Raw genomic sequence first — 57,671 nt, 5'->3', positions numbered from 1 at the left:
TGCTGCCACGCGATCTTGCCCGTGCGCAGATCGACACCCGCGATATACCCCCACGGCGGCGCCTGACACGGAATGCCGAGCGGCGACAGAAACGCGTTCAGCTCGAACGCGAACGGCGTGCCGCGCGCCTGCTTGATGCCGCTCGTCTCGCTGCCCTTCTTCTCGCCCGCCTGCTCGTCCAGCTTCTCGCGGGCAATGAGCTTCGACGTGAACGCCATGTAATCCGGATTCGCGATCAGAATCTGCCGCACCGGATCCACCGACACGCCGCCTCAGTCGAATACGCCGAAGTTGCCCGGAAACACCAGCGTGCCCTGCTCGGACGGCGGCGTGAACGGCCCCTCGTAGCGCAGACTCTTGAACTTGATGCGGCACCAGAGCTGATCGAACGGCGTCGTGCCCCACATGTCCGCCTCGCGCACGCGCGGCGGATTGAAGTTGAGCGCGGAGACGGCCTGCGTCGGTGACGTGCGGTCGCCTCGCGCCGCCCCTTGCGGCACCGGCACCTCGTTGATCGGGATGATCGGCTGGCCGGTTTCGCGATTGAGCACGTAAAGGCTGCCCTGCTTCGTCGACGCGATCAGCGCCGGCTGCATGCCCTGCGCGGTTTGCAGAACGACGAGCGTCGGCTGGCCGCCCACGTCCATGTCCCAAAGGTCATGATGCGTGAACTGATAGTTCCAGCGCAGCTTGCCGGTCGCGAGATCGAGCGCGACGACGCCCGCGCCGAAACGCTCGGCCTGCTGCGTGCGGTGGCCGCCCCATTGGTCGGGCGTCTGATTGCCCATCGGCAGATAGACCATGCCGCGCTTTTCATCGACGCTGAAGATCGACCACATGTTCGGCGAGTTGCGCACGTAGGTTGCGCCGGGCGCGATCGGCTCGGTGGCGTCCGGGTTGCCCGAATCCCAGTTCCAGACGAGATGGCCGTCGTTGACGTCGTACGCGCGGATCACGCCGGACGGCTCGTTGTTCGATTCGTTATCCGTCACGTGACCGCCGACGATCACGAGATTGCGCGCGACGGCTGGCGGCGAGGTCGAGTAATAGCCGCCCGGCGTGAACGGCCCGATGTTCATGCGCAAGTCGATGGTTCCGTTTTTCCCGAAGCTCGCGCAGGGCTTGCCCGTGTCGGCGTCGAGCGCGATCAGGCGGGCATCGGCGGTCGGAAGAAAGAGCCGGCGCGGGCATTCGTTCGAAGGCGCGGCGGGTTGCGCGGCGGTCTGATCACCGCTCTGCGCGGGCGCGGCAGCGGCGGCGTCGCTCGATGCGGCCGGCGCGGAGGCGGCGGCATCGCTGGACGCGGCGGGCATGGAGGCAGCGCCATCGCTCGTGGCGGCTGGCGCGGACGCCTGCGCATCGGATGACGCTTCCGGCGCGGCGGACGCTTCGGACGCGGCCGCGGGCGAAGCCGCCGCCGCATGCATCGCCGGATCGTAATACGCGACGCCCCGGCAGGTCATGTGCTCCCAATGCTTGAACCCGACCGCGCTCTGAATCTGCGGATCGAAGTGCCAGCGCTCCTTGCCGGTCGCGGCATCGAGCGCGAACACCTTGCTGTGCGGCGTGCACAGAAAGAGCGTGTCGCCCACTTTGAGCGGCGTGTTCTCGTCGGTGGTTTCGGTCGGATCGTCGGGGCCGGGCATGTCGCCGGTGCGAAACGTCCACGCCGTTTTCAACTGATGCACGTTCTGCGGCGTGATCTGCGCGAGCGGCACATAGCGCTGTCCGAGCGGCGAGCCGCCATAGTCGATCCAGTCGCCGGGTTGGCGTCCGGTCGCGGCGTTCAGGTCGGGCTGGTTCGGGTCGGCGGCCACGCTCACGTCGATGCTGCCCGCGCGATCGTGCGGATCCGTGAAGTACGTGCCGATGCCGAGCAGCACCGCCAGCACGATGGCAGCCGCGAGCGGCACGCGCGCGGCCCGCGCAGTCGAAGGCGGACCGAACAGCGCGCCGCGATGCACATAAGGAATGAGCAGCCACACCGCGAGCAAGACCCAGATCCACAAGCGCGGCAGAAGCTGCCAGAAGTCGAATCGCGCTTCGAACACCGCCCAGATCGTCGAGCCGAACAGCACGAGCGCGAAGAGCAGCAACGCGGAGCGGCGCCGGATGAGCAGCAGGAGGCCCGTCAGCACGATGGCCACGCCGGTGATCGCGTAGTACCACGATCCATTGAGCGTCACGAGATACGCGCCGCCCGCGGCGAGCACGAGTCCGATCACGATGAACGCGATAGCCGTGCCGAACGTGAGCGGATGAAGTCTTGAGGTACTCGCCATGCTGCAACCCTCCCTGAAGAATGGCGGAACGCGGCCGTCGTCAGCCGTGGTTCGGACGTTGCCAGACCGGCCTGGGGCAGCAAGTCACGTGCCGTTCGCGAGCAGGGAGAGCGAAGGAGAAAGAATGCAGTGCTTCGTTGCGACGCAGTTTCAGCGCGGACGCGGCCACTGTCCGCCGTGAACTGTCGCGCAATGCGTGCCGGAGACGAGCGTCGCCTTCAGGTCGCTGCGTTCCGAGAAACGCGGGGCGTCGAACCAGAGAAGAAACTCGTCGCGCCACACGCCCCAGGCGTTTTCGTCAAAGTCGAAATCTTCGTCGATGCATCCGTTATCGCGCAGATACGCGCCGACGACCTGCTTGCCGTTCCAGTATGCAACGGCCACATCGGTCAGATCGGCGGTCATGCCGCGCGGCAGATCGCGAAGCAGCATGGCGAGGTGCGCCCTGAACGATGTGAAGTCGGTCGGTCTCATCGTGTGCTCCGCTTCAAAAAGATGCGTTGAAAACACTTACGCGGCGCGCGCGTTTCAGCCGAACGCGCCCTTATTGAGGTCCTTCTCGAACGCCGCCACCCATGCGGTGCCGTGCCCGATGCGATATTCGCGCTCCTTGAGCGTTGAACGCCGCACGATGTTCACGTGTCCCCGCAGCGGATAAACGTCGTCCACGACATCCGATTCGCCCGCCTCCTGCACGAGGAAGTCGCTCGGGTCGAGCCGGTGGCGCGCGAGAATCGCGAGAAAGTCCGCCTTCTCGTCGGGTGCGATCACTGACATGGCGCCCTCCAACATCGAACGCTGCTCATTCAAGGTAGCACACGCGCGGACGAACGGCGAAGCGAATCGCCTCACACGCGGTACGCACATAACTTGCTGCGGAAGGTGGCCGATTCACTTTTCGGAGGCATCGCCGATGAACGTTTCGCCGTATCGACACGCGGCTTTCTGCGCGGCCCTTCTCGCATCCGCGCACGCGCACGCCGGCCAGCCCGCCTGCGGCGTGCTGCAAGGCGCGTCGGGCAACGCGCTGACGTTACAGGAAGGCGCGCGCGCCGATCTCGTGCAAGGCGACAAGGCCGTGCACGGCGCGCTGCATATCTATCGGGATGACGCGGTGTATCGCGTGTATTGGCAGCCGGATGGAAGCGCGGAGCAGTACGTGCTCGCGAATGCTGGAGAAAGCGCGGGAGAAAACAGCGTGCGATTGATTTCGACGCCGCCGCGCGGCTCGAAAGTGGACGCGGGACCGGGCACGCTGCCGCCGCAGCAGGTGCTGTCGTGTCCCGCGTTGTGATGCGAATGTGTCGGCCGACGCCTTACTTCGCGAGCACTTTGCCGATGGCGTCGGCGACGATCTGCACGTTGCTCTCGTTCAGCCCCGCGACGCACATGCGCCCCGAGCGCAGGATATACACGCCGAATTCCTCGCGCAGACGGTCCACTTGCGGCGCTTCGAGACCCGTGTACGTGAACATGCCGCGCTGCTTGACGTAACGCGACAACGCCTCGCCATGCACGTGCTCGCGCAGGCCGTCGTGAATCGCGCGGCGCATGCGCGCGATGCGTTCGCACATCGCCGCGAGTTCATCTTTCCACGATTGCGCGAGTTCCGGCGTCGTCAGCACCTTGGTCACGATCTTCGCGCCGTGCGTCGGCGGATTGCTGTAGTTGGCGCGCACCGCGCTCGTCAGTTGACCGAGCACGCGATCGGCTTCGGCGGCATCGTCGCAGATCACATGCAGGCCGCCGCAACGCTCGCCATAGAGCGAGAAGTTCTTCGAGAACGAATTCGCGACGAACGCCGGCACGCCGCGGCGCGCAAGCTCGCGCACGGCGAACGCGTCGTCTTCGAGCCCCGAGCCGAAGCCCTGATACGCCATGTCGACGAACGGCAGCAGGTCGCGCTTATGCAGCACGTCGATGATCTTGACCCACTGCGCTTCGTCGAGATCGACGCCCGTCGGATTGTGGCAGCACGCATGCAGCAGCACGACGCTCTTTGCCGGCAACGCGTCGATGGCTTCGAGCATCGCATCGAAGCGCAGGCCGCCGGTGGCTTCGTCGTAGTACGGATACGTGTTCACTTCGAAGCCCGCGCGCTCGAAGATGAAGCGATGGTTCTCCCACGTCGGATCGCTCACCCATACTTTCGACGCCGGAAAGTATCGCTTGATGAAGTCCGCGCCGACCTTCAGCGCGCCCGACCCGCCGAGCGTCTGCACGCTCGCGATGCGGCCTTCGGCGCGCGCCGCGCTGCCCGTGCCGAACACGAGCGCCTGCACGGCATCGCGATAATGCGCGAAACCGGCCATCGGCAGATACGGCTTCGGGCCGAGCTCTTGCAGAATCGAGAGTTCGGCTTCGCGCACCGCCTGCATGACGGGCAAGCGGCCGGCGTCGTCGAAATAGATGCCGATGCTCAGATTGACCTTGTTCGCGCGCGGGTCCTTCTGGAAGTTTTCGTTCAGCGAGAGGATCGGGTCGCCGGGGTAGGCATCGATATGTTCGAACATGGTGTCGGTATCAGGACTGAATTCAGGACGATGGATGAGCGGGACGGCGCGCGGCGGCCCTGGTTTTGAGATAGTAGCCGATTCCGAGAATCGCCAGCCAGATGGGAATGAGATAGACGGATAGCCGCAGGTCCGGCGTCTCGTACATCACCCACACGATGCCCGCGACGAATGCGAGGCACAGATAGTTCGTGAACGGATAACCGAGGCTCGCAAACGTCGTGGCCGCGCCCTGCTCGCGCTTGCGGCGGCGGAACTTCAAATGAATGATGCTGATCATCGCCCAGTTGATGATGAGCGCCGATACTGCGAGCCCCATCAGCAGTTCGAACGCGCGGCCGGGAATGAAGTAATTGATCAGCACGCACGCCGCCGTGACGACGGCCGACACGAAGAGTGCCGCGAGCGGAATGCCGCGCGCGCTGACGCCGCGCAACGCACGCGGCGCGTTGCCTTGCTGCGCGAGGCCGTACAGCATGCGGCTATTGGCATAGACGCCGCTGTTGTACACGGAAAGCGCGGCCGTCAGCACGATCACGTTGAGCACATTCGCGACCACCGTGCTGTTCATCTCGCGGAAAATCAGCACGAACGGGCTGCCGCCGGTGGCGACCTTGTCCCACGGATAGAGCGAAAGCAGCACGCCGAGCGCGCCGATATAGAAAATGAGGATGCGGTAGATGACCTGATTCGTCGCGCGGGGAATGCTGCGCGACGGGTCCTCGGCTTCGGCCGCCGTGATGCCGACCAGTTCCAGCCCGCCGAACGAGAACATGATGACGGCCATCGACATCATGAGTCCGCTCGCGCCGTACGGGAAAAAGCCGCCGAGCCGCCAGAGGTTCGTCACGCTGGCCTGCGGCCCCGCGTGGCCCGACACGAGCAGATAGCCGCCGAACAGGATCATGCCGACGATTGCCGCGACTTTCACGATGGCGAACAAGAATTCGAGCTCGCCGTACGACTTCACGCTCGTCAGATTGATCGCGTTGACGATCGCGAAACACGCGAGCGCCGATACCCACGGCGGCAGCGCCGGCCACCAGTACTGCATATAGATGCCGACGGCGGACAATTCGGCCATGCTCACGAGGATATACACGGCCCAGTAGTTCCAGCCGGACACGAAGCCGGCCGCATGGCCCCAGTATTTGTCCGCGAAATGGCTGAACGAGCCGGCTACGGGCTCGTCGACGACCATTTCCCCCAGCTGCCGCATGATGAAAAACGCCATCAATCCGGCGATGGCGTAGCCGAGCAGCACGGACGGGCCGGCGAGCTTGATGGTCTGCGCGACGCCCAGGAAAAGCCCCGTGCCGATGGCGCCGCCGAGCGCGATGAGTTGTATGTGGCGGCTCTTGAGTCCGCGCCTGAGTGTTTCGTGCTGCGCTGCTGCCGGGTTGTTGCCTGAAGCCATTGTCGATCTCTGCCTGAACTGCCAAGGACGCGCGCCGCTCTGCCGCTGCCCGTCGGGAAACGCGAAAAGTGTTGTTTTTTCGTGCGACGGGCGACTGTACAAAGCGAACACTCGCCGAACCGTGCTGGACGGCGCGCGGAAAAACACGCGATTTTACCGCCCCGGCGCCCCGGAAAGCCTTGTCGGATGGACTCCGCACCCTCATGGGGCGCGAAGGCGCGTCGTCAAGAGATCGAACTGAACCGGGAATCAGGTCTTTTTCGGAGGATTGATTCGGACGCTCCCCGCGCAGAATGGATTCATCCACTTACGGGGAAGCCAACATGTTCCAGACGATGCAAACGAACAGCACGCCGCAGCAGACGGCGATTCTCGGCGCAATCGAATCGCACGCCGGCATGGCGGCTTTCGAAGCCGAACTGCTCGCCGAACTCCGGACGGCATCGGACAACGTGCTGCGCCTCGCCGCGCAGGTCCGCGCGCAGGCCAACGCCGATGCCGCCGACGCCGCCGAAACGCTGGCCGAGCAGCACGCGATCGCGCAAACGCTGATCCGCCGCCTGCTCGCGATGCCCGTCGCAGAAGCCTGAGCACCACGACTCACAAGAATACGCATCGAATCAGGAACACGACAATGAACTACTTGACCCTCATCGCCATCGTCTGGACCGTTTGCGCGCTGTTCGCCGTGCTGTTCATCCGCGGCGCGACGCTGCGCGAGCGCAAGCCCGTGCCCGTGCAAAGCCGCGCGCGCCGCGCCGCCGCCAGCGTGAAAGACGCGAGCCGCGCGTAAGAGCTTAGGCGCGGCGCGGCATCACTTGATCGCCGATACCGCCGCGCGCAGGCCGAGCAGATAGCTTTCCACGCCGAAGCCGCAGATTTGCCCTTTGACGACTTCGGAAAACACGGACACGTGCCGGAACGCTTCCCGCGCATGAACGTTCGACATGTGCACCTCGATGATCGGCACTGTCAGAATGGCGAGCGCATCGCGAATGGCGTAGCTGTAATGCGTCCACGCGCCCGCATTGATGACGACTGCATCGACGTTATCGCTGAACGCCTGATGGATGCGCGAGCACATCTCGCCTTCGATGTTGGTCTGGTAGCACTCGACTTCGACGCCCAGTTCCTTGCCGAGCGCGGCCAGTTGCTCGTCGATCTGCGCGAGCGTCGCGGTGCCGTACTGCTTCGGATCGCGCTTGCCGAACATGTTGAGGTTGACGCCGTGCAGCGTCAGGATCTTTGCCATGGTGTGTCCTCGAAGGATGAGCAGCGGCTTAAGGGTCCGCAGATTCGGATGCGCAGATTCTGAAGGCCGGCTCGCGCGATGACAATAGCGCCGGCTGACCGCTTGCCTCTTTCAGTTTTCGACCGACCTGCCGTAAACCCGCACATGACGGTGCACGCCGGATAAGCCCGCGCTTCACCGATGCCTCCCCCGTATTTTTCCGGTCCGCCGGTATCTCGCATGTCAGGCTCCTCGTCCTTGCTCGATTCCCTTCTGGCGATACCGGCAACGGACGACGGACGCATCACGCCCGGCAATCGCGCCTCGCTGCTCTTCACCCTGCTCGACGACATTAGGCCGCTGCTGCTCGCGGGCGGCTCCACCGCGTTCGTCGCGCTGGTCGCGCTCGTGCGCGCGCATGCGCCGTGGACCGTCGCGTGGTTCGTCGCGGACGCGCTGCTTCTCGCCGCGCGCGTGGCGGTGGTGTGCCGCTACCGCGCCGCGCGGCGCAGGCAGTCGCCGCAGCCCGAGCCGTGGGCGCGGCGCTACGCGCCGTTCGGGCTCATCGCGTGCGGCCTGACCGGCCTGGGCGCGATGGCCTGCGTCATGTCCGGCGACGCCATGCTCGCGTCGCTCGCGATCATGGTGACGGCCGGCATGCTGGGCGGCATCGCGTCGCGCAATGCGGGCGTGCCGCATCTCGCGATCTCGCAGATCTGCGCGGGCAGCGTGCCGATCGGCGTGGGCGCGCTCCTCGGCCCCGCCGGTTACTGGATGCTCGTGCCGCCGCTCGCCGTCTATATCGCTGCAATGAGCATCGTCGTGCGCCGCCACTATCGCAATCTCGTCGCGCTGATGACGGCCGAAGAAGAGCACGCGGAACTGGCCGCGCGCTTCGACGCCGCGCTCGCGCACATGCGGCACGGCCTCTGCACGATCGACGCGGCGGGCGCGGTCGTCATCGCCAATCGCAAGGTGGCGGACCTCTTCGGCGCGACCGCCGACATGCTGCGCATCGGCGTGGCGCTGCCGGAGTTCATCGGCTATCTGGCACTCGCGGGGCACGGCGAATCGCTGCGCGCGAAGTTGAGCGCGCGCTGCGGCGAGTGGCTGAAAGACGCCCGCGCCCCGCTCGATCTCACGCTGCCCGACGGCCGTCGACTCGAACTGAGCCGCGATCCGGTGCCGGACGGCAGCGCCGTCATCATCGTCGAGGACGTGACCGCGCGCCGCCGCGCGGAAGCGAAGATCCTGCACTGGGCGCATCACGACTCGCTGACCGGCCTGCCGAACCGGCGTTATCTGAGCGACCACGCCGAGCGCCTGATCGCGGGCAGCGCGCACCGCGAGAAGGTGATGGTGATGTACGTCGATCTGGACGGCTTCAAGCACGTCAACGATTCGCACGGCCACGATGCGGGCGACGAGCTGCTGCGGCGCGTCGCGGACCGTCTGCGCAACGCGATGCGGCATGGCGAACTCGCGGCGCGTCTCGGCGGCGACGAGTTCGCCGTGGTCGCGACGTACTTCGCGGATGCCGCGAGCATCGCGTTCGCGCGGCGCATCGTGCGCGATCTCTCGCTGCCTTACGAACTCGACGCGGGCATGGTCGTGACGCTCGGCGTGAGCATCGGCATTGCGCTTGCGAAGCCGGGCGAATCGTTCGAGCGCGCGCTCAAGCGGGCCGACATCGCACTCTACGAAGCGAAGACCGAGGGCCGCGGCGGCTACCGCTTCTCGGAAGACGACACGCTCGCCGCGCGCGACGAACCGGACGCGGTCGGCACACCCACGCAGCGGATGTAATCGCCCGGCTCGCTATCTCGGATGCGGGTCCAGCACCGCATGCAGCATGTCGCGCAATTCGATCAGGTCGCCGCGAATGAGCGCCGTGAAGGTATCGACGTCTTCCACCCAGCTTTCCGATTCACGCAGCAATGCGCGCAGTTCCTGGCACTGGTCGTACAGCATGGAGGGACCGAGCACCGTCAGCCCGCCCGCGAGCTTATGCGCCCAGCGGCGCAGCTTGCGCGCGTCCTTTTCCTTGCAGATATCGTCGAGCGCGACGATGTCTTCGTCGATCTGCCCGGCGAGGTCCGGCATGTACGCGGCGGGAATTGGCGGAAAGCGCGGCGGGAGATCGTCGTCCTCCGGCGCTTCGTTCGCGGGTTGCGCATCGGATTCGGGCGCGGCGCCCGCAGCATCAACGCCCGCCGTTTGCAGCACGCCGGCCAGCACCGCGAGCGGGACCGGCTTGGTCAGATAGTCGGTGAAGCCGCGCGCGCGCCCGCGTTCCACGTCCTGCGCGCTCGCGCTCGCGCTGATCGCGTAGACGCGCATGGCGGGATCGAGCGCGCGGGCGGCGACGAGCAGTTCGGCGCCGGACATCTTCGGCATGTCCATGTCGGTCAGCACGATATCCACGCGATGCTTGCGCAAGAGGTCGAGCGCCTCCTCGCCGTCCTTCGCCTCCAGCATGGATGCCCCGAGCGTCAGCAACTGATCGCGCAACAGCCCGCGATTGAGCCGGTTGTCTTCCGCGATCACGACGGTCGGCCCGGCCTTGCGCGCGGCTGGCAGCGCGAGCGCGTCGTCTCCGTGCGGCGAGGCGCGTTGCCGGCCCTTGATGGTCGCGATCGCGTCCTTGAACCCCTTGAGACTGAAGATGCTCACTTCCAGCACGCCGTCGCCCCAATGCACGGGCACGAGCGGGCCGTCCTGCGTCATGCGGATCACGCGCGTGCCGTCCTTCCATGCCGCCTTAATGTCTTCCTCGGTGAACTCGTCCGTGGCGATCAAATACTCGCAGCCTTCCGCGAGCGCCGGGTCGGCGTGGTTCAGGTACGTGACCGAACTGCGCTCCGGGTCGTAGAGATTTTCGAACCATTCGCGATACTCGCTCGCGCGGCACAGAATGGCGGGCTTGCCGTCGAGCAAGGCGGCGTCGCCGGTGTCGGAAGAATGGTCGGCGGCGAGCGGCAGCGACACCTGAATGCGCGTGCCGACGCCTTCGGTGCTGTCGAGCGAAATGCGGCCCTTCATGAGTTCGCAAAGCCGCACGCAGATGGACAAGCCGAGCCCCGTTCCGCGCGCCTGCGTGAGACGGTGCGCGTCGCCCTGCATGAACGGCTGAAAGAGCTTCTCGCGCTGCGACGCCGGAATGCCGATGCCCGAATCCGCGACGCTGAGTTCGAGCGCGTCGTTGATCCATCGGGCGCGCACGACGATCTTGCCTGAATACGTGAACTTGAGCGCGTTGCCGAGCAGATTGTTGAGAATCTGCGACACGCGAATCGGATCGAACAATAGCTTCGCCGGACACGACCGGTCGATTACGACGAACAGGCGCAAGCCCTGACGGTTCGCGAGCGGCGCATGCGCGACCATCACGCGCACGACGAGCGCGCGTATGGAGCCCCATTCTTCCGAGAGCCGCATCTCGCCGATATCCATCTTCGAAAAATCGAGCACGTCGTTGACCACTTGCAACAGCGCGCTCGCCGATGCCTGCATCGCGTGAACGCGCGCTTCCTGCTCGGCGGCGAGCGGCCCGAGCGCGACCAGTTCGAGATTGCCGACGAGCGAGGACAGCGGCGTGCGAATCTCGTGGCTCATCGAGGCAAAGAAGCTGAGCTTGGCTTTCGCGGCGGCGTCGCTGCTTTCCTTCGCCTCGCGCAGCAGCCGTTCCACTTCGCGGTGCTCGGTGATATCGGCGATCGCGCAGAAGAACACGTTGGTCTTGTTGACGACCGCCGCCGCATACGACACCTTCAGATGCAGCGTGCCGTGGTCCGGCTTTTCGAGCGTGTAGTGAAGCTGCCGGATGGCTGCCTCGTGCCCGTCCTCGGCCGCCGCGGTGCCGTGCGCGTGAAATGCATCGCGCAGGCCCGCGGGCAGGCTCGTGGACATTTCGCTCAGATCGAACAGCGAGCGCGCGATCTGATTCGCGGCGATCACATGCAGGTCTTCCTGCAACGCGATGCAAAGGCCCACGGGCGTCGCCTGCACGAGCAGATGGTTGAGAATCTCGCCCTCGACCGCGCGGCATGCCTGCTCGTACGAGCGGGTGAGAAAGCGAAAATTCCAGTAGCGGTACATCGCGAGCAACATGGCGACGAGCGCGCCGGTGACGAAGACCAGAATCGCCATCTGCACGCGCTTCGCGCCCATTTCCGTCGCGACGGGAAGCGCGACGACCACATGCCCGACGCCGAGCGCGAGCGGATCGAGCCGCGCGCCCCAGCCGTGACCGGGCAGCCAGTGGAACCCGCCCGGCGGCGCTGTCGCGAGCCGGTTCTCGATGAATCGGAGATCGGGCGTGTCGTCGCCCGCGAGCACCTGATGGTCGTTGTCGAATATGGCGATCTGCGACTCGAGCGACTCCGGCACCGCGTGGCGCAGCGCCCGGTCCAGATTGAGCCGCGTGAACACGAGCCCGTACGGGTCGCCGTCGCCCGCCACCACCATGAACATGAGGACGGTCGGCGCTCCGAAGCCGATCGAGCGCGGCGCCAGATACCACATGACGCGCCGGTCACGCGCGGCTTCGAGCGGGACGATGTTGTGCGTGTTCATGTAGACCTTCGCCGTTTCAGCGAGCGCGGCGATTCTTTTAGGCGGGGGAACCTTGTCGTCGGTCTCCGTGAAGAATCCGAAGCCCGCCGAGGCGGAACCGTCGAGTCTCGCGTATTGCAAGAGCGGCGGCGTGCTCTCTTCCGGGATCATCTGACGCGCGGCCTGGCACGCTTCGGCAAGCACTCTGTCATGCACGCCGGGCGGATACGGCTCGCACTTCGGCTTGCCCGGACGTTCCGGCACGCCGGCCTTCGGCGCGGACGCGCCCACTTCGAGCAGCAGGCTGCCCGCCGTGAGCATGTTGTATCGGCTGAATATGCTGACGTTCACGCCGCGCATGGCGGCCTGCGCGAACTCTTCTTCCGTCTTCAACGTCGCGGTCAACATGAAGAAGCCGGTGGCCGTCGCGCCGCACAGCGCGGCAAAGATCAAAAGCCCGACGGCGATAGCGAAGATGCGCCGTTCCCGCTTGAGGTTGCTTTCGAGCATCCGCAGCATTTGCAGAGGTGAATCCTGCGATGCGGCGAAGAAACGCTCCATCAGGCCAGCCCTGTTTTCGCGGCGTATTTGACGAGGTCTACGTGGTTCTCCACATGCAGCTTGCGCATGGCGGAGCGCTTTTGGGTCGCCACCGTCGGCACCGAACGGTTCAGCGTGCGCGCGATCTCGGTGACCGAGAGCCCCTGTGCGAAGAGGCGCACCACTTCCAGCTCGCGCGGCGAAAGCGGCTGTTCGCGGGCGAGATCCTTCGTCGTGGAGCCTTCGCGCGCGAGACGATGCTGGATCTTCGGCGAGAAGATGGTTTCCTTCGTCGTCAGCGCGCGCACGCTGATCTGCGCGAGTTCGCTCGCCGGCTCCTCCTTGCTGACGATGGCCGCGACGCCCAGCTTGCAGAGCTCATGGAACATGCCGCCGCTCGTCATCATCGTGAGCACGACGAGCGGCACGTCCGGATACGAGCGGCGCAGCTTGCTCACGAGACGCAAGCCGTCGAGTTCCACTTCTTCGTCGCCCTGCATGACGAGATCGGTGATGACCAGATCGGCCGGCTCCTTTTCGAGCGCGCGCACGAGGTCCGCGCCCGAATTCACCGTGGCCGTGATCGTGAACCCCGCGAGTTTCGAAAACTGATCGGAGACGGCCATCAGAACGATGGGATGGTCATCGGCCAACACCACGCGGATCGGCCCCGTGTGTCCATTCATAGGCACACCGTCGCCGGCGCTTTGCAGATTTGCATCGGAAAACGAAACAGACGCGCTGCTTGGCGCGATTGAAGCAACAGACGAACAGACCCGTTCATCCCCACGTCTCCCGACCGGGCGGACATGCCCTGAAGTCATTCTAGGATACGGGAAATCGCATTGAAAGACGAAGGACAGCGCTTGCATGGACGCAACGCCGACCGGGCGCGCAGCGACACTATTCATTCCGGTCTTCACAGTAGGCTCCAGGAGTCAGGCAGCCGAGGCGAACGCGCCGGCCGCCGCTGCGGCACAGGCGGCAACGCGGCTTCGTACCGTCGCATCGTTCGCCGTCCGCTTGAGAGGGTTCATCCCGTTGCGGCGCGGGCCGAGCCAGGTGACGCAACGGAATCGACGTGACCTGCGACGTCCGCTGCTTCTTGAACTGCCGGCTCTCCGCGAGGATCATGCCCGTGATGACGATCATGGATGCGATGAAGACCACCACCACCGTTAGCGTTATTACGGACTCCGATTTACCCACTCCCAGAACCGCGAGGATCACGAACGACAGCGTGAAGAACACCGGCATCAGGAACGTCGATGCGATTCCCACTGCTTCACAACACTTGCGAAAGACCTGGCTGATCGAATCCGGAACGAACATAAGAGCACCTGACTAGGAATGCGGCTGGCGACGAGCGCAACGACCGCCTCGTCCGCCGCGCTGCATTCGCGGTTCGCCGAGGCTTGCCCCGAGCCCTGCACATGCGGCTTGCGTCAATCCGCTGTGGCATCGACCCATGACTTTAGTCAAACGTTATCGCGCGATATATCGAACAATGTCGATAACGTCCGTCAGCGTGACTGACGCACCGTGTCGTTCGTCGGGCAGTGGTCTCCAGCAAAAAAAAACCGCCCGGGTAAGGCGGCGAACTGGGTCGAAGAAAAAATCGGTGGTCCGGGGCGAATGGGCGCGCGTGGCGATTGCCGCTCTCCTCGCTGGCCATGCCGGCCGCACGCGCCATGAAGACTGGCGCGCACAACCTTTCCCGGACATCGCAGGTCGCTTACATTCTCACGCCTGAGAGACTTCGCACGATATAGACGGATTTCGATTCATTCGATGGAGGCGCCCGATGAGCGGCTCGTCATACGGCCGATGCCTTCACCGCCAACTGATACCGCAGGTGCCCGCCGATGCGCGCGACGACTTCGGCCCAGTCGCCACCATAGCGGCGGCGGAAGAGGCGCATGGTCGGATACCACGGGCTGTCGTCGCGCGTGTAATGCCAGCGCCAGTCGCCATAAAACGGCAGCATCAGCCAGACCGGTTTGCCCATTGCGCCCGCGACGTGCGCCACGGACGTATCCACGGTCAGCACGAGATCCAGCGCCGCGATCGCGCTCGCCGTCTCGGCCATCGTGTTCAGACGAGCGCCCACGTCGTGAAAGTTCGCGCGCTCGTTGGCGTACCGGGCTGCTTCGTCGGCGCCCGCGCCCTTTTGCAGGCTGAAGAACTCGATACCGTCTATCGCGAAGAGGTCGTTCAGCACGGCGAGCGACGGCAGCGAACGATGGCTGTCGTTTTCATGCGTCGGATTGCCCTTGAACACGACGCCGATTTTCAGCTTGCCCGGCGCGACGTCGGGCAGCTTCGACGCAACGGATGCCGGCGCGTGAAGATAAGGCACGGTGCGCGGCAGCGCTTCCAGTTCGAGCGGCAGATAAGCGGGAATCGCATGCGGGAACACCCAGTAATCGACGCCCGACAGATTCGCCGCGTTCTGCACATCGACGACATCCTCGGCGCCGATCGACGCCTCGTACAGTTCGACGAGCGGCGCCTGACACACGACCACCACGCGCTTCGCGCCGCATTTGTCGCGGAAAATCTTCGCGAAGCGCAAAAAGAAGATCTCGTCGCCGAGACCGAACTCGCTCCAGAGGGCAATCGACTTACCCTTCAGCGACTCGCCCTTCCATTCCGGCACGTTGTGCGGCGGCTGCGTTGTGGTGCGGCGCTGCCACCCGAACGGCGCCATGACCTTCTCGCGCAGCGCGAAGCCTTCGCGCAGCTTGCCACGCGCGATCAGATGCAATGCCTCGTAAAGACGCGGCAGATGTTCGCCCGGCAACCGCTCGACGCACTGCGTCCAGATCGCGTCGGCATGTTCGGGCGCGTCCCAGCGCAAGAATTGCATCATCGCGCGATGATAGACATCGAAGCGATACGGATACTGACGCACCGCCGCCTGCGCCGCGGCGATCGCGTCCTCGGCGCTGCGCGCGTGCTCCATCGCATGCTTCATCTCATGCGCGGTAGGCACGGCGCGCTTGCGCAGCACGAGTTCGATCACGCACTCGGCGTAGCTGTCGGCGGTCTGGTCGGCGTCGGGCCGCGCGGCGTCGAAGTTGTCGCGCACCAGCGCAATGCGCTCGCAGTCCGCCACATGCGACATCGCCTGCACCAGTCCGACGACGTTCACCGAGCGCGGCAGCGTGTTCTCGGCCTTATAGATGGTGAAGCTCGTCTTGTGGCCGCCGTTGAAGCGGCTCGGCCAGACGCCCTTTCCGTACAGATCTTCGTCCGGCACGGTCACGATCACATGACCGCCTGGCTTTACGAGATCGAGCCAGCGCGCGAGCGCCTTGTGCGGATTGTTCTGCCGCGCGAGCACATGGCTTGCGTGAACGAAATCGAAAGACGCGTCGCTCGCGCCGTCCATCGTCGAGAGATCGCCCTTGTCGGCGGGCCACGACGTGACCTTGCCCATGCGCGGGAAAACATGCCCGTGCGACGAAAGCGGGTCATCCGTCACGCCGATGTCGAGGCCGTCGCCCACGAGATAGTGCTGCACGAATGCAGGTTCGCGCGAACGGCGCAGGCTTGCTTTGCTGGTTTCCTTCATGATTGCCTCACTTCGCCGCGACAGCAAGAGCCGCCGCGCTTGCCGCGTCAGCGCGGCTCAGGTCCTTCAAGAGCGCCTGAATGCGCTCGCCCAGAATCTCCGGCCGGCCCTTGAAAATGAGCTTCTCGATGGCCTTCTTGCCCGCGAGCGAACGGGCCAGATCGAGCCGTTCGCTGTCGTTCTCGATGAGACGCAGCGCCGCCGCCTTGTACTCTTCGTTGGTCTTCGCGACCATCCATTCGGGGAAACCGAGACGGCGAAACATGCCCTCGTCGATGTGCTCGTGCACTTCGCGCCCGGTCTTGCAGACGCCGACGAGCCCGGCCCACACCGTATCCACGATGCCGTTCGTGTTGCCGAACGGGAACGGGTTCAGGAACATGTCGCAGCCAGCGATCACCTTCATGTAGTTCGCGTAGTCCTGATGCTTGTGGACCACGGCCTTGTCGCCCATCAGGCGGCGCACGAGGTTGCGCACCTGCGGGAACACGAGGCCCGTTGCCTGTCCGACGAGAAAGTGGAATTCCACGGGCACCGACGCCTCTTTGGCGATCTCGGCGCACGTCTGCAGGAAGCCCGGATTGAGCTTCATGGTCGTGCCCGCGACCGCGATCTTCACGGGATCGGCCTTCAGGCGCTTGCGCTTCTTCAGGTCGAGTTCGAGCATGGCCGCAGGCGGTCGATACGGCATGCCGTCCGATGGCAGCTTGAGCAGCTTCTCGCTGAAGCAGGCTTCGTCGCCGACGTAATCTTCTTCGACGACCACGTAGTCCATCGCATGGCCGTGCGTGGTGGCGGGATGGCCGAGCGCCATCATCTGCAGCGGCGCGACGCGCAGGCACGCGAGCGCCATGGTGATCGGGAACATGCCGACGCTCGGCATGTACATGGCCTGCGCCTCGCGCGCTTCGCTGACATCGCGAACCTGGCGCACGTGGTCCCACAGCGTCGCGCCTTCCAGCGCGATGAACTCATCGAATACCTCGCGGCCCGCTTCATCGACGCGGCCTTCATAGCCCACGCCGATCAGATGAAACTTGTCGCGCATCGCCACCATCGTCTGCGAATGCGTGCGATAGATGGAGTGATTCTTCGAGAACCATTCGAGCACCACGAGCAGCACGGGCTTCTCGCCCTTCTTCGCCGGCCGCGCGCGACGCTCCACATCGTGCAGGCCGAGGCTCGCGAGCTTGCGGCGAATCAGCGCATTGATCGGCTTCTTGATGTCGTGCTTGCCGGGCAGGTCCGCATAGCTGCAATGCATGTACATGTCGTGCAGCACGCCGACCGGCAGCGCGTCGAGGCTCTCGATCTGGTCGAGCTTGTCCGGCAGCCAGCGCAGCAGCATTTCACGCTTCTGATGCGCGGCGGGCGGGCCGAGAAAGCGCGAAGACATGATGGTCGTCGCGAGGCTCGCAGTTGCGACCTTGTCGTGATTCCACAGCACGTCCCAGTCGAGACGCACTTCGGACTCGGGCGTATAGAACAACTGGAACTTGCGCATGTCGCCGATGCGCAATTGCACCGAGTGACGCGCTTCTTCATCGAGTCCGAGCGAACGCAGAATGTGATCGGCGTTGCGGAACGGGCTTGCTGCGAAGAGCCCCGCGATCCAGCGTTGAAAAAGCTGCGTCCGGCGAATGCCGTCTTCGGAGAAGCGGAAATCCGGATCGCTCATCAGCGCGGTGATGGCCGACGTGTTGCGCGTGAGCAGGTGATCGTCCATGATGTCGCTCGCTTCGCCCGACTGCGCCCAACTGTCGACATCCATCAGAAGGCCGTAGTTGGCGTCGATGCGCGCGAGCAGTTTCAGCAGCTCGCGGCCGGCGGCTTCCTTCTCACGACGATAGCAAAGGTATTCGAATTTGTTGATGCTGAAATGCATGATGCTGTGTCCCGGTTTTTGCAGCGAATGAGGATCGCCCGTCGGCGTCAGGCCGAGCGGGCCGCGAGCTTAATGACTCCAGGTGACGGAGAGCCAGTACTGCGTCGGCTTCTTGCCCGGCTCGACCCACGAGCTTTCGGAGAAGCGATACGGTCTTGAAACGGAGGCCGATACCGTTGCGCCGATCGGCGTCAGCCAGTCGACGCTCACGCCGTAACCGGCAAGCACGCGGTTGTTGGTCACGCCGCTCACGCCGGGATACGTGTTCTCCCAGTGGTCCCACGGCGAATGGTTCACGCGTCCGTAAGCAAAGTCGTTGAAGAGGCCGACTTGAAGCTGATGACCCGTCGCCACCGGGAACCGTTGATAAAGCCCCACGCTCGCCACGACGCCTTCGTCGGCCGAGCCTTCGTCGGCGCGATACGCGCGCACGGCATCGGGACCGGAGAGGCCGAGCTTCTCGCTCGCATCGAGATTGCGGCTCGCAAGCTGTCCACTAATGCGGCCCGAAGCGAAGAGGTTGCCGCTTTTCGACAGCGCATATGTCCCGAACGCGTTGCTGGTGAGCTTCGCGTAGTTGCCCGCGCGCCGCGTGATCGGCTCCGACGGGTCGTCGTTGCGTTGATGCCCGAGCGTGAGCGCGATCTGCCCGGCCGCGAGATTCGTGCGCAGCGCGCGGGCGCGTTCGCCGTTGTCCGCGGTCAACGAGAGTTGCAGCGAATCGAGCTTGCTGTGCGTGGTCGCGTCGTAGTCCGTGAGATCCGTCGATGTCTGGCTGTGCAACAGCGATGCGCCGCCCCACACGTTCGCGTCGAGTCCGCGGGCGAACGGATACTGCACGCCCGCCTGGGCGGTCGTCGCCACGCCCTTTACAGGCGTTCCCGCATTGATGAAGTACTGCTGGCGCGACACGCCGCCGGTCATGCGCAGGCCGTCGTCGAAGATCGGCGCGCTGCCGGTGAGCGAGCCCGTCCACATCTTCTTGTCCGTGCTCGTGATGGTGAAAGCCGCATCACCCAGTTCCAGAGTCAGCGGTTGCGCTTCGTCCAGATACATGTGCATGGCGTTTTCATAGATCAGATACGACAGACCGCCGGCCACGCCGAGACCGCCAACCACAGCCGCAGCCGTGCCGCCCGCGGAGCTGCCCGAGCTGCTGTGGGCATTGGTGTTGCCACCGGTGCCGTTGTCGGTGCCGTTGTTATCGCCGCCGTTGGAGCCGCCGTTGTTGCCACCATTGGCTCCGCCGTTGTCGGTCGTGTTGTGGTCCTTGTTGCCACCACCCGTATGGATGATGTCACCGTTGTCGATCACGTTGACCGTGCCATTGCCGTCGGTGTTGAACGTGCCGTTGGTGTCGATCACGCCTTGACCGTTCGTCGAATTGCCCGAGATGTTGGTCGTGCCGTTGTCCGAGGTGTTGATCGTGCCATCGTCGATCACGCCAGCGCCATTGGTCGAGTTACCCGAGATGTTCGTCGTGCCGTTGTCGGTCGTGTTGATCGTCGCATTCGGCTCGATCCAGGTGCCGTTGCCGTTCGTCGAGTTACCGTCGATATTTGTGCTGCCGTTATCCGCGCCCGCCGCCTGCGTGATCGAGCCCGTCGCCGTGCCCGAGCTTGCCGTGGTGATCGTCACATCGGTGCCCGCGTTCAGCGCGTTGTTGATCGTCCCGTTGCTCACCGTCGCGCTCGAATTCGAGCCTCCGCTGAAGCCGCTCGTCACCGTGCCGCTGTAGTTGCTGTCCGCGCTCGTGCTGATGGTCACGTTGGTCGGATCGATCAGCCACTGGCCGGACTTGCCATTCGGCGCTGCTGCGCTCACCGTGCCTTGCACGTCGAGGCTATGGCCCGACGTTTCGACGAAGCCGCCGTTACCATGCGCCGAATCGGCCTTGATGCTTGCGCCTGCGTCCACCTGCGTGTAATCCGCGAACGTCATGCCGTCTTGCAGCATCGATTGCGCTTGCGTGCCCGCGAGTTGATGCAGGCTGTCACCGCCCATGATGACCTTGCCGCCCGCTGCATCGCCGCTCACGTCGACCGTCGCGTTACCAAAGACGCCGACGCGGTTACCCGACAGCACCACCGTGCCGCCCACGCCGCCTGCTGCATTGTTCGATGCATCGACCTTGCCCGTAACGGCGACATCGCCCGTGTTGCCTGCATCGGCCACCACGGTGCCCGCGCGCGTCACGCCATCGAGATTCACCACCGTGTTGAGCAGCGTGTTCGTGCCGCGTGCGGTCAGCAGCACCGAGCCGTTCTGCGCGTTGATCGTGCCGCTGTTCTCCACCAGCGCGTTGGCCGTTGCATTGCTCAGCGTGAGTTGAATGCCTTGGCCGTTCGGCAGCGCCACCGTTGCGCTGTCGCCTGCGGCGAGCACCACTTGGCCTCCCTGCGCCGTGTTGATCGAGCCGGTGTTGCGCACCTGATCGCCCACGAGCGTGACGTAGCCTTGCGCCTGAATCGACCCATCGTTCTCGACGCTCGCGTTCGTGCCCGTCGAGCTCAGTTGCAGCGGGCCACCTGCCATGAACGCATCGGGATTGATCGCCTTGGTCGTCGCGAGCAAGGAGCCGACGTTCACCACCGAACCCTTACCGAACAGCACGCCGTTCGCGTTCTGGATCAACACCTGACCGTTGGCCAGGAGCGAACCTTGAATGTTCGATGCGCCACCGCTCGTCACGCGGTTAAGCGCCTGAGACTGAGCGTTCGGCTGATTAAACTGCACCGTGTTGCCGCTGCCGATGTTGAACGAGTTCCAGTCGATCACGGTGCGCTGGCTACCCTGATTGATGGTCATCGTATCGCTGTTCTGCGAGATGCTCGCCTGGCCTGCGGTCACTTGACCGCCCGTCGGCAACGCTTGCGCGAAGCTCACGCTGGGCTGCGTCGCCAGAAGAGCAGCGGCGAACGCCGTCATCGCGGAGACTACGCGGAACGCGCTTTCAACCGACACCGCGCCCGAAGCCGCGCCTTCGCCCGGCGCCTTGCCCTGGCTGACTACATCTTCAGCGACAGCCACCAACATGCCGAGTCGTTTGCTGAAGACGCGACGAAACCGATTCTTGTTCATGAGAGAAATACAAGTAAAGAGAGATGAGACGTTCCGCGTTGACAGTTCAACCGCGGTCCAATGCGCTCAGCGCAATACACATTGAAAAATTGCGGGAAGGGCTGAGCGCCTCGGCAATCTGGATTCGGCGCCGCTTTGAAGCCTCTCGGCATGTCGCGGCGGGGGACTGACTCGGGTCGCGTTTTGTTGACCGCTGTCAACTCGTCGACTCCGCAGCCCCGACCTTCCTCACCGAATCCACGGAACGAATGGTAGAAACGGGCGCCTTCGGCCCATATAGAAGAACTTCGAATCTCGGAAGGCGCGCGGAGCGCGGGCCGGGGAGGCCCGCCGTATAAGGCATCGCGCGTCCCTCGCGCACGAGGAAACCGCGAAATTGAGAAAGCTCCTAGCCGCAGAACAGGCGTCCACGGCTACCGGTCCGCCTTCGCGTGACCGGTGAAAGCGCTCGTTAGATGGCTTGACTGGCGCGCGCGGCGGCAGAGCGGTCCAGCGACAAACCGCGATCCGCTGCGAAGCGATGCAGGTCCGCCTCCCGCGAGAAGCCGAGCTGCTTGCACGCCGTCACGCGCCGCGCGCTGATGGTGCTCTTGCCGAGACTGAAGAGCCGCGCTGTCTCGACGACGCCCATGCCGCAGAGCATGAGGCCCGTCACCTCCATTTGCCACTTCGTGAGCGACGCGAAGCGCCGCAAGTCCGGCTCCGCATTGAACTGCGCGAGCGCGCACTCGGCCACCGGCGACCGAAAGTGCTTGCCCCTCGCCAGTTCGCGCACCGCGTTCAGCACCACGGACATATCCTCGCGCTTGTTCACGATGCCGGCGACATCGCGCTGAACCAGCGTGCCGACGAGAAACGGATCGTCGAACTCGCTGTACACGAGTATCGGCAAGTGCGGATACTTCGCGGACACGGAAGACAGAAAACGCCAGCCGTCGAGCGTGCCGCCGGTCGGCATCGAATAGTCGGTGACGACGACATCGCAATGGGCGCGTTCGAGCAGCGCCATTAATTCGGAAGGATGCCTAACTGCTTCAATGACATCGATACCGGCGTTTTCCAGTGCGTTACGCAACCCGCAGATAACGAGTGGATGATCGTCGACGATCGCGACGCTGATGCGCTTTTTCAGCATTATTTTTATCCTCAATGAAACGGAGCAGGTCTCATGCTTCCGTTCTTCCTGTCACCATCCAGAGTCGTCACGCGGGCCGAAGCTCGCTTCCCGCCGTCGAACGATCCAGCCACAAGCCATGTCCCACCGCGAAGCGGTACATCTCCGACTCCCCCGAGAAACCGAGCCGCCTGCATGCTTCGGTACGCTGCGCGCTGATGGTGTTCACGCGCCGGTCCAGGAGACGCGCCGTCTCGCAGACCGTGAGACCGCAGAGCATCAGTCCCGTCACTTCCATCTGACGGCGCGTGAGCGCCATGAAGCGCTTGTAATGCGGCAGCGCGCAGAAGCGGTCCAGCGACGCGCTGGCGATGGGCGACAGATAGCGTTCGCCTCGTGCGAGACTGCGGGCCGCGGCCAGCACTTCGTGCATCTCGTCGCGCTTGCTGACGATGCCGGCGACACCACGCTGCACCAGACTGCCGACGAGAAACGGATCGTCGAATTCCGTATAGACCAGCACCCGCGTGTCCGGAAACTGGCTCGACACCGAGGCGAGAAAACGCCAACCGTCGAGCGCCTGATCGCCCGGCATCGAATAGTCGGTGACGACCACATCGCAAGGCACGTCGCGCAGTAGCTTCAACAGTTGCGCCGGACTCGTGACCGCGCCGATCACGTCGAAATCCGCGCCCTCCAGCGTCTTCTCGAGTCCGTACAGCACGAGCGGATGATCGTCGACGACGGCGATTTTTGTCTTTCCCATACCGAATCTCCTGACAGGCCGAGTGAGGCCTCCCCATCAACTGGCTCGCGCAGGTTTCAACCGTTAGCCCGATTGCTCGGCGAGCGTCGCAGCCACGCAAACCGCGCGCTGCGAGGTCGTCACGGCGATACGGTGGAAGCGTCTGTGTATCGACGTTATCTGTACATCCATGTTGTCGTGACTTGCATTGAACGATAAAGGCGCGGGAATTCTGGTCATATAGAACGATGTCGAAAACCCTGTCCCCTTAATTGCGGCGACAAGAGGCGCGTTCTCGCGTGCTTGCAGGCATCATGGCTCGACCATTCGCCCGGCATTGCGCGAAGCGCGCGTGCGGATGAAATGACAGATGCGAAGCCCGCTGTCCATAGAGCGAGTTCTAAACAATGGAGAGTGTCACGCCCGATGCTTGTTCATCGTTATGCGGGCATGTCACCGATGCGCTTTAGGCAGGCAGCGACGGTTCGCTCTCGACGCCGCTCTGCACGCGCCAGCCTTCGAGCCAATCGACGAGCTTGGCGGGCGGCAGCGGCCGGCTCAGGTGAAAGCCTTGCGCGAGATCGCAGCCGAGCGCGCGCAGGCGCTGCATGGTGACTTCGTCTTCGACGCCTTCCGCGACGACCTTCAAGCCCATGTTATGCCCGAGGTCGATGGTCGATCGCACGATGGTCTCGTCGTCCTTGTGATGCGTCATGTTCATGACGAACGACTTGTCGATCTTCAGTTCGTCCACCGGCATGCGCTTCAGATACGTGAGCGACGAATAGCCCGTGCCGAAGTCGTCGATGGACAGACACACGCCGAGCGCATGCAGCCGGTCGAGCGTCTCGATGGCGTGGTTCGGGTCGTCCATGATCGCGCTCTCGGTGATCTCGATGCGAATCCATTGCGCCGCGACGCCATGCCGGTCGAGCAGGCTCTGGAACGTCTCGGGCAGCGTCGACTGAATGAGCTCGCGCGCCGACACGTTCACGGACACGGCCAGCTCGATGCCTTGCGCCCGCCATTCCGCGCACTGCGCGATTGCCTTGTCCGCGACCCAGCGCGACACGGTCTTGATATAGCCGGTCTGCTCCGCGAACGGAATGAACTGATCCGGCGCGATGAACCCGCGCGTCGGGTGGTCCCAGCGCACGAGCGCCTCGACATATTTCACGCGATGCGTCGCCAGATCGATCTTCGGCTGATAGTAGAGCGTGAGCTGATCGTGCTCGACGGCCTGCCGCAGTTCGCTCATCAGCGAGAGACGTTCGGCGCTGTTCTCGTCGTGACGCTCGTCGTAGAGCGCATAGCCGAGGTTCGCGCGCTTGGCCACGTACATCGCGATATCGGCGCGGCGCAAGAGCACATTCATGTCGCTGCCGTTGTCCGGAAACGCGACGATGCCGATGCTCGCGCCCACGTCGACGAGCTGCCCTTCGATCATGATCGGCTCTTCGAGCGCGCGAAGCATGCGCGCGGCGATCGCGCGCGCCGCCGGCAGATCGTCGGCGGGCAGCAGCACGGCGAACTCGTCGCCGCCCAGACGCGCGACCGTGTCCTCCGGACGCTGCAATGTGGCGCGCAGACGCTTCGCGACTTCGCACAGCAACATGTCGCCGATCGGATGCCCGAGCGTGTCGTTCACCAGCTTGAAGCGGTCGAGGTCCATCATCATCACGGACAACGCGCGGCCTTCCACGCGCGCCGCCACGATCGCCTCTTGCAGCCGGTCGTTGAAGAGCGCGCGATTCGGCAGGCCGGTGAGACGGTCCATGTAGGCGAGTTCGGTGATACGCCGCTCGCGCTCGACAATGCCTTCCTGCATCTGATTGAACGCGCTCGCCAGTTCGCCGATTTCGTCCTGATGGCGCACGTCGATCGGCGCGCTGTAATCGCCGTGTCCGACGCGCCGCGAGAACTGCGCGAGCGCCGCGAGCGGACGCGTGACCGAGCGCGCGGTGAGCATGCTGCCCGCAATCGAGACGATCACGCCCAAGATCGTGATGATCAAGAGCGCGGACTGTAAGCGATGAAACGGCGCGAGCGCCTGACTGAGCGAACGTTCCAACAAGACCGCGACGGTCTCGCCTTCGGAATGCAGATGAAGCACGCGCGTCGCGTAGCCATCCTCCGCGAGTTGCGCCTGATTCTTGAGGCCCGCCCGCGCCGCTTCGGGCAGCGAGCTGGCGAGCACGCCCCAACTGCCGCGCTTGTCGACGGTCAGGAACGACACATCGAGCGATGTCAGCGAACTCATCTCGCGGGCAAGCGCGTCGTCGATCGCGAAGCCCATCACGACCCACGCGATCACGATAGGCGCCTTCACCGGCACCGCGACGAGCTGATACGCCTTGCCGCCGATCATGCCGAAGGATGACGCGTCGCCCTTTTGCGCCACCGTCTTGATGAGATGCGGGAACGGGAACGCCGTGCCCTGATGCGCCGCGCCGCCGCTATCGGCGACGAGCGTGCCGTCGAGATCGACGAGCATCACGATATCCGCGTGAATGCGGTCGCCGTGATTCTGCAATGCGGAAGCCACAGTCTTGCTGTCGTGCGTCGCGACCGCCTCGCGAAAACCGAAGTCGGACGCCGCGACGCTCGCCGCCTGTGTCAACTGCTGGCTGTTGCCGCGCAGCACTTGCCCGAAGACGCGCTCGGCCACGGACAACTGCTCCTCGGCGTTTTGGTGCGCGTTCTTCAGAATCACCGAATTGATGACGACGTACGCCGCCGCCTGCGCGACGAGCATCAGCAACACGAACACCAGCGCGATGCGCGCCCGCAGGCTGTGCAGGCGCATGCTATTCGGCGGCCTTCAGTTGCAGCGAGAACTTCGCCGTCGCGTCCGAAGCCGCGGTCAACTTCTGCGTGGGCTGCGCGTTCGCATCGGCCTGGCGGAAATGCCACGCGGTCAGCTTGTAGGCATCGGCGGGCACGTTGTCGATGGTGGCCGCGCCTTTCGCGTCGGTCTTCGCGAAGTACGGGGTATCGACGATCAGCAGATACGCGACCATCGCATCGTGGATATTGCAGCCCATCACGACGAGGCCGGGTTTGTCGAACACGACCGGCGCTCCCGGAATGCCGTGATACAGGTTCAATTCGAAACGCTTAGCTGGCGAGAACGAATAGACGTCGTGCTCGATGTTGTCCTTGTTCGGAAACGTGACCGATGCGCCCGTCTGCACCACGGACACGAGCGGCACGAAGCGGCGTTTCACCTGATCGATCATGGCGCTGGCCGGTTTCGTCGCGGGCAGCTTGCCGCCCGCGGGCACCGCATACACGATGGCGTCCGGCACGGGCGCGCCCGCCTGATCGACCACCTGCACGTGAACGCTCGCCGCGTGCGCGCAGGCCGCGATGAGCGCCATCGCCGACAACAGGGAAGAGATAACGAGGCGGGGTGTCATTCGCGGTCCTGTACGTCGCGGTACATGGGCGCCAGCTTCGCGAGCAGCTTGTTCTGCGCGTGAAACGGCACGCCGTTCTTGTCCATCGCGGCCTGCAAGTCTTCGACGAGCGCGTCGAACGCGGCGCGGTCGATGTTCTGGCCTTCGTGCGTGCGCCGCATCGGGCGGCCGGTGTATTCGCACGGGCCGCCCAGCAGCACGCAGAACTGCTCGACGAGCTTGCTCTTGATGCGCTTGATGGGCGCGTTCTCGAAGTAAAGCGCGGTGCGCGGATCGGCGAGCACGTTGTCGTACAGATCGTCGACGATTCGCGTGAGTCCGGCTTGCTCCCCGAACTGGCGATAGAGCGTGTCGTCGCCGGCATGAGGGGTGCCGCTCAGAGCGGCAAACGCGCAGACGGCGAGCGCGGCATGGCGAAGGATCATCGTCGTTTTCATCAGAACCCCGCCTGCAAGGACACGTACGGCCCGCGCTGATTCTTGATCGTCGCGATATCGCCGAGCGCGACATAGGCCGCCGTCAAGGAGATGTGCTTGTTCGGCGCCCACGCGATGAACGCGTCGTACGCGTCCTGCTCCCGCGCGAACGAGAGGTTGTTCGGCTTCATGCGATATTCGCCGCCAATGGCGACGTTCTTCGTCAGCAGATACGCCACCGACGATTCGAATTCCGGGTGATACGCGTTCGACTTGTCGCCGCCGAAGCCTAGCAAGCCGAACTGGTTCGCCTTGGTGAAGCGCAAGGTGCCGTTGAGCAGCAGGCTTTGCGCGAGCAGCAGCTTGGTCGCCGAGAGATAGAAGTCCGTTCCCGAATTGCTCGCCGCGCCGATCGCCTTCAGCACGCCGCCCTCTTCGTTGTGCTTGAACTGCACGCCGGCCGCGATCTGCGGCAGCCACGTGTCCTGATCGAGCACGGCGTCGCCGAGCAGGCGCACTTTCACGCCGAAGATGTTCTGATTGAACGTGTAGTTCTCGCCCAGCCCGAGCTTCGCGCCGGCTTCGCGCGTGTCGAAGCGCTGGCGCGCGAGCGACAGTTCGACGCGGTTCGCCACGCCGACCGTCAGCCCCCACGTGCCGAGCGCGTAGTCCTGCGTGTGGAGATAGGTGCCGTGAACGTTCGCGCCGAGCTGGCGCGCGGTGCCGTAGCCGCCAATGACGGCCCACGGCGCGAGGCCGCCGCCGGCCGCGCCTTCGACTTGCGACACGCCGCCCGTCAGCAGCAGCTTGCCGCCGGTGAGCGGCACGGCGGGGACGTCGGGTGCAGCGGATGCGTCGTCGGCGCGCGCCGGCGTCGAAAGGGTCCCGAGGCCGGCGCATGCGCACGCGATGGCGCAGGCGAGGCCCGCAGTCTTGCGGATGAATGGCATTGCGTGGATGAGCTCGTGAGACGGGTTCGGCAGAATCCCGTCGGCCGCGCGGGGAATGCCGCGTGCAAAGCGCGGCGAGCCTCGGCGTCTGGGCGGCGCTCACCCGTGCGGGGGCGCCTTTCATCCACGTGTAAACGGCGGTGCTGGGCGAAACTTGATAGACGCGGCGCGACGCTAGGGCTTCGGAATCCGGATACGACTGATCATCAGCGAGCCGGAGAGCGCGTAGATAAGCACGAGCGGATGCAGCGTGAAGCCCGCGATGCGCCATTCGCCGAACCACATGTGCGGCCCGAGCGCGCCGAACCACGCGGCCACCGCGAGCATCAGCACGATGGCGAACGAGGTCGGGATAGGCGTGCCCTCGAAGTGCGTGACCTTGCCGGTGCCGCCCGACATTTCTTCCGTGGTCACGTTATAGCGCGCGAGCCGCGACACGCCGCAGGCGACGAAGTACGCCAGCACCACGCGGTCGTACAGGCCGCGCATGCCGAACCCATAGCCGATGATGGCGGGCGCGACGCCGAACGAGATTACGTCCGCGAGCGAATCCAGTTCCTTGCCGAGCAGCGACGCCTTCTGACGCCAGCGCGCGATGCGGCCGTCGAGCACGTCGAAGACGAGCGCCGCGAACACCAGCGCGCACGCGAGATAGATATGGAAGACCTCCGCGTCGTCGATATAGCTCATCGTCGAGAAGAGCGCGCCCGTGCCGCAGATCGCGTTGCCCAGCGTGAACCAGTCGGCCAGGTGGAAATCCCGGATCATCGAAAAACGTTTCACGCCTTTTTGTCTTTGCTGTATGTCGGTCATTTGCGTCGCGGAAAGCCTCGGAGTCGGGTCAAGTCTATCATCGCGCCCTCTTTCGGACGGGTCGGCGCAACCTGAACGCGAACGTACAGGTTTGCGCTATAATCCGCGGCACGTCTCCATTACGGGCGCTCGCCGCCATGTCTTCCAGCAAACCCGCGCTGCTCACCATTCGCGACGCCGCCGAGCGTCTGAACGTCACGCCTCGCACGCTCAAGTACTACTAGTAACGCGGCCTCGTCGCGCCGAGCCGCAGCGTTGGCCGTTACCGGCTCTATAGCGAGCAGGACCTCGAACGGTTCGCCCGCATTCTGCGGCTGCGCGCGCTGGGCTTCGCGCTACAAGGCATCGTCGAATTGCTGAAGCGGCCGGTCGAGCCCATCGGCGACGGACGCAAAGGCTATTCCAGCGAATCGCTGCGCGACATCGAAGCGGCGCTCGCGCAGCAGGTCGACGCGCTCGACGCGCGCATCGCCGGGGTCCGGCGCGAGCTGAAAGAGGCGCAGGCCGTGCGCGCCGAACTGAACGACGACCTCGACTACATCCGGCGGCGCATCGCCGGCGAAAAGCAGGAAACGCTCTTTCAGGAACGGCTGGCCGCGCGGCAGCGGCGCAAAGCCGAGGGCAGCGAGGGCAGCGACGGCAGCGACGGCAGCGACGGCAGCGAGGGCAGCGAGGATACCGCCGAATGACTGCCGTGCCGCTTGCGCGAAGCTCGTTCGCCTCGCGCCTTTTCGACGACGCCTTTCCGTGGGCCATCGCGCTCGCCACCGGCCTCGACTACTTCGACAACGCGGTCTTTTCCTTCTTCACGAGCTATATCGCGGGCGGCATCAACGCATCGGCGGACGAGCTCGTGTGGGCATCGAGCGCGTATGCCGTCGCCTCGGTGCTCGGCATTCTTCAGCAGCAATGGTGGATCGAGCGGCTCGGCTACCGGCGTTACGTCGGCGGATGCCTGCTGCTGTTCGCGGCGGGCGCGGTGGCGGCAGCCGCGTCGGAATCGTCGCTGGAACTGGCGTTCGCGCGTGGATTTCAGGGCTACTTCATCGGCCCGATGATGAGCGCGTGCCGCATCCTCATCCAGACGCAGATCACGCCGCAACGGCGAGCGACTGCGGTGCGTTACTTCCTCCTCATGATCCTGCTCGGCAGCGGACTCGCGCCGCTGATCGGCGGCTATTTCGTCGCGTGGCTCGGCTGGCGCGCGCTCTTTGCATGCGGCGCGGCGGGCGGCGTGGTAATGGGCGTCTTCGCGTTGCTCGCGGTGCCGCATACGGGCCACGTAGAGCGCGAGCAGCGCGGCGAGGCCCACTTCTGGCCGTACATCATCTTCGCGTTCGCGCAGGGCGCGTTGCAGATCGTGATGCAGCAAGTGCGCTTCGAACTGTTCAGCACGTCGCCCGAACTCATCGTGCTGACGGTCGCCGGCGTGCTGTCGCTCGGCTGGTTCGCGTGGCACCAGTGGCATCATCCGCAGCCGCTGCTTCGGCTGCATGCGCTGCGGGAGAAGTCCTTTCGCGCGGGCATCACGCTGTACATCGCGTTCTATTACGTCAGCAACGCGATGAGTTATCTCGTCTCGCGCTTTCTCGAAGGCGGCCTGCGCTATCCAGTGGAAAACGCGGGGCGGCTCGTCGGGCTTTCGTCGCTGTTTTCGGTGGTGATGGCGTTCGTCTATTTTCGCTTTTCGGCACGCATCAAACATAAGAAGTCGATGATCGTGCCGGGCTTTCTGCTGGCCGCGTTCGTCGGTTTGTGGATGTCGAGCATGCCGCCCGATGTCAGCATGCAGTGGCTCATCGCGCCGCTCGTGCTGCGCGGCCTGTTGCTGCTTTTCATCGCGCTGCCGGTGGCGAACGTGACGTTTCGCCTCTTCGCGATCGAGGAGTTCAACCACGGCTACCGCTTCAAGAATATCGTCAAGCAACTGACGTATTCGTTCTCGACCGCGACCATCATCATTCTGGAGCAGCATCGCATGGCCGTGCACGAGTCGCGGCTCGCGGAATCCGTGAGCGCGTTCAATCCGCTGTTTCAGAACACGTACGAGAAGTTGACCGGCGGCTTCGCGGCGCTCGGCTACGGCACGGCGCAGGCGAAGAGCCTGGCGCTCGCGGAAGTGGGACGCATCGTCACGCAACAGGCGAGCTTTCTGAGTTCGCTCGACGGCTTCTACTTCCTGATCGGCGTCGCGCTCTGCGCGAGCGTGGTCGCCGTGTGGCAAAAGCAGATCGACTGATCCGCCGCATCGCCTATTCGGTCGTCTCGCCGCCTTGATACACGCGCGCGCCGGCGACGGCTTCGGGCGGCATCATCCGCGTATTGATGCCCATGACCGGCCGATTCACGTCCACGGCGCGCCAGTGCGTGAGGCATCCGCAGTGCGCGCAGCGGTGAAACTCTAGCCGGCGCGGGCCCCACATGTAGATGTCGGTCGGGCCGCAATCGGACGCGAAGCGCACAGCCGGCAACGGGTAGTACGCCCATCGCGCGCCGTAGCGGCGGCAGAGCGAACACTGGCATTCGTTGATTTCGGCGGGCGGAGCGTCGAGCGTAAAACGGATGGCGCCGCAATGACAGGAAGCGTCGATCATGGCAATGGTCCAGCGGTTCGGAGTTGCGCTTCGATCGCGGCTTTGTCGATCACGGACCACACCTGCGCGATCTTGCGCTCGCGGAATTCGTAGAACACGTTCTCCGCGAAAGACACGCGCCTGCCGTCGATGCGCAGGCCCATGAAGTCCTGCTTCGGCGTGCAGTCGAACCACAGGCGGCTCGCGACGAAAGGCGGATCGGCGGCGAGAAGGCGGATATCGAAGCGAAGATCGGGAATCTGCGCGAAGTCGCGTTCGAGCATGGCCCGATAGCCGGCGAGCCCGATGAACTGGCCGTTGTGGATCACGTCATCGTGAACGAACGCGCCGAGCATCGGCCAGTTCTGCTCGTTCAGACACGCGATGTAGTCGCGGTATATCTCTGCCAGGCCGCTGCGTTCCGTTTGCATGGCAAGCCTCATCGCGGTGATGAAACGCGCGCACCGCATCCATCAGCGGAAGCGGTGCGCGGACACGCGGCGCGTTCAGCCTTCTATCTTCGACATGACGGCCGTCGTGGGATCGTACCGATAGCCCTTCTGCGCAAGCTGCTGCGCGATCTTTTCGCCGATCACCTTCTGCTGCGCCTCGCGGAACACCAGTTCGTGATCCGGCTTCAGCCGCTCCAGTTCCGTCGAGAGCCGGCGCAACAGCGCGACCTCGCCGGTGCTGCGCGCGTCGATGAAAAGGATCTTCTCGTTCGCTACGTCGAGCCGCTGCTTCAGGTCGCGCGCATACGTGACCCATTGCTCCGCGTTGCTGCGAAGCTCGTCATAGGCCTTCGAATGCGTCTGCGCCTGCGCCGAGATGCGGCGCTGCAATGCCGCGATTTCCTCTTCCTTGGCCGCGCCCGCCGTCTGCAACGCGATCTTGTGGTCGCGCAGTTCGTCGCGCATGGCGGCCTCGCTCTTCTCGCGCTCGGCAAGCTGCTGCGTGAGCGTCGCGGCCTGCTGCTGCGCTTCGTCGGCGCGGGCGACGGCGGCGGCGGCTTCCTGCGTCACGCGCGCCAGTTCGCTTTGCGCGACGTGCTTCTCCTGCGTGATCTCGTCGATGCGGGCGCGCGCTTCGTCCAGTTCGCGCGTGGCCTGCTGCAACGCTTCCTGCGCCGTGGATGCCTGTGCGCTGTGCGCCGCGCTCGTCTCGCGCTCTCTCGACAACTCGGACTCCAGCGCCGCGATGCGCGCGTGGCTCTCGTTGATCTGCGCACGGGCTTCGTCGAGTTCGCGCGTGGCCTGCTGCAACGCGTCCTGCGCCGTCGATGCCGCTGCGCTGTGCGACGCGCTCGCCTCGCGCTCTGCCATCAGTTCGGACTCCAGCGCTGCGATGCGGTTCTGGCTCTCGTCGATCCTGGCGCGCGCTTCGTCCAGTTCGCGCGTGGCGTGCTGCAACGCTTCGTGCGCGACCGATGCCGCCTCGTTCGCCTCGCGCTGCGCCGCGAGTTCCGACTCCAGCGCGGCCATGCGCGTCTGGTTCTCGTCGATCTTCGCGCGTGCTTCGTCGAGCTCGCGCGTCGCGCGCTGCAACGCTTCGTCGTGGGCCGCAGCTTCCGCTTCTCGTGCCGCGCCGGCTTCGCGTTCGCTCGCGATCGCGTGACGCGCGGCGTCCAGTTCCGCTTCGAGCGCGGCAATGCGCGCGGCGCTTTCGTTGGCCTGCGCGGTCGCGGTCTCGGCGCGCGCCGACGCCGTGCTGGCTTCCTGCGACAGACGCTCCGCTTCCTGCGAGCTCGCCGCGTGATGCTGCCGCGCTTCGTCGCGCTCTTGAGCGATACGCGCAAGCTCCTCGTTCTTGCTCGCGAGATCGGCGCTCGCGGCTTCGCGCGCCTTGCGCTCCTCGTCGAGCGACAGTCGCGCCGCGCTCAGTTCGGCGTCCTGCGCGGAGACGCGCTGCGCCAGTTCGCCGGCGCGCGCTTCGGCGGCCTCGGCTCGCTCGTTCGCGGCGTTCTGTTGATTCTGCAGACGCGCGACCGCTTCTTCCGATGCGCGCAGCGCGTGCATCAGCTCCTCCAGTTGCCGGCGGCTGTTCGCCGCATCGCCCTCGGTCTGCTGGTAGACGGCGAGCGCCTCGTCGCGCTCGGCAAGCGCCGTCTGGAGCCGTTGCCCGAGCAGGTCGGCGCGGTGCGCGCCCGCGCTATGCGCCTCGTCCCACGACGCCTTCCTCAGCCGATGCGCCGCGCTCATCAGCGCGTCGGCGAGTTCCTGCGGCATTTCGGCCGAAGGCTGCGCGGCCGGCGGCGCGGGCTGCCGGGCGTCGCGCCAGCGTTCGAGCGCGGCGGCAATGGATACGATCGAACCGCGACGCAGTTCCGACCAGACCGTCACGGGCGATACCGGACGACCGGCGTCGGTCAGGCGTTGAACGGTCGAGAAAATCTCTTCATCGGTGATGTTGTCTGCTTCTGTGAACATAGGCGCCTCGAATTACAGGCATCGGGCAACGACTTGCCAGACGAAAGATAGGATTATCCAACAACTTGGCGCTCGCGCCCCGCTTTCGTCGGATGAAGCACCGCTTCAATCCGGTTCCTGCGTGAGAAGGCGCGACCGCGCGGCCTGAATCGACTGATGCAGCTTCGCTTCGAGGGTTTCGCGCGGCGGCAGCACCGTCAGATATTCCGCGACGTGGATGCCGCTTTTGTTCAATTCCAGCAGCTCGATCTGCTCCTGCTTTTTGCCCGCGCACAGAATGATGCCGAGCGGCGGCAGCTCGTCCGGCTCCTGTTCGTGCTTCGCGAGCCAGCGCAGATAGAGTTCCATCTGGCTTTTGTATTCCGCCTTGAACGCGCCGAGCTTCAGTTCGATGGCGACGAGGCGCTTGAGCTTGCGGTTGTAGAACAGCAGGTCGATGTAGAAATCGTCGTCGTCGATCTGGAGGCGCTTCTGACGCGCGACGAACGTGAAGCCCGCGCCGAGTTCCAGAAGGAACTGCTCCATCTCGCGGAGAATCGCGTCTTCGAGGTCTTTTTCGAGGTAATGGTCGTTCAGTCCGAGGAAATCGAGCACGTACGGGTCTTTGAGAAGCGCCGCCGGTTCCACGCGCCCTTCGTCGCGCATCACGGCAATGTCGTGCGCAATGGCGGCTTCCGGCTGGCGCGAAATGGCGCTGCGCTCGAACAGCATCGAATTGATGCGTTCCTGCATTTGCCGCGACGACCACCGCTCGACGCGCGCAAGCTCGATGTAGAAATCGCGCTTGAGCGGATCGTCGATATAGATCAGGGTCTTGAGATGCGTCCAGCTCAATTGTCTCCGCACTGCGGAGACACTTTGCTCGTCCGGAAAGATCTCCGCGAGCCGCATGCAGTGCCGCAGTTGCTTCTCGCTCCAGCCGCGTCCGTAGCGGGCGCCGAGCTCGCGCGCGAGCGTCGCGACCACTTGCCGGCCATATTCGGCACGCGCACCGCCCAGCACTTCGGTGCGTACCCGGCTGCCGATCTGCCAGTAGAGCAGCGTGAGTTCAGCGTTGACGGCGGCCGCCGCGCGCTCGCGGGCGGCATCGATCAGCCGGCGGACTTCGTCGAGAAGCGAAGAAGGAATGAGGTCGCTCATAGGGTGAGGTCGAAATCGGCGATCTGGCGCAGCACCGCGCTCGCCGATTGTCTCCGCGGCGCAGAGACAAACCGGTTGCAGTCCGGCCGGAATGCGGCCGCGCGCCAGTGGCGATCGTAGCGCAAGCCGCGCCGCGCGGCTTTCGCCCCTCAGAACCCCGCCGACGCCCCCGGCGCCGAGCCAATGTCGCGCCACGACGAGCGCGTCGTGCCGCCGCCGGCCGCGCGGTTCAGAATGGCGCGCGTGCCCGGCGTGACCGGCATGGCCGCGAGCTGCGACAGCTCGACCCAGCGCACTTCGTCGATGCCCGCGCGATAGTTCGCATGCGGACGCGCGTCGGCCGGAATCGCCACGCGATAAACGTGATGCACGTGGTGCGCCGACACGTGCTGCCACAGAAACGCCGCTGCGCTTGCCTCCGCGCCGGTCTCCTCGTAAAGCTCCCTGATGGCCGCGCTCATCGCCAACTCGCCGTGACCGACTTCGCCGCCCGGCAGAAACCACGGACCACCCCGTTCCTTCACCAGCAGCACTGCATGTTGGCGAACCAGCAACACCGTCGCCCGAACCCTCATGTCCCCATCTCCAGATGATTGCCGCGTCGCCCCGTTCGCGCGGCTGCCTCGTCAGCGTTGCGGCCGCTGACGGTCATTTCGTTGTAACGCATAACCGGCGGGCCGCGCAATCGGTTATACCGCTTTTTTCGGCATCTGTTTAACGGACCGGAGCGGCTATCGACCGGGCAAAGCGCTCATGCGACAACGCTCGCCGCGTCCAGATACGGCGTCACATTGGCCATCGCGCGGTCCACGTAGGCGTCCTTTTCGCCCACCGGGGCGACATAGTGGAGGGCGCTCCGTGCCGCATCGACGCCTGCGAGCCGCGCAATGACCCACGCCGCCAGATACTGGGATGCCAGGCAGCCGCCCGCCGTCGCGACGTTGCCGCGCGCGAAGAACGGCTGTTCGAGGACCGCGACGCCGGCTTCCTGCACCCACGGCTTCGTCGTGAGATCGGTGCAGGCGGCGACGCCTTGCAGCAAGCCGAGCTTCGCGAGCACGAGCGTGCCCGAGCACTGCGCGCCGACGAGCTGCCGCGCGGGATCGAGCGCGAGCCGCGCCATCAGGCTCGCGTCGGCGACGACTTCGCGCGTCAGCATGCCGCTGCCCACGATGACCGCATCGGCCGTCGCCGCGTCTTCGAGCGATGCCTGCGCCTTCAGCACGACGCCGTTCATCGAGCGCACCTCGGCCGACGGGCTCGCGATCGACACGGTCCAGTCCGGCTTCCTGACGCGATTGAGTATGCCGAGCGCGATCAGCGAGTCGAGTTCGTTGAAGCCTTCGAAGGTGAGAATGGCGATGTGCATGGCGGCTGAGGATCGGCGTCGAGGACTTCGCATGCTAAAGCCACGAGCGGATGCGGGCAATCGGGGCATCCGTGACGACATCTCTATTAGTACTTCGAGACTTTACGCAATCGTCCATTCTTCCGACGAAGCTTTCGCATCGTCGTTCTTTTAAGCGTTCAAAACAAAACCTGCTTATTGCGAAATAGTCGACCGGTTTAATACGAGGGTCATAAACGCACTGAATACGGTTTGAATCATTAGATGGATAACGAGCGTCCGTATAAACACCGACTCGAAGACGCTTGCATTAGTAACCCGAATTAACTAGATGCGAGCGCTCTTTTATATTCCTCAGGCGATTTGATTCGCCGTCCGATATACCCGCAGGCCGGAGTGTGGGGTTCCGCGCATACCCGTGAAATGCAGACTGATACGGTTGCGTCACGCGCAATTCGTCTCATGCGCACACAGAACAATCATCTGTCTTCCTTAGAAACTCACTCGGAGCATCCCGCTGCAGAAGTCCGCCGTCTCTGTCTGAACCGACCATAAGCGCCCGGAACTGCTTAATATGATTGCCAGAACTAAAACGTCCGACGAAGCCGCTACCGAAACCGACGACGAGATTCCTTTTGCCTCTTTAATAGACACGGTGATCAATCACCGCGTGCTGATTACGGTGGTCGTGCTTTTCGCGTTGTTGCTCGGCGCGGCTTACGCGTATCTGAGCCCGCCCATCTATCGATCCGCCATTCTGATCAAGGTCGAAGACAACAAGGACGTATCGAATTCGCGCCCCGGCGATCCGCTGAGCAACATGCTGCCGACGCTCGACGATCGCTCTTCGGCGGAAGGCGAAATGCAGGTGCTCGGCTCGAAGCTCGTGGTCTCGCGGGCGGTCGACGCGCTCAAGCTCTATATCAGCGCCGAGCCGCGGCGCTTGCCGATTTTCGGCAACCGCTTCTCGCATCACAACGGCGAGTTGTCGGAGCCGGGCCTCTTCGGTTTCGGTGACTACGCATGGGGCGACGAATCCATCACCGTTCCCGACTTCGACGTGCCGCGCCAGCTCGAAGGCAGCAAGTTCACGCTGACGGCGCGCAAGGACGGACAGTATGAGTTGAGCAATCCCGCGCTCGGCACGCCGGTCATCGGCACCGTCGGCGAAGTGCTGCTCGTGCAGACGCCGAAAGGACCGGTGCGCTTGCTCGTGACGGCGCTGCGAGGCAATCCGGGTGTCGGCTTCGAGGTCGTGCACTACTCGCGTCAGCTGACCATCGACGCGATCCAGAGTCAGATGAAGATCAGCGAGCAGGGCAATAAATCGAGCGTGCTGAAAGCGACGCTCGAAAGCGCCGATGCCGTGCAGGTGGCCGCGACCATCAACGAGATCGGCCGTCAGTACGTGCGGCTCAATGGCGACCGCAAGGCCGTCATCGCGGAGAATTCGCTGACCTACCTGCAACGCCAGTTGCCCGTGCTCAAGCGTCAGATGGAAGACGCCGAGAACGCATACAACACGTATCGCGACCGGAATTCGCTGCTCGATACCGATGAAGCGAACCGTCTGCTGCTCAAGCAAACCGCCGACGCGAACGCGCAGCTGCTGACGTTGCGCCATTCGCGCGATGAGCTCTCCACGACGTTTTCGAGCGCGCACCCGCGAATCGTCGCGATCGACAAGCAGATCGCCGCTACCGAGCAGTTTCTCTCGAAGCTGAACGACCGCACGCGTTCCATGCCGATGGAAGAGCAAGGCGCGCTGCGCCTCCTGCGCAACGTCCGGGTGAGCACGGACCTCTACACGGCGCTGCGCAACAACATCGAAGAGATGATGCTCATCAAGGCGGGCAAGGCCGCGTCGGTTCAATTGATCGACACGGCGGACGTGCCCGAACTGCCGGTCAAGCCGATCAAGTGGCTCGCGTTCGCCGTCGCGCTCGCGCTCGGCCTCTTCGCGGCCGTGGGCCTCGCGATGCTGCTCGACCGCATCTTCCGCGGCGTCACGGATTCGCAGGAGATCGAAGTCGAAACGGGTCTGAGCGTGTTCGCGACGATTCCGCAGAGCGCGCGTCAGCCGGCGCTTTCCAGCGTCGTGAACGGCACGTCGCCGCGTCAGGCGGTGCTCGCCGCGCAGTTTCCGAAGGACCCGACCGTCGAAGCGCTGCGCATTCTGCGCTCGGCGCTCCAGTTCTCGCTGGTCGGCGCGCGCAACAACGTCGTCATGATCGCCGGGCCGCTGCCGGGCGTCGGCAAGTCGTTCCTGTCCGCGAATCTCGCCACGGTGCTCGCATCGGGCGGCACGCGCGTGCTGCTGATCGACGCCGACTTGCGCAAAGGCTATCTGCATCGGCAGTTCGGCATTCAGCCGGGGCCGGGGCTCGCGAACATTCTGAGCGGCACGCATACCTTCGAGGGCTCGGTGCAACGCAACGTGCTGCCCAATCTCGATGTGCTGCAAGGCGGACCGTATCCGGCGAGCCCGGCCGAGCTGCTGCTGAGCTCGAAGTATCGCGAGGTGATCGCAGAAGCGTCGCGAAGCTACGACATCGTGCTGGTGGACGCCGCAGCCGTGCTCGCCGTATCGGACGCAGGCGCGATCGCTCCGGCGGCCGGCACCATCTTCCTCGTCTCGCTGTATGGACGCACCCGCGTCGGCGAAATCAAGGAGGCGATGAAGCGGCTGAACCAGACGGGCGCGCGCGTGACCGGCGTGCTGCTCAACGGCGTCTCGCTGCATACGGCGAACAAGGCGCTCGCGGGCCGCTACGGCAGCAGCGCCTATGTGGCGCACAACTACGAGTCCGCACCCGAATAAGCTGGCCCGGTCCCGCGCCGCGGGGCCGCAGCAGACGAACCGCCAGGCACCATCCGACCCCAAGCGTTGCTTAGAGACTGGAGAAACCGTCATGCGTTCGCTTACTGACCATAAGATCGCCGTGATCGGGCTCGGCTATGTCGGCCTGCCCCTCGCCGTCGAGTTCAGCAAGCATCATGAAGTCGTGGGCTTCGACGTGAACCGCCATCGCATCGACTCGCTGCGCGAAGGCCACGACGCGACGCTCGAAGTCCCCGACGACGAACTGCGCGCCGCGAAATCGCTCGTCTTTGCCGACGATCCCGCCGCGCTCAAGGACTGCACCGTCTTCATCGCCACCGTGCCGACGCCGATCGACCGGCACAAGCGCCCCGATCTCGGCATGCTGCTGCGCGCGAGCGAAACCATCGGCTCGGCGCTGAAACCCGGCGATGTCGTGATCTACGAATCGACCGTGTATCCGGGCGTCACGGAAGAAGAATGCGTGCCCGTGCTCGAACGCGTGTCGGGCCTGCGCTTCAACGTGGACTTCTTCGCGGGCTACAGTCCCGAGCGCATCAACCCGGGCGACAAGCTGCATCGGCTGCCCGACATCAAGAAGGTCACTTCGGGCTCGACGCCGGAAGTCGCGGACGCGGTGGATGAGTTGTATCGGCAGATCATCACCGCCGGCACGCACAAGGCGAGCAGCATTCGCGTGGCGGAAGCGGCGAAGGCCATCGAGAACACGCAGCGCGATGTGAACATCGCGCTCGTGAACGAGCTGTCGATCATCTTCAACAAGATGGGCATCGACACGGAAGCCGTGCTCCTTGCGGCCGGCACGAAGTGGAACTTCCTCAACTTCAGGCCGGGGCTTGTCGGCGGTCACTGCATCGGCGTCGATCCGTATTATCTGACGCACATGGCGCAATCCATCGGCTACAACCCCGAGATCATTCTCGCCGGGCGGCGCCTGAACGACAGCATGGGCACCTACGCGGTCTCGCAACTGGTGAAGGCGATGACCCGGGCGCGCATCTATATTCCCGGCGCGCGCGTGCTGGTGATGGGACTCGCGTTCAAGGAGAACTGCCCGGACATGCGCAACTCGCGCGTGGTGGATATCGTCACGGAGTTGCAGCAGTACGGCACGAATGTCGATGTCTACGATCCGTGGATCTCGCGCGAAGATGCGTTTCACGAGTACGGCATTCAGCCCATCGAGGAACCTGCGAAGGGCGCGTACGACGCGATCATCGTGGCGGTATCGCATCGTCAGTTCGCGGAGATGGGCGCTGACGCGCTGCATGCGCTCGGCAAGGACCAGCATGTGGTGTACGACCTGAAGTACGTGCTTCCGGCAGACGCCAGCGACCTGCGTCTGTGACGCGTTCACAGAGAACGACCATGCCCGACCCCGACCTTGACCTCGACCGATACGAATCCGTATGCGAAGCGTTGCGCGAGAAGCCGCAGACGTGGCTTGTCACCGGAGTGGCCGGCTTTATCGGCTCGAACCTGCTCGAAGCCTTGCTGGCGCTCGATCAACGCGTGGTCGGCCTCGACAACTTCGCGACCGGACACCGGCGCAATCTGGACGAAGTGCGCAGTGTCGTCGATGAGCGGCAGTGGCAGCGGTTTCGCTTCATCGAAGGCGATATCCGCAACCTCGCCGATTGCAAGGCGGCGCTCGAAGGCGTGGATCATGTGCTGCATGAAGCCGCGCTCGGTTCCGTGCCGCGTTCGGTGCGCGATCCAATCGCGACGCACGACGTCAACCTGAGCGGCTTTCTCAACATGCTGTGCGCGGCGCGCGAAGCGGGCGTCGAGAGCTTCACGTACGCCGCGTCGAGTTCGACATATGGCGACCATCCGGGCTTGCCGAAGGTCGAGGATCGCATCGGCCAGCCGCTCTCGCCGTATGCCGTGACCAAGTACGCGAACGAACTGTATGCGTCGGTGTTCGCGCGGACCTACGACTTCCACGCGACAGGGCTGCGCTATTTCAACGTCTTCGGCAAGCGTCAGGACCCAGACGGCGCGTATGCGGCCGTGGTTCCGAAGTGGACCGCCGCGCTCATCGAAGACGAGGTCATCACCATCAACGGCGACGGCGAAACGAGCCGCGACTTCTGCTATGTCGATAACGTCGTCCAAGTGAATATCCTCGCCGCAATGGCCGCGCGCGAGGCGAAGGGGCAGGTGTACAACGTGGCGGTCGGGGACCGCACGACGCTCAAGCAGTTATACGAAGAACTCAAGCGGGCGCTCGCCCGACATGGCATCACGAGCCGCCGGGATCCGGAGTACGGCCCGTTTCGCGCGGGCGACGTGCGCCATTCGCAAGCCGACGTCTCCAAGGCCGAGCGTCTGCTCGGTTACGGACGCAAGGTCGCCTTCGCGGACGGCATCGAGAGGGCCATGCCGTGGTATGTCCGCTTCCTTTCAGAACAAGCTGACCGCGAGCCAATCAGCGCACAGGCGCTTTCGGCCGCAGGCGGCGGACCATGAGGCCCTTGCGTTGATCTCACAATTTGCGGCACTGAGAGAACGGCTTTTACAGCTTCACCCGGATCACCTGCGCGCCGCGCGCGGGATGGCACGCGTCGCCGTCTTTGTCCTGCTCGGGCGATGCGCCGGCGCGGCCAAGGAAATGGTCATCGCGTATCGCTATGGCATCAGTCACGTCGTGGATGCGTATCAGATCACGCTGACGCTCGTTTCGTGGCTGCCGGCCGCATGCGCGGCGGTGTTCGCAATCGTGCTGGTTCCGGCATTCGTGGATCTGCGCCGCCAGTCGGCGAACGAGGAGGCACAGTTTCTCGGTGAACTCGTGGCATGGGGAATCGTCGTCGGCCTGGTCTTCACCGCGATCCTTTATCTCGTGTGGCCGTACGCGCTTCAATTCATGGCGGGCAGCCTCTCCGCGCAGACGAGGGAGATGGCGCATCAGATGATGCTGGTGATGGCGCCCATCGGGGTACTCATCATGATCGAGACGGCGTACGGCACGCGCTTGCAGTCGAAAGAGCGCCATATCGGCACGCTGCTCGACGGCTTGCCGGCCGTGATGACGCTGCTGCTCGTGCTGTTCATGACGGAAAAGAGCGCGATGGTGCCGCTCATGTGGGGCACGCTGCTCGGCTATGTCGTCTTCGTGCTGGTGGTCTGGCCGCTCGGCGGCAAGGTGGAAGGCCGTTACGCGCGCCTCTCGCTCACGTTCCGCTCGCAGCGCTGGCAACCCATCTATCGCGCAGTGCGCGTCTTCATGCTGGGCCAGCTCGTGGTGTGCTGCTCGCCCGCGCTGGATCAGTACTTCGTCGCGCATCTGGGCGATGGCGCGGTCGCCACGCTCGGCTATGCGAACCGCGTCTTCGGCCTCTTGATCAGCATGGGCGCGCTCGCCATTGCGCAAGGCACGCTGCCCGTGCTCTCCGACATTCTCGGCAAGGACGACGTGACGCGCGCACGGCAGACGGCGTTCCAATGGTCCGTGCTGATGCTGGGCGCAGGGACGGTGTGCGCCGTGATCGCGTATCCGCTCGCGCCGTGGATGGTGCAGGTGCTCTTTCAGCGCGGCGCGTTCACCGCGGGCAATACGCTGCTCGTCGCCGAGCTGATGCGATATTCGCTGGTGCAGTTGCCCTTTTACTTCGCCGCGCTGGTGATGATGAACCTCCTGGCCGTCGAAGGACGCTACAAGGACATGGCGGTCGTCACCGCGCTCGCCTTCGTCGTGAAAGTGCTGGCCAACGTCGTGCTCACGCGCTGGATCGGCATGCCGGGCGTGTTGCTCGGAACCGGCATGATGCACGCGTCGGTGTTCTGCCTGTCGATGATCGTCGCGAAGCGCGTGCCGCCCGCGCGTCCCACGGGAGATCTGGTCGCATGAACATCACGCTGCTCGTGAGTTCGATGGGAAGCGGCGGCGCCGAACGCGTCGCGGCCACGCTCGTCAATGCGTGGAGCGAGCGAGGCGACACCGTCACGGTGGTCGCGACGTATCGTCGAAGCACGCCCTGCTTCTATGCGCTGTCGGACAAGGTGCGCTTCGTGCGGCTGGCCGACCGCGTGAAGCAGCCGCGCAGCGGCGCGCTCGGGTATCTGGAGCGGCAGCGCGCACTGCGTGCGGTCATCGCCGAAAGCCGGCCGGATGTCGTCGTGAGCTTTCTGTACAACGTCAACGTCGCGGGCATTCTCGCGTCGCTCAGGCAACGCGTGCCGCTCATCGTGTGTGAGCACAACGACCCGTCCGTCGACGGCCGCTCGCGGTTCTGGCGGCTCGCCACCCGCCTTGCCTATCCGCACGCGGACGCGGTAACGGTCCTGACCGAGAACGTCGTGGAGCCTTTCCGCGCGATGGTGCCCGGCGTGCGCCACATGGCGGTCATGCCGAACCCGCTGCCGCCGGAACTGTTCCGCGAGTTCGAAAAGACGGCAATTGCCGCTGAGAACGGACGGATGCGCCTTGCTTCGTTCGGGCGGCTTCATCCGCAGAAGAATTATGGATTACTAATTGATGCGTACGCGTCGATTGCGTCGCGCTTCCCGCTGTGGGACCTGACCATTTGGGGCGAAGGCGCCGAGCGCGCATCGCTACAGGCGAAGATCGACGGCTACGGACTCGGCGATCGCATCTTCATGCCCGGCGTGACGAGCGATCCGTGGGCGGAGATGCGGCGCGCGCAGGCGTTCGCCATGTCGTCGCGCTTCGAAGGATTCGGGCTCGCGCTCGCCGAAAGCATGGCGCTGGGCGTGCCCGCCGTGGCAGTCGATTGCAAGAGCGGCCCGCGCGACATCACGCGCAACGGCGAAGACGCGCTGCTCGTGCCGCCGAACGACCGCGACGCGCTCGCCGACGCGCTGGCCCGTCTGCTCGGCGACGAAAGACTGCGCGCCGAACTCGGACGCAAAGGCGCGCAGTCGATGCGCGAGCGTTATTCGGTCGACGCGATTTTGAGGCTTTGGGACGCGCTATTCGAGCGCGTCGGTGTGCGGGCCGCCGGCATCCACGCGCCGCAGAGCGCGAACGTCCGCAATCGTCGGGGCACAACTACGCTGCATGGGACGAGGCCATGAACAAAGTCATCCTGTTTGCGAATACCGACTGGTATCTGTACAACTTCCGCCTGTCGCTGGCCTACCGGTTACGCGATATGGGTCACGAAGTCGTGCTGATCTCGCCGCCGGGCGAATACGGGCCGAAGCTATGCGAACTCGGCTTTCGCTGGCGCGCCGTGCCGATGATTCGCCGCAGTCTGAATCCGTTCCGCGAACTGGCGTTGGTGTTATGGCTCGCCCGTCTCTTTCGCGAAGAAGACGCGGCGCTGGTGCACGGTTTCACGATAAAAAGCGCAGTGTACGGATCGCTCGGCGCGAAGCTGGCTGGCGTGCCCGCGCGGGTGAACTCGGTGGCGGGCCTCGGCTACGTATTCACGAGCCGCGATTTGAAGGCGCGATTGCTGCGCCCGCTCGTTCGACGCGTGCTGCGCGTGGCGCTCGATGGCGACGACTGCGCGCTCATCCTTCAGAATCCCGACGACGTGACGATGTTCAAGACCGCGCGCCTAGTGGATGAGAAAGCGATTCATCTCATCAAAGGCTCGGGGGTCAACTGCTCGCGCTTCAAGGCGCCGCCCGACGACGCGCCGCTTTCGTCGGAGCCGCTGCGCGTGCTGCTCGCCGCGCGCATGTTGTGGGACAAGGGCATCGCGGAATTCGTCGAAGCGGCGCGCGCGCTCAAGCGCGAGCATCGCACCATCCGGTTCGTGCTTGCGGGCATGCCGGACGCGGGTAATCCGGCGTCTATCGAGCGGTCGACCATCGAAGGCTGGGTGGCCGAAGGTCTCGTCGAATGGCGCGGTCATGTGAGCGACATGCCTTCTCTGCTCGCGCAAACCGACGTGATGGTGCTGCCGAGCTATCGCGAAGGTCTGCCGAAATCGCTGATCGAGGCGGCGGCGTGCGCGTTGCCGCTCATCACGACGGACGCGCCCGGCTGCCGCGAAGTCGTCAGTCGCAACGGCGAGGACGGTCTCGTGGTGCCGGTGCGCGATGCGACCGCGCTCGCAAACGCGATCCGCCTGCTCGACGATGATCGCGCGCTCGCGCGCCGCCTGGGTCTTGCCGCTCGCGACAAAGCCTTGCGGGAGTTCGACGAAGCCATCGTGCTCGACAAGACCATCGGCGTGTATCGCACGCTCGCGCCCGCGCCGGAACGCGCGCCTTCTTCGCTGCACATCGCGCCGTGAAAATCGTCCATATCATCACGGCGCTGCCGGCCGACGGCGCGGAGATGCTGCTCTACCGGCTGATACGCGCATCGCGCGGGACCGGCGTTCGGCATACGGTGATCTCGCTTTCGTCCGAAGACACGCTGGCCGCGCGCATTCGCGAAGCGGGCGCCGAAGTGCGCATCCTCGGCATGCGTCGCGGCGTGCCCGGTCCGCGCAAGTTCGCGACGCTGATCCGCTGGCTCGGCGAGCTGGATCCGGATGTCGTGCAGACGTGGCTCTATCACGGCGATCTGATGGGCGGGCTCGCCGTGCATGCCGCGAGCGCGTGGCGACGCATGCGCGGTTCGCGCGCGCCGCGCCCCGCGCTCGTCTGGGGCATCCACCACACCGACTTGCGCTCGACCGGCAGCAACCGCATGACGCGCTGGGTCACGCGAGCGTGCGCGCTGCTGTCGGCGCGCGTGCCGGATTCGATCATCTGCTGCGGCGAAGCGGCCAGACGTTCGCACGCGCACGGCGGCTATTGTCCGACTAAGATGATGGTGATTCCGAACGGCTTCGAGCCCGATCTCTTCAGACCGATGCCGCAGGCGCGCGAGACCTTGCGCCGCGCGCTCGGCTTCGACGCGGATGCGCCGGTGATCGGTATCGTCGGGCGATATCATCCGGTCAAGGACTATCCGAACTTCATTGCCGCGATACGCCGCGTGTCTGAGGCGCTCCCGCATTGCCGCTTCGCGATGGCCGGACGCGGTCTCGACGACAGCAACGGCGAGCTCGTCGCTTGTCTGCGCGAGGCCGGTGTCGGCGACGCGTGCCGGCTCCTCGGCGCGCTGCCGGACCCGCAAACGACGCTCGCGGCGCTCGACGTGTTCTGCCTCTCCTCGCGCAGCGAAGGCTTGCCGACGGTGGTCGGAGAAGCGATGGCCTGCGGCGTTCCGTGCGTGGCGACCGATGTCGGCGATACGAAATGGCTCATCGGCGAAACCGGGTTCGTGGTCCCGCCGCAAGACGCAGACGCGCTTGCAACAGCGCTCATCGCGATGTTGACGCTGAGTGAGGAGACCCGCGCGGCGCTGGGAAAAGCGGCTCGCGAGCGGATAGAGCGCCAGTTTTCCATCGACACGACTTGGCACCGCTATGAGGAAACGTACCGCAGAACCCGCACGATGCCGCGCGGCCCGCGTGCCGAAAGGCTCAATGCCTGAAACGACGCTTTGCTTGCATTACGCGCGTGCGCTGTTGCCCACGACACGACAGACTGACGATTGAAGCTTTGGGTGGCGTTGAACGCGATGACCGGCCGACTTTGAAAAAACTGCAAGCGCTAGTCGGAGTGGCCCGAGCGCGACGACTGAGCCGCTTCGTTCGGCTTCAGCGGCCCGGACTTGTGAAACCGCGCACGCATGCCGCCGAACAATCCGGACGACGCCTCCGCGTTCTCCGATTTCCGGCGGTTGCGCCGCCGCGACGGCAGCAGCACCTCGGCCAGCGCCAGCAAGGCCAGAGCGACGACAGCGAAAAACGCGATCGTGCCGACAGTAGTGGCGAAATTCATGCACTCTCCAGATGATTCGGTGCCCGGGTAAACCGCAATCGGGCCACCCTTTTAGAGCACCATCCATGCCTTAAGTTTTCGGCAAATTTCCCTGGAAGTTTAGTGCGTTGGCGCTGAGTGGAAATCAGAGACAGCCGACAAACAGAAGAGCCGCGACGAAATGGCGGCTCTCCTGTCCATGGCAACGGACGCCTGCCGCTTAGCGCGTGTACGTCATGTTCGTCACTTCGACCGACGGGCCGGCGTTATCCCAGTCCGTCTTGCTGAAGCCGAGCGCCGAATGCGTGTACACCGGGTTGTCGCTGCTGATATGGCCCGTGACCGAGCGACCGTTCAGCTGCAAGCCGCCGACCGCGTACGCCACATGGTTCGAAGCGTTGTCGTGGTGGTTCGTGATGTCGATCGACACGACCTTCGCGACCGGTCCGGGGAACGCGCCGAGGTACACGAGGATGCCGTAGTGGCAGCTGTTCGTCGTCGGGCTGATGATCTTGATGTTCTGCAGCACCGCGTTGTTGTTGTTCGGCTCGATGTCGAGGCCGGCCGAAGGCATCGTGCCGCCGATGGTCGACCACGTCGGCGAGTCGAACGTGATGTTGCTGCCGCTCGTGATCGTCGCGCCCTGACGGCGGCAGCCCGTCGCCACGTGCTTGGTGATCATGACCGCGTTGCTTGCCTTCGTGACCGTGCGATACGAGTTGCCGATGTAGATGCCGTCGCCCCAGCAGTTGATGGTGGTCGGCGAGGTGATCGTGACGTTCGTTCCGCCGGCAATCGAAATACCCATGCCCTGCCCGCCGTCGTTCGGATCGTTCGTGGCCGAATTCAGCTCCTTGCTGCCGTCGAGCGTCGCGTTTTCGATCTGAACGTTATCGACGTCGAACACGCGCAGCATCTGGTAGCTCGCCGTGTTGTGCGCGAGCAGCTTGATCGACGCGCCGCTTGCGAAGCGCAGGTGCGAATTGGAGCGCAGATCGAGGCCGGCCGCGTCGATGCGCACCTTGCCCGAGATCAGCAGAATCTTGCCCACCGAGCCGTCGATGGCCTTTTGCAGCGCGACGCGGTCGTTGGTCACGCCATCGGCCTTCACGCCGAAGGAACTCGCGTTGACGACGGTGCCCGAGGTGGAGGAGCTCGCGGTCGCTTGCGTCGACGATGCCACGCTGGTGCTCGACGCCGCCGACGCGCTTGAAGCGGTCGACGCGCGGTGCCAGCGCTTGTCGGTGGCGGCGAGGTCGTCGGCGCTGCCGCCGCCGCACGCGGCCAGTGCCGCCGTGCCGGCGCCCATGACAAGCGCGGTTACGAACTTGCGGCGCGTGAAAATGCGGTTTTCGGTTTGGGAGGCGGTGTGCTCGAAAAAGGAATTAACGGTTTTTTTAGAAAAGGACATTGTGCTTGACGTTATTGATAGGCGACTAGGAAAAGAACGTTCGTCGAAGACCGATAGATCGGGCGACATTTGCCGAGCGGTTTAACCGGGGCGCTACATTGCCCAAAGCAAGCCACTCCCAATATGCCGGTCAAACTTACTTCATAACGCTCGCGTAACAAGGTATCTAATACCGACACCGGGGACGTATGATACATAACCTTGTATGATCATTAATAATGTTTCGTAACGAGCTGTAACGAAATAGCGGGGACAGGTCATAATGTCGAGGACGTACGTACGCCTCAATCGCACGTCTGGCGGGGGATTCGGGAAAACGCGGGGGATTACTTCTGAGGATTGATATTAATTTCGCACGAGCGGCGAAATTAATCCGTCGTCGCAAAAGGACGACGGTTTTCACGTCTGAGGAAAAGTGAAATTCTTTCTGGCAATATTCCTCTGAATTAATGCGCCGGCTGCGTGTTTTATTGCACGATTTTCCAGCCGGCGGATTTACTCAGATTATTTAGCGGCTTCGCTCGTGCGGGTTTCTACTGATTCACCACGGGTTTTGCCGGATGTGGCATCGCTATTCGGCCGACGCATTCCCGCGCGAATAGCGGCGAGTTTCGCAATGCCTTCCTGCATGGCGAATGCGACGCGTCCCCACGGAGACTGGGCGATCTGAATGCTGACCGCGACCGCGAGATTGCCTTTGCTCCAGTACGGCTTGAACGCCTCTGACCCGACGCCGAGGTCGAAGTCCAGCCGGTGTTCGAGCGCCCAGCGCACCCACGCCTCCGTGGTGATCGCGCCGGGCGCGAGCTTGCTGTGCTGGCGGTCGAAGCCGCCCATCGCGCCGAGAATGCTGTCGGTGCCCATCCCGATCATATTGGCCGCGATGGGCGCCCCATCGAGCGTGAGCACCATCATGCGCGCGCTGGGCTCCGAGTCAGATCCGGCCGGGTAGTTGAGGATGCTCACCAGATAATTGCGGAAGAGCGGCGAATAGAGCCATGCGCCCTTCTTGTCGACGCGCTCGGCCCAGTTGCGCTTGCAGGCGAGCATCCAGTCGACCATGCGGGCGTTCTCGTCAGCGTCGTCGGGGCCGAGAATGCGGATCTCGACCTTGCCCTGCCGCTCCAGACGCCTGAGCAGCGCGCCGGGCTTCTTCCCGGATAGCGTGCCGAGCGGCGCCGAGAAGCTCTCCCAGTCCTTCTCGCGCGAGAGTCGCGCAATGGCGTAGGGATGCTCGTTCGCGACCATCATGCCGTCGTGGGCGCTCGCCAGCCGATACAGATCGCCGGTCTTGTCCAGATAAGGAAGGAGGATAATGTCCGAGGGGCACTGCTCCCGCGCCGCGCGCCAGACGGCTTCGGTCAGCGCGGGCGACGCGTAGTCGGGGTCGGCGAGCACGGTCGTATAGTCGGCGGATTCCGGACTCAACGGACGCAGGATGGTCCAGAGCCGATTGCGCGAGCGCACGAGGGGCCATACCGCGATGAGACGACCTTCGCTACGAACCGCGATGAGCCGCAGCGCGCGCCCGAGCGGTTTTGCGACGCACTCCCAGCTCAGCCACGCAACCGGGAACGATTCGTGATGGCGGCCCTTGGCGCGCTTCCAGAGCGCCTGCCATTCGGGTTCGAGTGCCTTGAATACTTCGGGTGATTTGATGATCTCGATGTGCGGTGCTGGTGCAATCATGAATGTGCCTAAGCCCTTGCTTGGTTTAGGATCGCCCGTGGAACAGGGATCGACGGGTTGGACAAAAGTACGCGAGTCTGGACCCTTGGGTGTCCTGCGCCTGAAATCTTGCATCGGCGAGCAAGGGGCGCAACGTGCGATGCCGTACAGTGGTTCACGCGAATGCTCAATACCCTGCGGTAAAACACCGTAATACGTCGCCCGACGACGTAACTTGACATCGCCGAAAAATATGCATTGCCTCTTTGATCCGATCTCGGCACACGCTTTCCATCCCGCCACGCGAGGCATCGGAAAGTTGTCGACTAACGCGCACAGCGCCTGATCCTGATACTGCCGAAAGGCCCGAATCTAGCCCCATGGCTATCATGAACCGAGTTGCGAGGGACAATGGATAACGAATGCTTTTCTGTCAGTGCTCTACCCGATACGACGAATACCGAAGCAGTCAAAGCCAAACCCAAGACAAAACCCAACAAACCGAACAAACCCAAGGCTAAAGCAAAAGAGGTCGTCACGAGCGCGAACGACAACGCTCGACCGCAAGGAGCGTTCGAACGGTCGATCTTTCATCAGCCGTGGTGGCTCGATATCACCAGCGACGGCAGGTGGGGCATTGCCGAGGTCAAACAGGGCGATGAAGTGATCGGCGAAATGCCGTACACGCTCGAACGCAAAGGCATCTGGCGCATCTCGGCCTTGCCGCCGATGACCCGCACGCTCGGGCCCATCATCAAGCCGCAGAAGTTGGGCACCCCCGACCGCGAATGGTGTTATCGACTGGACATTACGAGGCAATTGATCGCCAAACTCCCGCCGGTCGCGCATTTCCATCAACTGATGGACACGCGCATGTCGGAAGCCGAAGCCTTCGCCTTCATGATTCACGGCTATGACGTGTCGATCGGCTACACGATGGAAATGCCAGCCGAACGGACGGAAGAAGAGGCATGGTCCGGCCTGCGCCGCAATACCCGCAACTGGGTGAGGCGCGCGAGCGAGCAGCTCACCATTCGCGAGATCGACAGCCCGGACGGCTTCACGCGCTTCTACGACGAGAACCTCGCCGTGCGCAAGCGCAACAACGTGTACGGCTCGCAGATCATGCGGCGACTGCTTACCGAGGTGCTTCAGCGCAAGTCGGGCACGTTGCTCGGCGCGTTCGATCAGAGCGGCAAGCTCGTGGCCGAGACCGCTCTCGTGTGGGACGACCGTGCGCTCTATTACCTGCTGTCTTCGCGTCTTCCTGAAGCGCACGGCGGCGCCATCAGCCTGCTGATCTGGGAAGCGGCGCGCGTGGCCCGCGAACGCAAGCTGCTGTTCGATCTCGACGGCATTTCCACCGCCAGCATTCTCGACTTCCTGTCGGGCTTCGGCGGCCGTCTCGTCACGCGTTACGAGATCGAGAAAGTTCGCGCGGACTTCGGCGCGCTGCGTACCGTCCTGCGCGGCGAAAAGACCGCGACCAAGACAGGCGCCAAGCGTCTGCGCAAAATGCCGGTGGAGAAAACGTGATCTGACGTGATCTGACGCGCTCGGGCGTTCGTCATCGACTCGCACATTGCGCCGATGACGAATCGCCCGCGGTCTAGCTGCCGATGAAATACGCGTAGACGCCCTCGAAATAGCTCTTGATGATCTCGGCGGATAGCACCAGCAATACGCCCACGATCCACCAGATCGAGAATGCGTTGCGGAAGCGAATCTGCGCCACGATGAAGGGCAAGAGCAACTGCACGCAATACCAGACGCGCCCCTTGCCGAACGGGAACAGCGCGAACGCGAGCACCAGATAGAAAACCAGCACGATATGCATGGTGGCCAGCTCGGTCCAGACCGTGGGCTGCGCCTTCGGCCTGTTCTTCCATTCCGAATACAGCATGACGATCGATGCCGTCATATAGACGACGAGCAGGATCACGAGCTTCATCGTGAAGTCGTTTTGATAGCCTGCATATTCGTCGATGCGTCGGCCGCCGAAATTGCGGAACAAAAAGCCCGCTGACGATACGAGCACGAGCGCCGTGACGCCCGCGCATGCGAACGATAGCCGCCGGCGGTCGCCGCACGCGCGGATCGCTACGAGCAACAGCGCCGGAACGGCGAACGTCGTGTGGACGAAGCTCGCGAGGACCCAACCCGTCAGAGGCCGCTGATACCGCAGCGAAAGCAGCATGGCGATGGAAAAGCCCATGCCCTGACGAATCTGGAATGTGCCGACCGTGGCGAGCGCCATTGGCACGACCGCCCACAGGCATAGCCCGACGAGCGGCCTGCGCACTTCCAGCAGCGCGATGAAGATCAGCGTGTTGAGCAGCACCACGGTCACGCGCACGCCCGTCTCAGGCGACAAGCCGAGCGCATTCAGCCCGACCACCCATGCGCGCCAGCCGAATTCCTCCGTGACCGTGCTGATGACAAAAGCGAGCGTCGATGTCCGTTGATAATAGGACGTGACGAACCAGTCCCACGTCGTGCGGCGGAAGTATTCGAGGTAGTTGTCCTGGTCGAGCAGCGTGGACACCTCGCGCGGACTCGTCGCCATCAGATAAAGAATGACGAGTGCAATGGCGATATAAGCCCAGCCGCTCGGCGTCGCAAAGAAGTTCTGCGCGCGATGCCCTGTCCGAGACGCCTGTGCGTCGCTCAATCGCATTGCCCGTGCTTTCATCTAAGGATTCCCAAAGGAATATCGTCCGAATACGAGCGTGCGGCGGCGCACGCATCGAGTCTGTACGTTGTCACACAACGCGCGGATGGCACTATCGGACGAGCCGCAGGTCCGTCACGACGACAGCGGGACCGCGCTTGTCGTAGTCCACGTTCTCGACCGACGCAAGCCGGGAATTCACCCACGTAGGCCCGCGACTTTCCACGCGGCCTTTTACGATCCAGCCTTTCGTATCGAGCCCCGAAACGCTGAACGCGTTGTCGGCCGAATTCTCATCGCGATGCCCGCTGATCCGAATATCGACATTCTTCGCCCTCGGTCCCGGCAATTGCGCGAGGAACACGAGAATGCCGATCTTGCAGCGGCGCGTGACGGGATCGACGACGCGGATGTTTTCGAGCACGTCCCGATTCGAGTTCGGCTCGATATCGAGTCCCGCGGAAGGCGCCGTGCCGCCGATGTCTTCCCATACGCCGCGCTCGATGGTGATGTCGCGGCCACTGATGATGGACACGCCTTGTCGCCGGCAACCGACCGCGCGGTGATCGACGAGACGAATGCCATCCGGCGCGGTAGCGCTCGGCCGGTAACTGTTCGCGATGTACACGCCGTCGCCCCAGCAGCCGATGGTCGTTGCCGAGCGAATCGTCACATTGGCGCTGCCCGCCACCGAGATGCCCATGCCATAGCCCTCTTCGTGGCGCTTGGCGGGCGCGGCGTTCAGTTCCTTGCTGCCGTCGAGCATCGCGCCTTCCAGCACGACGTCGTTCACGTCCCAGATGCGGATGATCTGATAGAACGGCGTGTCGTGCCACAGCAGCTTGATGGATGCGCCGGGCCGGAAGCGCACGCGCGATCCGCTCCTGAGTTCGACGCCGCTCGCGTCGATGCGGCAGCGGCCGCCGATCACGAGCGTCTTGCCGACGGAAGCGTCGATGGCCTTCTGAAGCGCGACGCGATCGTTCGTCGCGCCGTCGCCCTTCACGCCGAAGGTGGCGGCATCGACTGTATCGTCGGCCCACGCGAGCCGTGGCGCGACGCTTTTCATCAGGACACCCGAAGCAATCATCTGGATCGCGAGTCTTCTTTGCATACCGTTCAGGCGCATGCGCGCTTCATATGGAATAAGTCAAACGAAATGTGAGTTCTCACACTTATATGCTCGCTCGTCCCCGTTAGGCTAGGCGGCAACGACCGCCCTCTCCGCTCTTCAACTCACACGACAAATCGAGCAATGAAGCCCCTCGACCTTATCAGAAGCGATCTCTACCGCTACGCCGGATCGGTCGGTACCGGCGCATTCATTCGCAAGTTCGTTTCATCCGAAGGATTCAATTACTCCGTGTGGTTTCGCCTTGCATCGGGGTATTCCCGAGGACTGTCCGGCGTACTCCTTAGAATCATATTGCGCCGCAAACAGCGGCAATTCGGCATTGTCATTCCGGTGGGAACGCGTATCGGGCCGGGACTCTACATCGGCCATTTCGGCACCATCGTCGTGAATGAAACAGCGGTGATCGGCGCCAATTGCAATCTCTCTCAAGGCGTGACCATCGGCTCTAATCACGGACAAGCCGCGACCATTGGGGACAACGTATATATCGGCCCAAACGTGTGCATTGTCGAGAACGTATTGATTGGCGATTCGGTGACTATCGGCGCGGGAAGCGTCGTGACCTCGAATGTGCCTTCCAACGTGACGGTCGCGGGCGCGCCTGCTCGCGTGGTCAGCGACGACCTCGCGCGCAAGCGCGAAGGCCGCTATATCGTGCGCCGATGGGCCGCTCCGGACATTGCATGATCGTTCGGTTGTCATGACGGCGACACGAGATATGTCGGCAAGGTCGCTAAAGCACAAACGTAGGCTTTTGCGACCCGCCAATTTTGGATCAATACGAGGTCTAGCCAACATTTCGTCAACGAAAAACCTAGTTACCGAAACGGCTGTCCGCGCGATGATATTCGGACTCCAAACATCCGCGCACGCGCGGGAATTCCCTGATTATTCATAATAAAGGCTTTTTCTAAACGGGACTTCGGAGCCCTTATTTATCGGTGTTTCTTTTTTAGCCGAAGCAGGTGTGTTGCATTTGCTTAAACGCACGGCCGGACCGTACCAATTCGCGGCCATCGTTCGCAGGTGCAGCATGTTCCGAACCGAATCGTCCGCACTGTTGACAAAATGAGTAAACGACAATGCTGAACCTTGCCCTCGGCTGCTTCACTTCGTTTTGTCTGACTCTTCTGATCGTCAAATACACGAGCCATGCGGGATCCAGATGGCTCGACAGCGATCTCACGGGAGTGCAGAAAAATCATGCGTTTCCGGTTCCGCGTGTCGGCGGCATCGCAATCATCGGAGGAACGGGTATTACGTTCGTCATGGGCGGCCTGTTCGGCGCCAACCCGCGCGGCGAGTCTCTGTTGCTGCTCGGATGCGCGGCCGTTCCGTTCATGGCCGGCTGCGTGGAGGACCTGACCAAGCGCGTGAGTCCGCGCGCACGGTTGCTCGCGGCGATGGCCGGCGCGATCGGCGGCGTCTACGCGTTGAATGCGGTGATCGGGCGCGTGGACCTGCCCATCGTCGACCGCGGTCTCGCGCTGATGCCGCTCGCCATCGCGCTGACCGTGCTCACAGTCTCCGGGCTCACCAACGCGATCAACCTGATCGACGGGATGAACGGCCTCGCTTCGGTATCGTCCATCCTCATCTTCGGCTCGATAGGCTATGTCGCGCATCAAGTGGGCGACTGGCTCATCATGAGCGTTGCGCTGACGATGATCGGCACCATCCTCGGTTTTGCGGTCTGGAACTATCCGGGCGCCGCGATCTTTCTCGGCGATGGCGGCGCTTATTTCATCGGCTTCGTCATGGCGGAACTGCTCGTACTCCTGATCGCGCGCCACCCGGCTGTTTCTGCGTGGTACGCGGCCGTGGTCGCCATCTATCCGCTCTTCGAGACCATTTTCTCGATCTATCGACGCAAGCTGGTGCGCGGGCGGCCGGTCAGCGAACCGGACGGCGTGCATCTGCATACGCTCGTGTATCGGCGGATTGCGCTGCGCGGCGCCGATTATCGCGATGTACGGCAGCGCGGACGCCGCAATGCGCGCACGTCGCCGTATCTGTGGGTGCTGTGCTCGGTGGGCGTCGTGCCGGCGTCGTTGTTCTGGAACGAGCCGGTCGTGCTATTCGCCACCGACCTCGTCTTCGTGAGCGTCTACGTGTGGTTCTACGCGTGCATCGTGCACTTCAGGACACCGCGCTTTCTGGTCGGCCATTCGTCGATCACGCCGGCCACGTCGCAAGAAACGCGGCGCTAGAAGGAACCGAAGCGGCGGCTCAGTTCGCCGCTTCGGACGCGTTGTATTCGGGCTCGTCCGTCCGATGCCGGGCGGCGAGCGCGCACAGTTCTTCCATGTTCATCGACACGAACCCGTACTTGTCGCGCAGATGCGCGTAGTGGTCCGCGATGCGCTGCAGCAATGCGATGTTCTGCGCCGTGTCGCGTCCGAAGTTGTGCGGATGCCACCACAGGTGATAGAGCCGCTTGTTGATGGCCGCATAGGTCATCGCGTCGGTGATTCGCTTCAAGCGAAGACCGTCCAGCCACGCGGTTTTGCGCTTATACGGCCTCAGGAAACTGCTGGCCGGGAAATTGAACGGCATCGCGCGATAGCAGTCGTCGAGCGCATAGGTGTTGTGGCCTGAGAGGTCGATGTAGGCATCGAGCAGGCGCGTCGCTCGCTTGAGCCGGCTCTGGCCTGCCTTGTCGGAGGCCGCATAGGCGTGCCCCTCTTGCGTGCCGCGATAGCACAGCACCCCGAAGCGCGTAAGCGAAGCGAGGTACGCGTCGTTGCACTGATTGCGCGGAAACACGATGCTTCGCACGGACACGCCCGCGCGTTGCGCCACTTCGACGGCGCGCGCGAGATCGGCTTCGAATTCGCGCACGCCCTGCCCTTCTTCCAGACAATAGTAGTGCGAGTACGTATGCGTGCCGATGGCCTGTCCCGGCTGGCGCGCAATGCGCTCGATCAGTTCCGGCGCGAAGTGATAGAGCGGATCGAGTTCGCGGGCGGCTTCGATGTACTCATAGGGCGAGATGCCGGGGCGCGTATAGCGGGGCCGCGCGTCCGGCAGATTCGCCTTGAGTTCGGCGACATCGCGATGGAACAGGAAGCCTACCGTCGCCCAGGTCGCGTGAATGCCGCTCGCGCCGAACACGCGCAGCATCTCGGGAATGGCGCGCCGCACGCCGCGCAAGTTTTCCCCGTAGCTCTCGATCGTGCGCGTCTCGCGCACGCCCCATAGCAACTCGAAGTCGAGAGAAACGGTGAAGACGCCGTGATCGAATGGCATGAATCGGTCTCCCGACAAAATACGCGCGGCTACGGTGGATCAACGAGCGGAACGGGCCATGGCGTTTCGGTCGCGCAATGGCGTCGCGGCGGGCGTGTCGGGCACATCGCTTCGCGCATCGGCGGTTGCGCCCGCGCGCTCGTACGCCAGCACGAGGGCAATGTTCACGCACAGGATCATTAGAAGGCCGACGATCAACATGCTCAGATTGCGCAATTCATCGTGGAATCCGAACGTGATGAAAAGCGGCACGTTCACGGCGAGCGCGATCCAAACATGACGCCGGAAGACGACCGGCAGCTTGCTCCAGCCGGAGCGCAGCAGAACAACGGCAATCACGATGTTGATGACGTTGAAACCCTTCGACATCACGACGCCATAGTTGTATTCGAAGCGCAGATAGCTCAACGGATGAATCAGAAAGTCGAGGTTATGGAACAGATGGAACTGCGCGACATCGCCGCTATTTCCCGCATATTTCAGCTTGATGGCCAGATTGACCGCCGCCGCAATGGCGAGCAACACCGCTTGCACGATCACGGCGCGACGCAAGGAAAGTCGCGCGTGAAGAAACGGAAACAACGTCAGCGTGAAGAAGAGAAACGATTCCTTGTTCAATGTCGCGATGGCCGTGAGCGGAATCAGCCATAACGCTCGTCCGGTCGCCGCGAGCCATACCGCGAGCATCATGAAAAGGAGTTCGGGGAAGTCGTAGAAATAGGCGCCGTCGGTCAATATCAGCGGGAATATCGCGGCGAGCGCCATCGGCGCGAGCGTGCTTGCGGTTCTGTCCGCCTGCAAGGTCATGCAGACGGCGCGCATCGCGAACATCGCCAGAAAGAGCGCGGTGAACGACATGCCGAAGATCAGGTAATAGCGCAGCGCGTATTGCGGATTACGCGCGTCGACGGCGCTCGGGTAAAACCAAGTGATCGGA

46 protein-coding genes and 2 pseudogenes (2 of these 48 only partly in view) are annotated in these 57,671 nt (G+C 63.9%); 16 read left to right on the top strand and 32 right to left on the bottom strand.

The window, feature by feature from the left end; translation table 11 throughout:
* The 3 genes and pseudogenes from NCR34_RS21600 to NCR34_RS21590 all read right to left on the bottom strand — a co-directional run.
* Positions 1 to 2,282: pseudogene (locus NCR34_RS21600) on the bottom strand (glucose/quinate/shikimate family membrane-bound PQQ-dependent dehydrogenase) (it extends 313 nt beyond the left edge of the window).
* 150 nt (positions 2,283 to 2,432) lie between these two features.
* A complete protein-coding gene (locus tag NCR34_RS21595; RefSeq protein ID WP_248324593.1) occupies positions 2,433 to 2,756 on the bottom strand; it encodes a hypothetical protein in 324 nt (107 codons plus the stop codon).
* Between the two features lie 54 nt (positions 2,757 to 2,810).
* On the bottom strand, positions 2,811 to 3,059 hold the full coding sequence (locus NCR34_RS21590) for a hypothetical protein (RefSeq protein WP_248324592.1): 249 nt from the start codon (positions 3,057 to 3,059) through the stop codon (positions 2,811 to 2,813).
* A 136-nt stretch (positions 3,060 to 3,195) separates the two neighbouring features.
* Between NCR34_RS21590 and NCR34_RS21585 the strand changes: the two genes are divergently transcribed.
* The gene (locus NCR34_RS21585; RefSeq protein ID WP_248324591.1) at positions 3,196 to 3,576 is read left to right on the top strand and encodes a hypothetical protein; all 381 of its coding nucleotides are present in this window, start codon (positions 3,196 to 3,198) and stop codon (positions 3,574 to 3,576) included.
* Positions 3,577 to 3,598: 22 nt separating this feature from the next.
* Here NCR34_RS21585 and NCR34_RS21580 read toward each other — a convergent pair whose 3' ends face one another.
* Positions 3,599 to 4,795, bottom strand: a complete 1,197-nt coding sequence (locus NCR34_RS21580; RefSeq protein ID WP_248324590.1) for an amino acid aminotransferase — start codon at positions 4,793 to 4,795, stop codon at positions 3,599 to 3,601.
* 22 nt (positions 4,796 to 4,817) lie between these two features.
* A complete protein-coding gene (locus tag NCR34_RS21575) occupies positions 4,818 to 6,212 on the bottom strand; it encodes an amino acid permease (protein WP_248324589.1) in 1,395 nt (464 codons plus the stop codon).
* A 293-nt stretch (positions 6,213 to 6,505) separates the two neighbouring features.
* On the opposite strand from NCR34_RS21575, the gene NCR34_RS21570 reads away from it, so the two are divergent.
* Positions 6,506 to 6,802, top strand: a complete 297-nt coding sequence (locus NCR34_RS21570) for a hypothetical protein (protein ID WP_248324588.1) — start codon at positions 6,506 to 6,508, stop codon at positions 6,800 to 6,802.
* Between the two features lie 44 nt (positions 6,803 to 6,846).
* A complete protein-coding gene (locus NCR34_RS21565) occupies positions 6,847 to 7,005 on the top strand; it encodes a hypothetical protein (protein ID WP_248324587.1) in 159 nt (52 codons plus the stop codon).
* A gap of 21 nt (positions 7,006 to 7,026) precedes the next feature.
* Here the strand turns inward: NCR34_RS21565 and aroQ are convergent, their stop codons facing one another.
* Complete coding sequence (gene aroQ, locus NCR34_RS21560; RefSeq protein ID WP_206470746.1) at positions 7,027 to 7,464, bottom strand: type II 3-dehydroquinate dehydratase; 438 nt, start codon at positions 7,462 to 7,464, stop codon at positions 7,027 to 7,029.
* A 219-nt stretch (positions 7,465 to 7,683) separates the two neighbouring features.
* On the opposite strand from aroQ, the gene NCR34_RS21555 reads away from it, so the two are divergent.
* Positions 7,684 to 9,249 carry a sensor domain-containing diguanylate cyclase gene (locus tag NCR34_RS21555; RefSeq protein WP_248324586.1) on the top strand — a complete coding sequence of 522 codons (1,566 nt, stop codon included), beginning with the start codon at positions 7,684 to 7,686 and terminating at the stop codon, positions 9,247 to 9,249.
* A 12-nt stretch (positions 9,250 to 9,261) separates the two neighbouring features.
* Here NCR34_RS21555 and NCR34_RS21550 read toward each other — a convergent pair whose 3' ends face one another.
* From NCR34_RS21550 to pssA, 13 genes are all read right to left on the bottom strand, one after another.
* Entirely contained in the window at positions 9,262 to 12,558 is a 3,297-nt protein-coding gene (locus NCR34_RS21550; protein ID WP_248324585.1) for an ATP-binding protein, read from the bottom strand.
* A complete protein-coding gene (locus NCR34_RS21545) occupies positions 12,558 to 13,223 on the bottom strand; it encodes a response regulator (protein WP_248324584.1) in 666 nt (221 codons plus the stop codon). Before NCR34_RS21545 ends, NCR34_RS21550 begins: the two co-directional genes overlap by 1 nt.
* Before the next feature lie 217 nt (positions 13,224 to 13,440).
* On the bottom strand, positions 13,441 to 13,869 hold the full coding sequence (locus NCR34_RS21540) for a hypothetical protein (protein ID WP_248324583.1): 429 nt from the start codon (positions 13,867 to 13,869) through the stop codon (positions 13,441 to 13,443).
* A 484-nt stretch (positions 13,870 to 14,353) separates the two neighbouring features.
* Entirely contained in the window at positions 14,354 to 16,114 is a 1,761-nt protein-coding gene (locus NCR34_RS21535) for a methyltransferase domain-containing protein (RefSeq protein WP_248324582.1), read from the bottom strand.
* A 7-nt stretch (positions 16,115 to 16,121) separates the two neighbouring features.
* Positions 16,122 to 17,999 carry a peptide transporter gene (locus NCR34_RS21530; RefSeq protein WP_250501048.1) on the bottom strand — a complete coding sequence of 626 codons (1,878 nt, stop codon included), beginning with the start codon at positions 17,997 to 17,999 and terminating at the stop codon, positions 16,122 to 16,124.
* Between the two features lie 69 nt (positions 18,000 to 18,068).
* Positions 18,069 to 21,080 (bottom strand): two-partner secretion domain-containing protein, encoded by a 3,012-nt coding sequence (locus NCR34_RS28060; protein ID WP_284506648.1) that lies wholly within the window; start codon positions 21,078 to 21,080, stop codon positions 18,069 to 18,071.
* A 451-nt stretch (positions 21,081 to 21,531) separates the two neighbouring features.
* Positions 21,532 to 22,215 (bottom strand): response regulator, encoded by a 684-nt coding sequence (locus NCR34_RS21515; protein ID WP_248324580.1) that lies wholly within the window; start codon positions 22,213 to 22,215, stop codon positions 21,532 to 21,534.
* Between the two features lie 67 nt (positions 22,216 to 22,282).
* Positions 22,283 to 22,960, bottom strand: coding sequence for a response regulator (locus NCR34_RS21510; protein ID WP_248324579.1), 678 nt, complete (start codon positions 22,958 to 22,960; stop codon positions 22,283 to 22,285).
* A gap of 445 nt (positions 22,961 to 23,405) precedes the next feature.
* Complete coding sequence (locus NCR34_RS21505; RefSeq protein WP_250501047.1) at positions 23,406 to 25,745, bottom strand: bifunctional diguanylate cyclase/phosphodiesterase; 2,340 nt, start codon at positions 25,743 to 25,745, stop codon at positions 23,406 to 23,408.
* 1 nt (position 25,746) lies between these two features.
* Positions 25,747 to 26,358 carry a methylamine utilization protein gene (locus NCR34_RS21500; RefSeq protein WP_248324577.1) on the bottom strand — a complete coding sequence of 204 codons (612 nt, stop codon included), beginning with the start codon at positions 26,356 to 26,358 and terminating at the stop codon, positions 25,747 to 25,749.
* Complete coding sequence (locus NCR34_RS21495; RefSeq protein WP_248324576.1) at positions 26,355 to 26,795, bottom strand: group I truncated hemoglobin; 441 nt, start codon at positions 26,793 to 26,795, stop codon at positions 26,355 to 26,357. Before NCR34_RS21495 ends, NCR34_RS21500 begins: the two co-directional genes overlap by 4 nt.
* Entirely contained in the window at positions 26,795 to 27,724 is a 930-nt protein-coding gene (locus tag NCR34_RS21490) for a DUF3034 family protein (RefSeq protein WP_248324575.1), read from the bottom strand. The genes NCR34_RS21495 and NCR34_RS21490 overlap by 1 nt, the downstream gene beginning before the upstream one ends.
* Before the next feature lie 174 nt (positions 27,725 to 27,898).
* The gene (gene pssA / locus NCR34_RS21485) at positions 27,899 to 28,507 is read right to left on the bottom strand and encodes a CDP-diacylglycerol--serine O-phosphatidyltransferase (protein ID WP_248324574.1); all 609 of its coding nucleotides are present in this window, start codon (positions 28,505 to 28,507) and stop codon (positions 27,899 to 27,901) included.
* Positions 28,508 to 28,674: 167 nt separating this feature from the next.
* On the opposite strand from pssA, the pseudogene NCR34_RS21480 reads away from it, so the two are divergent.
* Both NCR34_RS21480 and NCR34_RS21475 read left to right on the top strand, forming a co-directional pair.
* Positions 28,675 to 29,226, top strand: a pseudogene (locus tag NCR34_RS21480) (MerR family transcriptional regulator).
* Complete coding sequence (locus NCR34_RS21475; protein WP_248324573.1) at positions 29,223 to 30,776, top strand: MFS transporter; 1,554 nt, start codon at positions 29,223 to 29,225, stop codon at positions 30,774 to 30,776. Before NCR34_RS21480 ends, NCR34_RS21475 begins: the two are co-directional and overlap by 4 nt.
* A gap of 13 nt (positions 30,777 to 30,789) precedes the next feature.
* Here the strand turns inward: NCR34_RS21475 and NCR34_RS21470 are convergent, their stop codons facing one another.
* The 6 genes from NCR34_RS21470 to NCR34_RS21445 all read right to left on the bottom strand — a co-directional run bounded on the left by NCR34_RS21470 (position 30,790) and on the right by NCR34_RS21445 (position 36,045).
* Positions 30,790 to 31,131: a GFA family protein gene (locus NCR34_RS21470; protein ID WP_248324572.1), complete on the bottom strand. Its 342-nt coding sequence runs from the start codon at positions 31,129 to 31,131 to the stop codon at positions 30,790 to 30,792.
* A complete protein-coding gene (locus NCR34_RS21465; protein WP_248324571.1) occupies positions 31,128 to 31,541 on the bottom strand; it encodes an ester cyclase in 414 nt (137 codons plus the stop codon). Before NCR34_RS21465 ends, NCR34_RS21470 begins: the two co-directional genes overlap by 4 nt.
* A gap of 75 nt (positions 31,542 to 31,616) precedes the next feature.
* Positions 31,617 to 33,536 (bottom strand): DNA-binding protein, encoded by a 1,920-nt coding sequence (locus tag NCR34_RS21460; RefSeq protein ID WP_248324570.1) that lies wholly within the window; start codon positions 33,534 to 33,536, stop codon positions 31,617 to 31,619.
* Positions 33,537 to 33,641: 105 nt separating this feature from the next.
* Positions 33,642 to 34,676, bottom strand: a complete 1,035-nt coding sequence (locus NCR34_RS21455; RefSeq protein ID WP_248324569.1) for a PDDEXK nuclease domain-containing protein — start codon at positions 34,674 to 34,676, stop codon at positions 33,642 to 33,644.
* Positions 34,677 to 34,825: 149 nt separating this feature from the next.
* A complete protein-coding gene (locus tag NCR34_RS21450; RefSeq protein ID WP_248324568.1) occupies positions 34,826 to 35,251 on the bottom strand; it encodes an NUDIX domain-containing protein in 426 nt (141 codons plus the stop codon).
* 176 nt (positions 35,252 to 35,427) lie between these two features.
* A complete protein-coding gene (locus tag NCR34_RS21445; protein ID WP_248324567.1) occupies positions 35,428 to 36,045 on the bottom strand; it encodes a DJ-1/PfpI family protein in 618 nt (205 codons plus the stop codon).
* 553 nt (positions 36,046 to 36,598) lie between these two features.
* On the opposite strand from NCR34_RS21445, the gene NCR34_RS21440 reads away from it, so the two are divergent.
* The 7 genes from NCR34_RS21440 to NCR34_RS21410 all read left to right on the top strand — a co-directional run bounded on the left by NCR34_RS21440 (position 36,599) and on the right by NCR34_RS21410 (position 46,271).
* Positions 36,599 to 38,845 carry a polysaccharide biosynthesis tyrosine autokinase gene (locus NCR34_RS21440; RefSeq protein WP_248324566.1) on the top strand — a complete coding sequence of 749 codons (2,247 nt, stop codon included), beginning with the start codon at positions 36,599 to 36,601 and terminating at the stop codon, positions 38,843 to 38,845.
* A gap of 91 nt (positions 38,846 to 38,936) precedes the next feature.
* Positions 38,937 to 40,214: a Vi polysaccharide biosynthesis UDP-N-acetylglucosamine C-6 dehydrogenase TviB gene (gene tviB / locus NCR34_RS21435; protein ID WP_248324565.1), complete on the top strand. Its 1,278-nt coding sequence runs from the start codon at positions 38,937 to 38,939 to the stop codon at positions 40,212 to 40,214.
* A gap of 20 nt (positions 40,215 to 40,234) precedes the next feature.
* Positions 40,235 to 41,338, top strand: coding sequence for an SDR family oxidoreductase (locus NCR34_RS21430; RefSeq protein WP_248324564.1), 1,104 nt, complete (start codon positions 40,235 to 40,237; stop codon positions 41,336 to 41,338).
* A gap of 85 nt (positions 41,339 to 41,423) precedes the next feature.
* A complete protein-coding gene (murJ, locus tag NCR34_RS21425; RefSeq protein WP_248324563.1) occupies positions 41,424 to 42,719 on the top strand; it encodes a murein biosynthesis integral membrane protein MurJ in 1,296 nt (431 codons plus the stop codon).
* Positions 42,716 to 43,906 (top strand): glycosyltransferase family 4 protein, encoded by a 1,191-nt coding sequence (locus NCR34_RS21420; protein ID WP_248324562.1) that lies wholly within the window; start codon positions 42,716 to 42,718, stop codon positions 43,904 to 43,906. The genes murJ and NCR34_RS21420 overlap by 4 nt, the downstream gene beginning before the upstream one ends.
* Complete coding sequence (locus tag NCR34_RS21415) at positions 43,903 to 45,078, top strand: glycosyltransferase family 4 protein (RefSeq protein ID WP_248324561.1); 1,176 nt, start codon at positions 43,903 to 43,905, stop codon at positions 45,076 to 45,078. The genes NCR34_RS21420 and NCR34_RS21415 overlap by 4 nt, the downstream gene beginning before the upstream one ends.
* Entirely contained in the window at positions 45,075 to 46,271 is a 1,197-nt protein-coding gene (locus NCR34_RS21410) for a glycosyltransferase (protein ID WP_248324560.1), read from the top strand. Before NCR34_RS21415 ends, NCR34_RS21410 begins: the two co-directional genes overlap by 4 nt.
* A gap of 119 nt (positions 46,272 to 46,390) precedes the next feature.
* On the opposite strand, the gene NCR34_RS21405 is transcribed toward NCR34_RS21410, so the two are convergent.
* The 3 genes from NCR34_RS21405 to NCR34_RS21395 form a co-directional block, all read right to left on the bottom strand.
* Positions 46,391 to 46,621, bottom strand: a complete 231-nt coding sequence (locus tag NCR34_RS21405) for a hypothetical protein (protein WP_248324559.1) — start codon at positions 46,619 to 46,621, stop codon at positions 46,391 to 46,393.
* A 199-nt stretch (positions 46,622 to 46,820) separates the two neighbouring features.
* Positions 46,821 to 47,909 carry a glycoside hydrolase family protein gene (locus NCR34_RS21400; RefSeq protein ID WP_248324558.1) on the bottom strand — a complete coding sequence of 363 codons (1,089 nt, stop codon included), beginning with the start codon at positions 47,907 to 47,909 and terminating at the stop codon, positions 46,821 to 46,823.
* Positions 47,910 to 48,515: 606 nt separating this feature from the next.
* The gene (locus tag NCR34_RS21395) at positions 48,516 to 49,700 is read right to left on the bottom strand and encodes a GNAT family N-acetyltransferase (RefSeq protein ID WP_248324557.1); all 1,185 of its coding nucleotides are present in this window, start codon (positions 49,698 to 49,700) and stop codon (positions 48,516 to 48,518) included.
* A gap of 390 nt (positions 49,701 to 50,090) precedes the next feature.
* Between NCR34_RS21395 and NCR34_RS21390 the strand changes: the two genes are divergently transcribed.
* On the top strand, positions 50,091 to 51,215 hold the full coding sequence (locus NCR34_RS21390) for a GNAT family N-acetyltransferase (RefSeq protein ID WP_248324556.1): 1,125 nt from the start codon (positions 50,091 to 50,093) through the stop codon (positions 51,213 to 51,215).
* Between the two features lie 73 nt (positions 51,216 to 51,288).
* Here the strand turns inward: NCR34_RS21390 and NCR34_RS21385 are convergent, their stop codons facing one another.
* Both NCR34_RS21385 and NCR34_RS21380 read right to left on the bottom strand, forming a co-directional pair.
* Positions 51,289 to 52,371, bottom strand: a complete 1,083-nt coding sequence (locus NCR34_RS21385) for an EpsG family protein (protein ID WP_248324555.1) — start codon at positions 52,369 to 52,371, stop codon at positions 51,289 to 51,291.
* 91 nt (positions 52,372 to 52,462) lie between these two features.
* Positions 52,463 to 53,479, bottom strand: coding sequence for a right-handed parallel beta-helix repeat-containing protein (locus tag NCR34_RS21380; protein ID WP_250501046.1), 1,017 nt, complete (start codon positions 53,477 to 53,479; stop codon positions 52,463 to 52,465).
* Positions 53,480 to 53,605: 126 nt separating this feature from the next.
* On the opposite strand from NCR34_RS21380, the gene NCR34_RS21375 reads away from it, so the two are divergent.
* On the top strand, positions 53,606 to 54,172 hold the full coding sequence (locus tag NCR34_RS21375) for a serine O-acetyltransferase (RefSeq protein WP_248324553.1): 567 nt from the start codon (positions 53,606 to 53,608) through the stop codon (positions 54,170 to 54,172).
* 395 nt (positions 54,173 to 54,567) lie between these two features.
* Positions 54,568 to 55,695 carry an MraY family glycosyltransferase gene (locus tag NCR34_RS21370; protein ID WP_248324552.1) on the top strand — a complete coding sequence of 376 codons (1,128 nt, stop codon included), beginning with the start codon at positions 54,568 to 54,570 and terminating at the stop codon, positions 55,693 to 55,695.
* Positions 55,696 to 55,714: 19 nt separating this feature from the next.
* On the opposite strand, the gene NCR34_RS21365 is transcribed toward NCR34_RS21370, so the two are convergent.
* Together NCR34_RS21365 and NCR34_RS21360 are read right to left on the bottom strand one after the other, a co-directional pair.
* The gene (locus NCR34_RS21365; RefSeq protein ID WP_248324551.1) at positions 55,715 to 56,734 is read right to left on the bottom strand and encodes a polysaccharide deacetylase family protein; all 1,020 of its coding nucleotides are present in this window, start codon (positions 56,732 to 56,734) and stop codon (positions 55,715 to 55,717) included.
* 39 nt (positions 56,735 to 56,773) lie between these two features.
* Positions 56,774 to 57,671: the 3' portion of a hypothetical protein gene (locus tag NCR34_RS21360; RefSeq protein ID WP_248324550.1), read on the bottom strand. 284 nt of this gene lie beyond the right edge of the window; only the last 898 of its 1,182 coding nucleotides appear in the window; its start codon lies off the right edge, out of view; its stop codon occupies positions 56,774 to 56,776.

Source organism: Caballeronia sp. GAWG1-5s-s, assembly GCF_023631445.1.
Classification (GTDB): domain Bacteria; phylum Pseudomonadota; class Gammaproteobacteria; order Burkholderiales; family Burkholderiaceae; genus Caballeronia.
Note: the sequence above shows the minus strand (reverse complement) of the source record. Positions and strands in the feature narration are given on the sequence as shown.

What these genes read in the sequence shown, in the direction of transcription:
- NCR34_RS21440 (WP_248324566.1), top strand. Translation starts at nt 36,599, where the DNA reads ATGATTGCCAGAACTAAAACGTCCGACGAAGCCGCTACCGAAACCGAC.
- NCR34_RS21365 (WP_248324551.1), bottom strand. Translation starts at nt 56,734, where the DNA reads ATGCCATTCGATCACGGCGTCTTCACCGTTTCTCTCGACTTCGAGTTG.
- NCR34_RS21395 (WP_248324557.1), bottom strand. Translation starts at nt 49,700, where the DNA reads ATGATTGCACCAGCACCGCACATCGAGATCATCAAATCACCCGAAGTA.
- NCR34_RS21535 (WP_248324582.1), bottom strand. Translation starts at nt 16,114, where the DNA reads ATGAAGGAAACCAGCAAAGCAAGCCTGCGCCGTTCGCGCGAACCTGCA.
- murJ (WP_248324563.1), top strand. Translation starts at nt 41,424, where the DNA reads ATGGCACGCGTCGCCGTCTTTGTCCTGCTCGGGCGATGCGCCGGCGCG.
- NCR34_RS21465 (WP_248324571.1), bottom strand. Translation starts at nt 31,541, where the DNA reads ATGCAAACGGAACGCAGCGGCCTGGCAGAGATATACCGCGACTACATC.
- NCR34_RS21460 (WP_248324570.1), bottom strand. Translation starts at nt 33,536, where the DNA reads ATGTTCACAGAAGCAGACAACATCACCGATGAAGAGATTTTCTCGACC.
- NCR34_RS21530 (WP_250501048.1), bottom strand. Translation starts at nt 17,999, where the DNA reads ATGCATTTCAGCATCAACAAATTCGAATACCTTTGCTATCGTCGTGAG.
- NCR34_RS21390 (WP_248324556.1), top strand. Translation starts at nt 50,091, where the DNA reads ATGGATAACGAATGCTTTTCTGTCAGTGCTCTACCCGATACGACGAAT.
- NCR34_RS21580 (WP_248324590.1), bottom strand. Translation starts at nt 4,795, where the DNA reads ATGTTCGAACATATCGATGCCTACCCCGGCGACCCGATCCTCTCGCTG.
- NCR34_RS21375 (WP_248324553.1), top strand. Translation starts at nt 53,606, where the DNA reads ATGAAGCCCCTCGACCTTATCAGAAGCGATCTCTACCGCTACGCCGGA.
- NCR34_RS21405 (WP_248324559.1), bottom strand. Translation starts at nt 46,621, where the DNA reads ATGAATTTCGCCACTACTGTCGGCACGATCGCGTTTTTCGCTGTCGTC.
- NCR34_RS21565 (WP_248324587.1), top strand. Translation starts at nt 6,847, where the DNA reads ATGAACTACTTGACCCTCATCGCCATCGTCTGGACCGTTTGCGCGCTG.
- NCR34_RS21415 (WP_248324561.1), top strand. Translation starts at nt 43,903, where the DNA reads ATGAACAAAGTCATCCTGTTTGCGAATACCGACTGGTATCTGTACAAC.
- NCR34_RS21555 (WP_248324586.1), top strand. Translation starts at nt 7,684, where the DNA reads ATGTCAGGCTCCTCGTCCTTGCTCGATTCCCTTCTGGCGATACCGGCA.
- NCR34_RS21430 (WP_248324564.1), top strand. Translation starts at nt 40,235, where the DNA reads ATGCCCGACCCCGACCTTGACCTCGACCGATACGAATCCGTATGCGAA.
- NCR34_RS21595 (WP_248324593.1), bottom strand. Translation starts at nt 2,756, where the DNA reads ATGAGACCGACCGACTTCACATCGTTCAGGGCGCACCTCGCCATGCTG.
- NCR34_RS21370 (WP_248324552.1), top strand. Translation starts at nt 54,568, where the DNA reads ATGCTGAACCTTGCCCTCGGCTGCTTCACTTCGTTTTGTCTGACTCTT.
- NCR34_RS21575 (WP_248324589.1), bottom strand. Translation starts at nt 6,212, where the DNA reads ATGGCTTCAGGCAACAACCCGGCAGCAGCGCAGCACGAAACACTCAGG.
- NCR34_RS21380 (WP_250501046.1), bottom strand. Translation starts at nt 53,479, where the DNA reads ATGCGCCTGAACGGTATGCAAAGAAGACTCGCGATCCAGATGATTGCT.
- NCR34_RS21495 (WP_248324576.1), bottom strand. Translation starts at nt 26,795, where the DNA reads ATGAAAACGACGATGATCCTTCGCCATGCCGCGCTCGCCGTCTGCGCG.
- NCR34_RS21455 (WP_248324569.1), bottom strand. Translation starts at nt 34,676, where the DNA reads ATGAGCGACCTCATTCCTTCTTCGCTTCTCGACGAAGTCCGCCGGCTG.
- NCR34_RS21475 (WP_248324573.1), top strand. Translation starts at nt 29,223, where the DNA reads ATGACTGCCGTGCCGCTTGCGCGAAGCTCGTTCGCCTCGCGCCTTTTC.
- NCR34_RS21545 (WP_248324584.1), bottom strand. Translation starts at nt 13,223, where the DNA reads ATGAATGGACACACGGGGCCGATCCGCGTGGTGTTGGCCGATGACCAT.
- NCR34_RS21420 (WP_248324562.1), top strand. Translation starts at nt 42,716, where the DNA reads ATGAACATCACGCTGCTCGTGAGTTCGATGGGAAGCGGCGGCGCCGAA.
- NCR34_RS21590 (WP_248324592.1), bottom strand. Translation starts at nt 3,059, where the DNA reads ATGTCAGTGATCGCACCCGACGAGAAGGCGGACTTTCTCGCGATTCTC.
- NCR34_RS21550 (WP_248324585.1), bottom strand. Translation starts at nt 12,558, where the DNA reads ATGGAGCGTTTCTTCGCCGCATCGCAGGATTCACCTCTGCAAATGCTG.
- NCR34_RS21445 (WP_248324567.1), bottom strand. Translation starts at nt 36,045, where the DNA reads ATGCACATCGCCATTCTCACCTTCGAAGGCTTCAACGAACTCGACTCG.
- NCR34_RS21585 (WP_248324591.1), top strand. Translation starts at nt 3,196, where the DNA reads ATGAACGTTTCGCCGTATCGACACGCGGCTTTCTGCGCGGCCCTTCTC.
- NCR34_RS21450 (WP_248324568.1), bottom strand. Translation starts at nt 35,251, where the DNA reads ATGAGGGTTCGGGCGACGGTGTTGCTGGTTCGCCAACATGCAGTGCTG.
- NCR34_RS21470 (WP_248324572.1), bottom strand. Translation starts at nt 31,131, where the DNA reads ATGATCGACGCTTCCTGTCATTGCGGCGCCATCCGTTTTACGCTCGAC.
- tviB (WP_248324565.1), top strand. Translation starts at nt 38,937, where the DNA reads ATGCGTTCGCTTACTGACCATAAGATCGCCGTGATCGGGCTCGGCTAT.
- NCR34_RS21490 (WP_248324575.1), bottom strand. Translation starts at nt 27,724, where the DNA reads ATGCCATTCATCCGCAAGACTGCGGGCCTCGCCTGCGCCATCGCGTGC.
- NCR34_RS21570 (WP_248324588.1), top strand. Translation starts at nt 6,506, where the DNA reads ATGGATTCATCCACTTACGGGGAAGCCAACATGTTCCAGACGATGCAA.
- aroQ (WP_206470746.1), bottom strand. Translation starts at nt 7,464, where the DNA reads ATGGCAAAGATCCTGACGCTGCACGGCGTCAACCTCAACATGTTCGGC.
- NCR34_RS28060 (WP_284506648.1), bottom strand. Translation starts at nt 21,080, where the DNA reads ATGAACAAGAATCGGTTTCGTCGCGTCTTCAGCAAACGACTCGGCATG.
- NCR34_RS21500 (WP_248324577.1), bottom strand. Translation starts at nt 26,358, where the DNA reads ATGACACCCCGCCTCGTTATCTCTTCCCTGTTGTCGGCGATGGCGCTC.
- NCR34_RS21505 (WP_250501047.1), bottom strand. Translation starts at nt 25,745, where the DNA reads ATGCGCCTGCACAGCCTGCGGGCGCGCATCGCGCTGGTGTTCGTGTTG.
- NCR34_RS21385 (WP_248324555.1), bottom strand. Translation starts at nt 52,371, where the DNA reads ATGAAAGCACGGGCAATGCGATTGAGCGACGCACAGGCGTCTCGGACA.
- NCR34_RS21400 (WP_248324558.1), bottom strand. Translation starts at nt 47,909, where the DNA reads ATGGGCGCCGGCACGGCGGCACTGGCCGCGTGCGGCGGCGGCAGCGCC.
- NCR34_RS21540 (WP_248324583.1), bottom strand. Translation starts at nt 13,869, where the DNA reads ATGTTCGTTCCGGATTCGATCAGCCAGGTCTTTCGCAAGTGTTGTGAA.
- NCR34_RS21510 (WP_248324579.1), bottom strand. Translation starts at nt 22,960, where the DNA reads ATGGGAAAGACAAAAATCGCCGTCGTCGACGATCATCCGCTCGTGCTG.
- NCR34_RS21515 (WP_248324580.1), bottom strand. Translation starts at nt 22,215, where the DNA reads ATGCTGAAAAAGCGCATCAGCGTCGCGATCGTCGACGATCATCCACTC.